Annotated in this window: 60 protein-coding genes (1 of these 60 cut by a window edge); 26 read left to right on the top strand and 34 right to left on the bottom strand. The window is 60.9% G+C overall.

What is annotated here, in order from left to right; translation table 11 throughout:
- The 10 genes from IV088_RS00100 to IV088_RS00145 form a co-directional block, all read right to left on the bottom strand.
- A partial coding sequence (locus IV088_RS00100) for an HAD-IC family P-type ATPase (RefSeq protein ID WP_291097056.1) occupies nt 1-1,165 on the bottom strand: 1,165 nt, incomplete at its 3' end.
- Nucleotides 1,166-1,574: 409 nt separating this feature from the next.
- A complete protein-coding gene (locus tag IV088_RS00105) occupies nt 1,575-2,834 on the bottom strand; it encodes a murein L,D-transpeptidase family protein (RefSeq protein WP_291096419.1) in 1,260 nt (419 codons plus the stop codon).
- 38 nt (nt 2,835-2,872) lie between these two features.
- On the bottom strand, nt 2,873-4,213 hold the full coding sequence (locus IV088_RS00110) for a M23 family metallopeptidase (RefSeq protein WP_291096421.1): 1,341 nt from the start codon (nt 4,211-4,213) through the stop codon (nt 2,873-2,875).
- Nucleotides 4,214-4,252: 39 nt separating this feature from the next.
- Nucleotides 4,253-4,891: an SCO family protein gene (locus IV088_RS00115; RefSeq protein WP_291096423.1), complete on the bottom strand. Its 639-nt coding sequence runs from the start codon at nt 4,889-4,891 to the stop codon at nt 4,253-4,255.
- Between the two features lies 1 nt (nt 4,892).
- Nucleotides 4,893-5,597, bottom strand: a complete 705-nt coding sequence (locus IV088_RS00120; RefSeq protein WP_291096425.1) for a thioredoxin domain-containing protein — start codon at nt 5,595-5,597, stop codon at nt 4,893-4,895.
- The gene (locus tag IV088_RS00125) at nt 5,594-6,010 is read right to left on the bottom strand and encodes a disulfide bond formation protein B (protein ID WP_291096427.1); all 417 of its coding nucleotides are present in this window, start codon (nt 6,008-6,010) and stop codon (nt 5,594-5,596) included. Before IV088_RS00125 ends, IV088_RS00120 begins: the two co-directional genes overlap by 4 nt.
- The gene (gene lspA, locus IV088_RS00130) at nt 6,007-6,513 is read right to left on the bottom strand and encodes a signal peptidase II (RefSeq protein ID WP_291096429.1); all 507 of its coding nucleotides are present in this window, start codon (nt 6,511-6,513) and stop codon (nt 6,007-6,009) included. The genes IV088_RS00125 and lspA overlap by 4 nt, the downstream gene beginning before the upstream one ends.
- A gap of 109 nt (nt 6,514-6,622) precedes the next feature.
- Nucleotides 6,623-6,961, bottom strand: coding sequence for a hypothetical protein (locus IV088_RS00135; protein WP_291096431.1), 339 nt, complete (start codon nt 6,959-6,961; stop codon nt 6,623-6,625).
- Nucleotides 6,962-7,026: 65 nt separating this feature from the next.
- Nucleotides 7,027-7,422, bottom strand: coding sequence for a DUF3703 domain-containing protein (locus IV088_RS00140; RefSeq protein ID WP_291096433.1), 396 nt, complete (start codon nt 7,420-7,422; stop codon nt 7,027-7,029).
- Nucleotides 7,423-7,509: 87 nt separating this feature from the next.
- Complete coding sequence (locus IV088_RS00145; RefSeq protein ID WP_291097058.1) at nt 7,510-9,576, bottom strand: heavy metal translocating P-type ATPase; 2,067 nt, start codon at nt 9,574-9,576, stop codon at nt 7,510-7,512.
- A gap of 309 nt (nt 9,577-9,885) precedes the next feature.
- On the opposite strand from IV088_RS00145, the gene IV088_RS00150 reads away from it, so the two are divergent.
- Together IV088_RS00150 and IV088_RS00155 are read left to right on the top strand one after the other, a co-directional pair.
- The gene (locus tag IV088_RS00150; RefSeq protein ID WP_291096434.1) at nt 9,886-10,311 is read left to right on the top strand and encodes a Cd(II)/Pb(II)-responsive transcriptional regulator; all 426 of its coding nucleotides are present in this window, start codon (nt 9,886-9,888) and stop codon (nt 10,309-10,311) included.
- A gap of 20 nt (nt 10,312-10,331) precedes the next feature.
- Entirely contained in the window at nt 10,332-10,649 is a 318-nt protein-coding gene (locus tag IV088_RS00155; RefSeq protein WP_291096437.1) for a YnfA family protein, read from the top strand.
- A 174-nt stretch (nt 10,650-10,823) separates the two neighbouring features.
- Here the strand turns inward: IV088_RS00155 and IV088_RS00160 are convergent, their stop codons facing one another.
- The 10 genes from IV088_RS00160 to IV088_RS00205 all read right to left on the bottom strand — a co-directional run bounded on the left by IV088_RS00160 (nt 10,824) and on the right by IV088_RS00205 (nt 19,852).
- The gene (locus IV088_RS00160; protein ID WP_291096439.1) at nt 10,824-11,285 is read right to left on the bottom strand and encodes a helix-turn-helix domain-containing protein; all 462 of its coding nucleotides are present in this window, start codon (nt 11,283-11,285) and stop codon (nt 10,824-10,826) included.
- Between the two features lie 487 nt (nt 11,286-11,772).
- Nucleotides 11,773-12,774, bottom strand: a complete 1,002-nt coding sequence (locus IV088_RS00165; protein WP_291096441.1) for a tyrosine-type recombinase/integrase — start codon at nt 12,772-12,774, stop codon at nt 11,773-11,775.
- A 139-nt stretch (nt 12,775-12,913) separates the two neighbouring features.
- Nucleotides 12,914-15,235, bottom strand: coding sequence for a DEAD/DEAH box helicase (locus tag IV088_RS00170; RefSeq protein WP_291097060.1), 2,322 nt, complete (start codon nt 15,233-15,235; stop codon nt 12,914-12,916).
- Nucleotides 15,236-15,418: 183 nt separating this feature from the next.
- Nucleotides 15,419-16,033: a hypothetical protein gene (locus IV088_RS00175; protein ID WP_291096443.1), complete on the bottom strand. Its 615-nt coding sequence runs from the start codon at nt 16,031-16,033 to the stop codon at nt 15,419-15,421.
- A 75-nt stretch (nt 16,034-16,108) separates the two neighbouring features.
- Nucleotides 16,109-16,468 carry a hypothetical protein gene (locus IV088_RS00180; RefSeq protein WP_291096445.1) on the bottom strand — a complete coding sequence of 120 codons (360 nt, stop codon included), beginning with the start codon at nt 16,466-16,468 and terminating at the stop codon, nt 16,109-16,111.
- A 106-nt stretch (nt 16,469-16,574) separates the two neighbouring features.
- Nucleotides 16,575-17,174, bottom strand: a complete 600-nt coding sequence (locus IV088_RS00185; protein ID WP_291096446.1) for a RadC family protein — start codon at nt 17,172-17,174, stop codon at nt 16,575-16,577.
- A gap of 253 nt (nt 17,175-17,427) precedes the next feature.
- Nucleotides 17,428-17,619, bottom strand: coding sequence for a hypothetical protein (locus IV088_RS00190; protein WP_291096448.1), 192 nt, complete (start codon nt 17,617-17,619; stop codon nt 17,428-17,430).
- A 34-nt stretch (nt 17,620-17,653) separates the two neighbouring features.
- The gene (locus IV088_RS00195; RefSeq protein WP_291096450.1) at nt 17,654-18,829 is read right to left on the bottom strand and encodes a DUF6094 domain-containing protein; all 1,176 of its coding nucleotides are present in this window, start codon (nt 18,827-18,829) and stop codon (nt 17,654-17,656) included.
- Nucleotides 18,830-18,865: 36 nt separating this feature from the next.
- Nucleotides 18,866-19,309, bottom strand: coding sequence for a hypothetical protein (locus IV088_RS00200; RefSeq protein ID WP_291096452.1), 444 nt, complete (start codon nt 19,307-19,309; stop codon nt 18,866-18,868).
- Between the two features lie 90 nt (nt 19,310-19,399).
- Nucleotides 19,400-19,852: a hypothetical protein gene (locus IV088_RS00205; protein WP_291096454.1), complete on the bottom strand. Its 453-nt coding sequence runs from the start codon at nt 19,850-19,852 to the stop codon at nt 19,400-19,402.
- A 38-nt stretch (nt 19,853-19,890) separates the two neighbouring features.
- Between IV088_RS00205 and IV088_RS00210 the strand changes: the two genes are divergently transcribed.
- Nucleotides 19,891-20,115, top strand: a complete 225-nt coding sequence (locus tag IV088_RS00210) for a hypothetical protein (protein ID WP_291096456.1) — start codon at nt 19,891-19,893, stop codon at nt 20,113-20,115.
- A 624-nt stretch (nt 20,116-20,739) separates the two neighbouring features.
- On the opposite strand, the gene IV088_RS00215 is transcribed toward IV088_RS00210, so the two are convergent.
- The 7 genes from IV088_RS00215 to IV088_RS00245 all read right to left on the bottom strand — a co-directional run bounded on the left by IV088_RS00215 (nt 20,740) and on the right by IV088_RS00245 (nt 26,978).
- Nucleotides 20,740-21,393 (bottom strand): DUF3275 family protein, encoded by a 654-nt coding sequence (locus tag IV088_RS00215; RefSeq protein ID WP_291096458.1) that lies wholly within the window; start codon nt 21,391-21,393, stop codon nt 20,740-20,742.
- 469 nt (nt 21,394-21,862) lie between these two features.
- A complete protein-coding gene (locus IV088_RS00220) occupies nt 21,863-23,296 on the bottom strand; it encodes a DNA cytosine methyltransferase (protein ID WP_291096460.1) in 1,434 nt (477 codons plus the stop codon).
- A 65-nt stretch (nt 23,297-23,361) separates the two neighbouring features.
- Nucleotides 23,362-23,565 carry a hypothetical protein gene (locus IV088_RS00225; protein ID WP_291096462.1) on the bottom strand — a complete coding sequence of 68 codons (204 nt, stop codon included), beginning with the start codon at nt 23,563-23,565 and terminating at the stop codon, nt 23,362-23,364.
- Nucleotides 23,562-23,798 (bottom strand): hypothetical protein, encoded by a 237-nt coding sequence (locus IV088_RS00230; protein WP_291096465.1) that lies wholly within the window; start codon nt 23,796-23,798, stop codon nt 23,562-23,564. The genes IV088_RS00225 and IV088_RS00230 overlap by 4 nt, the downstream gene beginning before the upstream one ends.
- Before the next feature lie 142 nt (nt 23,799-23,940).
- The gene (locus IV088_RS00235; RefSeq protein WP_291096466.1) at nt 23,941-24,603 is read right to left on the bottom strand and encodes a DUF3577 domain-containing protein; all 663 of its coding nucleotides are present in this window, start codon (nt 24,601-24,603) and stop codon (nt 23,941-23,943) included.
- Between the two features lie 282 nt (nt 24,604-24,885).
- Nucleotides 24,886-26,292, bottom strand: a complete 1,407-nt coding sequence (locus IV088_RS00240; protein ID WP_291096467.1) for a heavy metal sensor histidine kinase — start codon at nt 26,290-26,292, stop codon at nt 24,886-24,888.
- On the bottom strand, nt 26,292-26,978 hold the full coding sequence (locus IV088_RS00245) for a heavy metal response regulator transcription factor (RefSeq protein WP_291096468.1): 687 nt from the start codon (nt 26,976-26,978) through the stop codon (nt 26,292-26,294). The genes IV088_RS00240 and IV088_RS00245 overlap by 1 nt, the downstream gene beginning before the upstream one ends.
- A gap of 145 nt (nt 26,979-27,123) precedes the next feature.
- Between IV088_RS00245 and IV088_RS00250 the strand changes: the two genes are divergently transcribed.
- The 22 genes from IV088_RS00250 (at nt 27,124) to IV088_RS00355 (ending at nt 48,676) form a co-directional block, all read left to right on the top strand.
- Nucleotides 27,124-28,233, top strand: coding sequence for a TolC family protein (locus tag IV088_RS00250; protein WP_291096469.1), 1,110 nt, complete (start codon nt 27,124-27,126; stop codon nt 28,231-28,233).
- 13 nt (nt 28,234-28,246) lie between these two features.
- Nucleotides 28,247-29,635, top strand: coding sequence for a copper oxidase (locus tag IV088_RS00255; RefSeq protein WP_291096470.1), 1,389 nt, complete (start codon nt 28,247-28,249; stop codon nt 29,633-29,635).
- A gap of 66 nt (nt 29,636-29,701) precedes the next feature.
- On the top strand, nt 29,702-30,196 hold the full coding sequence (locus tag IV088_RS00260; protein ID WP_291096471.1) for a cupredoxin family protein: 495 nt from the start codon (nt 29,702-29,704) through the stop codon (nt 30,194-30,196).
- A gap of 32 nt (nt 30,197-30,228) precedes the next feature.
- Complete coding sequence (locus IV088_RS00265; RefSeq protein ID WP_291096472.1) at nt 30,229-30,564, top strand: copper-binding protein; 336 nt, start codon at nt 30,229-30,231, stop codon at nt 30,562-30,564.
- A gap of 140 nt (nt 30,565-30,704) precedes the next feature.
- Nucleotides 30,705-31,067 (top strand): cytochrome c, encoded by a 363-nt coding sequence (locus IV088_RS00270; protein WP_291097062.1) that lies wholly within the window; start codon nt 30,705-30,707, stop codon nt 31,065-31,067.
- 104 nt (nt 31,068-31,171) lie between these two features.
- Nucleotides 31,172-31,669 carry a hypothetical protein gene (locus tag IV088_RS00275; protein WP_291096473.1) on the top strand — a complete coding sequence of 166 codons (498 nt, stop codon included), beginning with the start codon at nt 31,172-31,174 and terminating at the stop codon, nt 31,667-31,669.
- Between the two features lie 173 nt (nt 31,670-31,842).
- Nucleotides 31,843-33,405: a multicopper oxidase family protein gene (locus IV088_RS00280; protein WP_291096474.1), complete on the top strand. Its 1,563-nt coding sequence runs from the start codon at nt 31,843-31,845 to the stop codon at nt 33,403-33,405.
- Nucleotide 33,406: 1 nt separating this feature from the next.
- Nucleotides 33,407-33,700: a DUF2933 domain-containing protein gene (locus tag IV088_RS00285; protein ID WP_291096475.1), complete on the top strand. Its 294-nt coding sequence runs from the start codon at nt 33,407-33,409 to the stop codon at nt 33,698-33,700.
- Complete coding sequence (locus tag IV088_RS00290) at nt 33,687-34,355, top strand: isoprenylcysteine carboxylmethyltransferase family protein (RefSeq protein ID WP_291096476.1); 669 nt, start codon at nt 33,687-33,689, stop codon at nt 34,353-34,355. The genes IV088_RS00285 and IV088_RS00290 overlap by 14 nt, the downstream gene beginning before the upstream one ends.
- A gap of 49 nt (nt 34,356-34,404) precedes the next feature.
- Entirely contained in the window at nt 34,405-34,701 is a 297-nt protein-coding gene (locus tag IV088_RS00295; RefSeq protein WP_291096477.1) for a heavy metal-associated domain-containing protein, read from the top strand.
- 36 nt (nt 34,702-34,737) lie between these two features.
- Nucleotides 34,738-35,184 (top strand): hypothetical protein, encoded by a 447-nt coding sequence (locus IV088_RS00300; protein WP_291096478.1) that lies wholly within the window; start codon nt 34,738-34,740, stop codon nt 35,182-35,184.
- A gap of 12 nt (nt 35,185-35,196) precedes the next feature.
- The gene (locus IV088_RS00305) at nt 35,197-35,448 is read left to right on the top strand and encodes a DUF2933 domain-containing protein (RefSeq protein ID WP_291096479.1); all 252 of its coding nucleotides are present in this window, start codon (nt 35,197-35,199) and stop codon (nt 35,446-35,448) included.
- 3 nt (nt 35,449-35,451) lie between these two features.
- Nucleotides 35,452-37,788, top strand: a complete 2,337-nt coding sequence (locus tag IV088_RS00310) for a heavy metal translocating P-type ATPase (protein WP_291096480.1) — start codon at nt 35,452-35,454, stop codon at nt 37,786-37,788.
- Between the two features lie 51 nt (nt 37,789-37,839).
- Nucleotides 37,840-38,883, top strand: a complete 1,044-nt coding sequence (locus tag IV088_RS00315; protein ID WP_291096481.1) for a cytochrome D1 domain-containing protein — start codon at nt 37,840-37,842, stop codon at nt 38,881-38,883.
- A gap of 175 nt (nt 38,884-39,058) precedes the next feature.
- A complete protein-coding gene (locus IV088_RS00320) occupies nt 39,059-39,532 on the top strand; it encodes an SRPBCC family protein (protein ID WP_291096483.1) in 474 nt (157 codons plus the stop codon).
- Nucleotides 39,529-40,809 carry an MgtC/SapB family protein gene (locus tag IV088_RS00325; RefSeq protein ID WP_291096485.1) on the top strand — a complete coding sequence of 427 codons (1,281 nt, stop codon included), beginning with the start codon at nt 39,529-39,531 and terminating at the stop codon, nt 40,807-40,809. The genes IV088_RS00320 and IV088_RS00325 overlap by 4 nt, the downstream gene beginning before the upstream one ends.
- A 55-nt stretch (nt 40,810-40,864) precedes the next feature.
- A complete protein-coding gene (locus IV088_RS00330; RefSeq protein ID WP_291096486.1) occupies nt 40,865-41,131 on the top strand; it encodes a DUF2789 domain-containing protein in 267 nt (88 codons plus the stop codon).
- Between the two features lie 210 nt (nt 41,132-41,341).
- On the top strand, nt 41,342-41,866 hold the full coding sequence (locus IV088_RS00335; RefSeq protein WP_291096489.1) for a metal-dependent hydrolase: 525 nt from the start codon (nt 41,342-41,344) through the stop codon (nt 41,864-41,866).
- Nucleotides 41,867-41,988: 122 nt separating this feature from the next.
- Nucleotides 41,989-42,405, top strand: coding sequence for a hypothetical protein (locus IV088_RS00340; RefSeq protein ID WP_291096491.1), 417 nt, complete (start codon nt 41,989-41,991; stop codon nt 42,403-42,405).
- A 106-nt stretch (nt 42,406-42,511) separates the two neighbouring features.
- Nucleotides 42,512-43,891 carry a TolC family protein gene (locus tag IV088_RS00345; RefSeq protein WP_291096493.1) on the top strand — a complete coding sequence of 460 codons (1,380 nt, stop codon included), beginning with the start codon at nt 42,512-42,514 and terminating at the stop codon, nt 43,889-43,891.
- 4 nt (nt 43,892-43,895) lie between these two features.
- On the top strand, nt 43,896-45,557 hold the full coding sequence (locus IV088_RS00350; RefSeq protein WP_291096495.1) for an efflux RND transporter periplasmic adaptor subunit: 1,662 nt from the start codon (nt 43,896-43,898) through the stop codon (nt 45,555-45,557).
- On the top strand, nt 45,554-48,676 hold the full coding sequence (locus tag IV088_RS00355; RefSeq protein ID WP_291096497.1) for an efflux RND transporter permease subunit: 3,123 nt from the start codon (nt 45,554-45,556) through the stop codon (nt 48,674-48,676). The genes IV088_RS00350 and IV088_RS00355 overlap by 4 nt, the downstream gene beginning before the upstream one ends.
- Nucleotides 48,677-48,770: 94 nt before the next feature.
- Here IV088_RS00355 and IV088_RS00360 read toward each other — a convergent pair whose 3' ends face one another.
- Nucleotides 48,771-49,055 (bottom strand): CopK family periplasmic copper-binding protein, encoded by a 285-nt coding sequence (locus IV088_RS00360; RefSeq protein WP_291096499.1) that lies wholly within the window; start codon nt 49,053-49,055, stop codon nt 48,771-48,773.
- 492 nt (nt 49,056-49,547) lie between these two features.
- Here IV088_RS00360 and IV088_RS00365 point away from each other — a divergent pair, with 492 nt between their 5' ends.
- The gene (locus tag IV088_RS00365; RefSeq protein ID WP_291096500.1) at nt 49,548-50,198 is read left to right on the top strand and encodes a hypothetical protein; all 651 of its coding nucleotides are present in this window, start codon (nt 49,548-49,550) and stop codon (nt 50,196-50,198) included.
- 86 nt (nt 50,199-50,284) lie between these two features.
- On the opposite strand, the gene IV088_RS00370 is transcribed toward IV088_RS00365, so the two are convergent.
- The 6 genes from IV088_RS00370 to IV088_RS00395 all read right to left on the bottom strand — a co-directional run.
- Complete coding sequence (locus IV088_RS00370) at nt 50,285-51,709, bottom strand: fused MFS/spermidine synthase (protein WP_291096502.1); 1,425 nt, start codon at nt 51,707-51,709, stop codon at nt 50,285-50,287.
- The gene (locus IV088_RS00375) at nt 51,682-52,047 is read right to left on the bottom strand and encodes a DUF4156 domain-containing protein (RefSeq protein WP_291096504.1); all 366 of its coding nucleotides are present in this window, start codon (nt 52,045-52,047) and stop codon (nt 51,682-51,684) included. Before IV088_RS00375 ends, IV088_RS00370 begins: the two co-directional genes overlap by 28 nt.
- An 87-nt stretch (nt 52,048-52,134) precedes the next feature.
- Complete coding sequence (locus IV088_RS00380; protein ID WP_291096506.1) at nt 52,135-54,135, bottom strand: DEAD/DEAH box helicase; 2,001 nt, start codon at nt 54,133-54,135, stop codon at nt 52,135-52,137.
- Nucleotides 54,132-54,398, bottom strand: a complete 267-nt coding sequence (locus IV088_RS00385; RefSeq protein WP_291096508.1) for a hypothetical protein — start codon at nt 54,396-54,398, stop codon at nt 54,132-54,134. The genes IV088_RS00380 and IV088_RS00385 overlap by 4 nt, the downstream gene beginning before the upstream one ends.
- Nucleotides 54,399-54,474: 76 nt before the next feature.
- A complete protein-coding gene (locus tag IV088_RS00390) occupies nt 54,475-54,858 on the bottom strand; it encodes a single-stranded DNA-binding protein (protein WP_291096510.1) in 384 nt (127 codons plus the stop codon).
- A gap of 77 nt (nt 54,859-54,935) precedes the next feature.
- Nucleotides 54,936-56,419, bottom strand: the 3' portion of a protein-coding gene (locus IV088_RS00395) for a phage integrase family protein (protein WP_291096512.1). Its footprint extends 508 nt past the window's final position; only the last 1,484 of its 1,992 coding nucleotides appear in the window; its start codon lies beyond the right edge, outside the window; it ends in the stop codon at nt 54,936-54,938.

Genomic DNA, 56,419 nt, shown 5'->3' on the forward strand with positions numbered 1-56,419 from the left:
GGCGGGCATCTTCCAGGTAGGTGCCTCCCTTGATGAGAATGCCTCGGCGCGCCGCGGCTGCCAGGCCGCTCACCACGGTGACAGGAGTCGAAATCACCAACGCGCAAGGACATGCAATCACCAGCAGCACGAGCGCCTTGTAGATCGCCGTTAGCCAAGCCCAGTCGAGTAACAATGGTGGCACCACAGCGACCGCCAAGGCCATGACAAAGACGACTGGCGTGTAAATGGACGCGAAGCGATCCACGAAACGCTGGGTAGGCGCCCGGGTGCCTTGCGCTTCCTCCACCGCGTGGATGATGCGGGCCAGGGTGGAGTTGCTCGACGCCGCAGTCACGCGGAATTCGAGTTCACCGTTTTCATTGATCGTGCCTGCGAAGACCGAACTGCCTGGCTCTTTGTCTACAGGAATGCTCTCGCCCGTGACGGGGGCTTGGTTGATGCTGCTGTTGCCTTTGGTGACGATGCCGTCAAACGCGACCCGCTCGCCTGGTTTGACCCGTGCAACCGAGTCGAGCGCCACATCGGTCGCCTTGATGCGGCGCCAGCTCCCGTCAGTCTGCTGGATTTCGGCATCATCGGGCGCGAGGTCAACCAGGCCCTTGATGGCGTTTCGGGCGCGATCGACCGCGCGTTGCTCGATGAGCTCCGCGATGGCATAGAGGGCCATCACCATGGCGGCTTCAGGCCACTGGCCAATGACGAATGCGCCCGTGACGGCAACCGACATGAGGGCATTGATATTGAGCTTGCCGTGTCGAAGTGCGATCAGGCCTTTGGAATAGGTTTCCAGACCTGCCAACCCGATGGCGAGGGCAGCGACCGCCATGCCCACCGCTTTCCAGGCCATGGTTTCGGGGGCGAAGAAGGAGATGCCTTCTGCAACTATGGCAAACATCAGCGCGGCAGCGAACCGTGCGTAGCTGGTGCCAGTGCCCGATGCGTGGTCGTGCGAACCATGGTCCGTGGCCTCAGGGCCCGCTGAAGCCGTCACGGCTTCGGGCGCGAAGCCCGCTCGGCGGATGGCGGTCAACGCGGCGGTGACCGCCTCATCGGTCCCGTCGATGCGCAGCGTCCGTTGAGGAAGGCGGAAGTGCAAACCGCGAATTCCAGGAATGGGCTCCACTGCGCTGCGAATTTCCGACTCTTCGACCGTGCAGTCCATCGTCGAAATGCGAAAGGTGTTCGGCGCCACCACCGATTCAACGCTCACCGAATCAGGATGAGCGTGAGTCGCAGGCTCACAACAAGATGAACTGTCTGTGGGGTCCGGCCGGGCAACTGCGACATGATCAGTCCCGCAACACGCTCCGTGGTCGTGTTGCGCGGTGGGCATTGGCGCTTTTTCGTGGGGGTGGTGTTTGTCCATGGGTCTTTGCTAGCTACGGGCATTTCAAACCCTGTACCAACTACAGTGTCAAGCTCTTTGTGAGGTACTCGTTCAATTTGCGGATGTATTCGGTTTGAGAATCAAACCGATAACCGTCCACGTTAGTGGGTCAACTCCAACTCCAGGCAAACGCCTGGCCAAGGTTGAGTGTGGTCTCATTGAGCTGAGGCATGACTGGCGCTGTTCAGCCAATAACACCTTCGTAAAACAGCTTCCAGGCTTCTTGTTCCTTGCCCCAATATTGGCGCTTGACCACACCGCGCGTCTCGCCCGCCACGACCTCAGCAAAGTTGACCACCGTGACCTCGGTGCCTCGCTTCCAGCGAAAGATCGACACCTCCTTGAGATCGATGCGCCGGTTCCGGGGTGTTGGCGTTCCAGCTCCCAACAGCGTTTTGAGTGGCCGCTCTCGGACCCCGTCGTCCGACTGGAAATCTCTAGTGGACAGGGCCTGGAGCATCGCTCGGTCGCCGTGCGATCTCGCTTCCGTCCACCGGGAAAGGACCTCGCGGAACTCCGCTCTGTGAGCAGAAAGTGCGTCCGGCTTGACCCACTTGACCTCATGGGCAATGATGACTGGCGTGCGACGTGGCTCCAGTTCTCGCATGAGGTAGGCCATGTCGTCGTTGGCCAAGGCCACACAACCTTCGGTGGCGTATGGGCTGCGCGCATAAGAGACGCGTGGCACGCCATGCAACCAGATGCCGCTGCCAGTTCGTCCCATTCGGCGGTCGTGCTCGTTCGGGTAGTTCAACGGAAGCGCGCCGATGCCGTACAGCTCTTCGACCTGCTGGTCGTCCAGCCGGCTGGTGATGTGGTAAATGCCTAGCGGCGTGCGCAGATCGCCCTCCACCTGCTTATCGAACCCCGCCCGCCCGACGGATGCGTAGAAACTGCGAATCAGCTGCAGACCGCTGGCCTGGTGTTCAAAGACATAGACCCTTGAATGACTGGCGTCCACCACCACCACATGCTGAACATTTGGCGCAAGCTGCAGCAACTGTTCGGGAACGGTGCCGGGCGGGGGCATTTCACTGAGAGAGTTCAAACGCCGGTTGGCCTCAGCACGCAGCTTCTGCAGTTGTTCTCGTACTTCAGGGGGTCCATCCGTCACCGTGATAAGGCCTGGGAACGACCCGCTGCGGGAGAGCAGAAGGTCTGCGTAGACGAGCTGGCCCAGTTGGAAACCCGGCACATCCCGCACCAGCGATGCCGCCAGTGGCAGAGCTTGCCGATCCCCGGCCGCAATGGCGTGGTAGACCGCAATCAGTCGCGCTTCTGGTGACGAGCGCAAGGAGCCGGTCAACACGGCTGCACCGTTCAATGGACTTCTGGCGGGTTGGCCACTGGCCTGTCCGAACGGAACAACAAGCGACGTGGCCGCCAGTACGGTACGCGAGAGCAGCGCTCGCCGGGTCGGGGACAAATCGGAGGTCAGAGTCACGTGTCAGTTGGTCAGGGGAATGGGTTCGCTCCGTTGGATCACTGTGCGTTGGCCAGGGAAACAGAAGCGGCCACGCCGAGTTGTTCCCGCATGGCCTTTGCCTCCTGTTTGAAGGAGGGCAAGTTCGCAACCACGGCGGTCGAGGATGACGGAGCATTTGTGATCGTGGACGGGTTGGTCCGAACGCCCCTGACGAGGTATTCAAAGTGCAGATTTGGGCCCGTCGCCGTCCCGGTCGAGCCGACAGTGCCGATGGTCTGGCCTTGCTGCACGTGTTGCCCCAAGCGGACGGCGATGCTGCCCAGGTGCGCGTAGGCGGTGGCGGCCTTGTCGGGGTGTTGAATCACGACGTAGTTGCCATAGCCACCTTGTTGGCCAGAGAAGCTCACCACACCGTCGGCCACGGTCCGGATCGGGGTTCCAGCCGGAGCGCCGTAGTCGGTTCCCTTGTGGGCTTTTTGCCCCCCGAACACCGGGTGGATGCGAGGCCCGTATGAGCTGGTGACCCTGGAAAACGCCAAGGGTGAGGCCAGGTACGCGCGCCGCTGACTCGAACCATCCAGGCTGACGAACTCGCCTGCCTTGCCTGCCTCCTGGAACCACATGGCTTGGTGAGTCTCTTTGCCATTCTGGATCTCTGCGCCGTGTAACTGACCCGTGAACAGGACTTCTCCATCCAGCTCGAAAGCTTCATAGACCAGGCTGACACGCGCACCGCGCTGCAGATCGCGCTGAAAGTCAAGGTCACCGGAGAAGGCCTCGACCGTCTGCGCCGCGACGGCATCCGGAATGCCGGCCTGATCGGTGGCCGCGTAGAACGAGGAGCGAATCGTGATCGAACCGAACTGCTCCAGTCGTCTTGGCGTCGGCTGTTCGAGCCGGGAGGTGTATCCGCCGTCCTGCCCGCCGTCCCGCACTTCCACCACAAGCCGACTGACGCGCTGGCTGTTCGCGTCCACCCAGCGCACCGACAGTGTTTTCAGGCGTCCTTCCGGGGTTCTGGTGACAGACGCTAGCTTGCCGGACGCGCCCGTCAGCAACAAGCGCGATGTAGCGTCACTCGCGAGAAAGGATTGAGCATCGCGATCATCGACACCGAGTCGTTTGAGCAAGGCCTGGAGGGAGTCGTCGCGGCGGGTGAGTTGTGATTGGTGAATCAGAAACTCGGGGTTCGTCGCCGTCGGTTCAGGCACCGCAAGAGACGCATTCAGGGTCTCCACCACTTGCCGAACGGGCCACTGGGCCGCGTCGGGCAACGCCGGTGAGACGCCAAAGGCCACGACCCCCGTGCCTAGCATCAAGGCGCCCATAGCCAACAGCACAGGCTGCCGGTGGTGTTGGATCAGTGTTGTCAAACGGACCAATTTAGCTGGATTCATGTCAGGGCAGTCGGTGGCTTTGTCAAGGCTTGAAGCGCCTCAGGCAGTGGACAAAAGGGTCTTGATGTCCGACGCGATCGTGGCGGCATCGGTTCCGTAGGCAGAGAACAACCGCACCCGACCTTCGGTGTCGAAGATGTACTTGCCCGCCGAATGGTCCATGGTGTAGGACGTCGGCGTCGATCCTGGGACCTTCTTGAAGTAGATCTTGAAGTCCGATGCGACGCCCTTGAGTTCGTCGGGCTCGGGCCGCAATGCAATGAAGCTCGGGTCGAAGTTCGCCATGTACTCCTTGAGCAGCGGCTGAGTGTCTCGCTCGGGGTCCACCGTGATGAAAACTACCTGCAGCCGCTCGCCCGGGGTACCCAGCAGGCGCTTGACTTCCGCCATGGTGGTCATGGAGGTGGGGCAGACATCCGGACACTGCGTGAAACCGAAGAAGACGACCACGATCTTGCCCTTGAAGTCCGCCATCGTCCTCAGGGTGCCGTGGTGGTCCTTGAGCCTGAGATCTTTTGCAAAGGCGGCTCCGGTCACGTCGGTGCTTTTGAAAGAGGTGACTTTTGGTGAGCAGGCCACCAGCGCAGGGCCTCCGGCCGCACAAGCAAGTGCCAATTGCACCAAACGCCGACGGTCGGTGCATGGAGTTGCCGAGCCGGATGAAGAATGCTTGCTCATGTCACTTCCTGGCTTTGGCCACTTCTTCGGCCACCAGTGCTTTCAACTGCTGATCGCCAAAAGACGGCAGCCCACGACCATTGACGAAAAACGTCGGCGTCTTGGTCACTTCCAGAGCAGTCAGATCCTCGATGTCCTGATTCAAAACCGCTTCGATGGCTGGTGACTTTGCGTCGGCCTGTGCTTTGACGATGTCCAAACCGGCCTCTTGAGCTGCGCTATAGGCCAGATCGAGGTTGGGCTTGCCGTGGTCGGCCCATTGCGGCTGGTCATCCAACACCGACTCCAGCACGGGAAGGTATTTGTCCTGTAGTTTGGCCGCCTCCAACAGCTTGACCACCTGATCGGAGCCTGCATGGAAGGGGGCATACCGGATCACCAGGCGCACATCGTTCGGGTATTGCTTGAGGATGTCTTTGACGATGGGGTAGAACGCCCGGCAGGTCTCACAGGCCGGGTCAAAAAACTCGACGATGGTGACCGGCGCGCTTCGCGGACCAAAGACAGGCGAATGGAAGCGGACCAGACGGTTTTCTGCCTGAATGGGTGACTGACCGACCGGCTGACTGCTTGACTCTCTGACCACCTGATTGACCTTCTCGGCCTGCGAGTTCTGGACACGTTTCTGGTACGCATTCATGCCCAGAAAAAAGAAGACCAGGACGGCCACAACCAGAACAGAGACGGTAATTTTTTTGGAGTTCATCGGGAGGACTTTCTGAGGTAGGCAATGAGAAGGAATGCCAGCGCCATGAACGCGGCCAGTGATAGCCAGGGGATCTGGACGCCGTTGAGAATTTCAAGCTTTTGGTCTGCGCAAGACACCCCGGCACTGCAAGGCACCCAGGCCTTGGGAATCAGACCTGCGACCAACAGGGTGTGATACCCGGCCATGGCCAGCCCGCCCAGCGCCAGGGCGAGGCCATAGACGGCACCCCGTCGGTCATCGGTGAAGCAGGCGATTCCGAGGATGATGGCGATGGGGAACATGAAGATGCGCTGGTACCAGCACAGAACGCAGGGCGTCATGCCCATGACCTCACCGATAAACAGCGCACCCAAGGTGGCGGCGGTGGCGACCAGCCAGGCCAGCAGCAGCAGGGTCCAGGGCCGGGTCATGACGGGTTCCCTGAGGTTGCAACCGAAGGGCGAAAGGACATCAGAATCCAGGCGCCCGCCGCCAGAACGATGAACACATCGGCCAGGTTGAATGCCGGCCAATGCAGACCGCGCCAGTGCAGGTCGAGGAAGTCGGTGACCGCCCCGCTGGCAATGCGGTCGATGAGGTTGCCACCGCCACCCGCCACAAGCAGAGCACCCGCCACGCGGTCGAGCGGCGCCACCTGGCGAGCCAGGCAGACGAAAGTGATGGGAACGACCACCACGAAGCCGATGACGATGAAGAACACCCGCTGCCAGCCCCCGGCATCGGCCAGCAGTGAAAACGCGGCACCGGTGTTGAGCACATGGACCAGGTTGAACCAGGTCGTGACCTCGATGGCTGTGCCCAGCGCAATGGTGCTGGCAAACCAGGCTTTGCTCAGTTGGTCCAGCGCCAGGAGAAGGGCCACGGCGATGAGCCAGGCCAGACGGGGACGACCCCGCCAGGGAGATACAGACATGAAAAGACCCTGAAAGAACGGACATCACCAGCCGCGAGGGCTGGCACGCTTCACAGGGATCGGGGGGAGTGTGGCGGCAATGGGCGCCGCCAAAGAAGCCGAACCCTGGTCAGGCCAGGGTGGTCCATTGCGGCCGTTCGGGCCGCTCGACGAACAGGCCCTCGGTCCAGGAACGCGACTTCGCTTGCGTCCGGGTGCGGGTGTCGCTCATGGAAAAGGGCACGCTGGCCAGCAGGGCCAGGGCGCCAGCGTGGCAGCTTCCGCAGTGCGGGTGCTGAGCATGGGACTCACCGGCGTGGTCGGCGGCGTCAACCTGCGACGAGACATCGGCCGCGCTGGCGTGCAGGGGCGCACAGGGTTCGTGCGCACAAGGCGCGCCCGAGGCTGCGCCGGCCCACTGCAGGGGCAGGCAGAACATCAGCAACAGGGCAAACAGGCAGGCACGCATCAAGGGTGGATTGTAGGGTGAAGAAAGCAATAGAGATCGGTTGACCCGGGCAGCCCGCAGGTTGTTCAGAGAGTCGGCGGTCGCTGATGTGCGCGAATGGTGGCCAACAATTCCGGAGCGACCTGCATGGGCCGAAACGCCCCCACGTGCGAACGCCCGGTGTTGCCTAGCGGTAGCCGGCCCAGCAGGTGCCCCAGCGGCACCAGCAGCAGCCGCAACAGTTGACCATTCACCTCGGCCAGGTTCCGCGTTCGCCAGGCCAGCGCCAGCATGAGTCCGTGTGTCCGCGCATGCGGGACCAGCCGTGTCTGTCCGAGCACATGCAGGGCTTCGAGCAGATGCCAAGCCTGGGCCGGGTCGCCGGGGTCGATCCGGCGGTAGGCCCGGTGCAGCCGCTCGAAGGTGCCCGGGTCGAAAGCTACCGTCGTCGTGGGTTCAGTGGGCATGGTCTTGGTGTTCATATTCGTATCCGTGGCCGTGGTTCCCATGGCGCCGTGGGCCATGGTGGTCGCCAAATGGTTGGTCGAAAATGCCCATGTTGGTTCCTTTCAGCGGCGCAGCAAGCGCAGTCCATTGCCAACAACCAGCAGACTGGCACCCACATCAGCGAAAACGGCCATCCACATGGTGCCAAGCCCCATGAGGGTGAGCACAAGAAACACGGCTTTGATGCCCAACGCCAGCGTGATGTTCTGCACCAGCACCGTGTGAGTGGTTTTGGACAGTCGGATAAAGGTGGCGATCTTCCGCAGATCGTCGTCCATCAAGGCAACGTCGGCTGTCTCGATGGCCGTGTCAGAGCCCATGGCGCCCATGGCGAACCCGATGTCTGAGCGGGCCAGCGCAGGAGCGTCGTTGATGCCGTCACCGACCATGCCGACCACTCCTTCGCGGCCAAGACTTTCGATCACGCGCAGCTTGTCTTCGGGCAACTGGTTGCCATGCGCCTGGTCTATGCCCACTTGTATGGCGATCGCCTCGGCGGTGTGCGCGTTGTCGCCGGTCAACATCACGGTCCGTACACCCAGGCGATGCAGTTCATCAATAGCGGCCCGACTGCTTTCCTTCACGGTGTCGGCCACAGCGAACAGGGCCAGCACCCGCTCCCGCTGTTCGTCGGCCAGCATGACCACTGTCTTGCCTTGCCGTTCCATCGTATCGAGCCGATTTTCCAGGTCCGGGGTGCACAAGCCCAGTTCGTGGACGAGTCTGTGATTTCCCAAGTGGTAAACCGTGCCACCGATAACACCCTTCACACCGCGACCGGGCAAGGCCTCAAAGTTGTCCACGGCCTCTCGTTCGACACCCTGGGCATTCGCCGAAGCCGCCACGGCTTGGGAAACCGGGTGATCCGAGCGACCCGCAAGGCTGGCAGCCAGTTGCAGACACCTCGCCTCGTCCAAGTCGTCAAGCCGCGCAAAATCGGTCTGTACTGGTTTGCCGTACGTAATCGTGCCGGTCTTGTCCAGGGCCAGCCACCGCAGCTTGCGCCCTTCTTCCAGATACACCCCTCCCTTGATCAGCACACCTTGCCGGGCTGCGGCAGCCAGACCACTGACGATGGTCACAGGTGTCGAGATCACGAGGGCACAGGGGCAGGCAATGACAAGCAGCACCAGTGCCTTGTAGATCCAGTCCTGCCAGGCTCCGCCCATCAACAGCGGGGGCAGCACCGCCACGGCCAAGGCGATGGCAAACACCACGGGCGTGTAGATGCGGGCAAACTGGTCGACAAACCGCTGTGTGGGCGCCCGGGCGCCCTGCGCCTCTTCGACCGCGTGAATGATGCGCGCCAGCGTGCTGTTGCCTGCTGCGGCCGTGACGCGGTACTCGAACGAGCCGGATTCATTGATGGTGCCGGCAAATACAGCGTCGCCAACGGCCTTGTCAACAGGCAGGCTTTCGCCCGTGATGGGTGCCTGGTTGACCGTAGAACGTCCGCTGATGATGCTGCCATCCAGCGCGATGCGTTCACCCGGTCGCACCCGCACCAAACTGCCCACCGCCACAGACTGGGCTTCGACAGACTGCCAGCTTCCGTCGTTCTGCTGCACCGTCGCTTGCTCCGGCGTCAGACGCATCAGTCCTTCGATGGCGTTGCGGGCCCGATCAAGGGACTTTGCCTCGATGAGCTCGGCGATCGTGAACAGCACCATCACCATGGCCGCCTCAGGCCATTGACCCAGCGCCAACGCACCGGTGACAGCGATACTCATCAGCGCATTGATGTTGAGATTGCCATTGCGAATGGCCACCCAGCCCTTCTTGTAAGTGGTTAGACCTGACCCCAATACAGCCACAAGGGCCAACGCAGCCACAAGGGTGTCAGGAAGTCCGGCCCAGTCTGCAGCTTCTGAGGCGATGGCTGCGGCGCCCGCCAGCGCCAGCGGCCACCAGGGCTTTCGGGTTTGGTGGGCAGGAGTACGTGCGGCACCTGCTTCAACCAGTTCGGGCTGAAACCCCAGCGAGCGCACCGCTTCCAGTACCGGGTCCAGCGCACCGGGTGCGTGCACCACAGTCAGAACCCGCTGCACAAGGTTGAAGTCCATTTGCCGAACCTCGGTCATCGGGTCGAGCTTTTTGCGGATCAGCGCTTCTTCGGTCGGACAGTCCATCTGCAGGATGCGGATGGCCGTGCGCACGCCGTCGGAGGTGAGCTGGGGAGCACTGAGTGTTTCGAGGGAGATTGGAGCGGGCGCACAGCAAGCAGCAGCCCCGTCCTGTTCGTGGGCATGTTGATGATCATGAACTTGAGATGGCTCATGGCGATGCTCCGCGTTCCCGCACTTGCGAGTCGATGGGGGGCGGTCGGGTTCAGAACAGCGGGCCGACATGGAAACTCCTACAGGATCAGAATAGGGGTATTGAAAACCCTGGAGCGGCTCCAGAGTCAAGCCCTCAGTTCTATCGACAGGAGAAACCCCATGCGCATCAAGGAACTGGCCGAAGCCACAGGCGTGGACGTAGACACCATCCGTTACTACGAAAAGCAAGGCCTCCTGCCGGAGCCGGCCCGACAGGACAACGGCTACCGCGACTACGCAAGCACCCACCTAGAGCGCCTGGCCTTCATCCGCCACTGCCGCGCACTGGAGATGCCACTGGCCGACATCCGCCGACTGCTGGGCGCGCTGGACGCACCGGGCGAGCCGCACCCGGATGTGGACCGGTTGGTGCAGGAGCAGATCGAAAAGGTGCGGGCGCGGCTCAAGAGCATGCGTGCGCTTGAAAAGCAGTTGTTGCTGCTCAAGGCCAGCTGCGGTCGTTGTGATGAAGACGGCGCCGACTGCGGCATCCTCAAGGAACTGGTGGCTGCCGCGCATGGCGAAGCGTGTGCCTGCCATGCCTGAGACCACCAACTTAAGTTGCGATGAAAACTCTGTTGCTGTACCTAGCCACCGCGCTGGCCGAAATCGTGGGCTGTTATCTGCCCTGGCTGTGGCTGCGCCAGGGCGGGTCATCGTGGCTGCTGCTGCCCGCTGCGGCGAGTCTGGCGTTATTTGCCTGGCTTCTAACCCTGCACGACGCCGCTTCGGGGCGGGTGTACGCGGCCTATGGCGGCGTGTACATCAGCATGGCAATCGTCTGGCTGTGGGCGGTGGACGGTGTGCGTCCATCGCTTTGGGATGTGGCGGGCGTGGCTGTTGCTTTGGCGGGCATGGGGATCATTGCCTATCAGCCGCGCTGACCGGTCTGATTTCTTCAATATCGGCGTGTTGTGCGCACTGATTCCCCCTGGCGCGAGCTATCGTGTCAGGGCTTGAACGTCGACAACGCGCCACGCAACCAATCTCCTTCTGCTCGGGACTGGTTGAGCGGGTCCAGAAAATACAGAAAGGTCAGCGCCTCTTTGCTGATGGCTTCAGGAGGGGCAACAGCTTTCTCTGTACTCACGTCCCTGAGCCCGCCTCTCAGAGGCCGCCAAGTCTTCCAGAATCGTGCAATCGACTGCAGGCCCGCCGACGCAGGCCGATTCGCAACTGCAGACGAACGCACTCAGGCTGGCCTCCAGCGCCTTAAGTTCGTCCAATTTACGCCGGACTTCGACGAGGTGCGTCGCCGCGATATCGCGCACCTCGGCACAGGGCCGATCCGATTCGTCGACCAGGCCCACCAGTTCGCGCACCTGTTCAATCGAAAACCCGAAGTCCCTGCAACGTCGGATGAACCCGAGGCGGCGGATAGTCCGTTCGTCGAACTGCCGCTGACCAGCTTCGGTACGGCCGGCCGGCGGCAGCAGGCCGATCTCTTCGTAGTACCGGATGGTGGGCACTGTGCAGCCGGTCTGCCGGGCGACGAAGCCGATGGAGAGTCTTGCGTTCATGCCGCCATCCTAGTCAACGGCATTCGCCGGGTACACAGTAGGTCCGGCGTTGCCGCGTCCTGCGCCACAGGACGACGCCCGTTCCCATGGCTGCGAGTCCAAGCAGTACCCATGCCAGCGGTGCGAACTCGTCGGCGCGAGCCAGCAGGGCCGCCCCGGCGGCACCCAGACTGGCTGATCCGATGGTGAGTGCGGCAGCGCCGCCCAGAAGGGGAACCGCACAGCAGGCGGCACATGCAGCACCCACGCCCAGCGCAGCTTTCCAAGGTTTCATGTCGAGTCTCCAATGCATGGGCACGACGCCCACACCGAGACAGTAGGACCTCAAGTGGCTTGAGGGGCAAGAGGCCTTCAACAACAACGCACGTGCCTCCTCAAGACCTTCCTGCGCGCATGTGTGTCCCGCGCTAGCCGAAGTCGTCAACTCCAATCTGCCATATCTCTGTCTCAAGCAGGGCGTAGCTACACGGCTTCTGGTGTCGACGGCCTAGGGTCTGGCGCTGTTAGTTCTACCCAATCCGACCGGATCATCTCGCTGCCTACAGGATCGGTGCAAAACAAACCGTTCGCCTCTCGGATGATGCTTCTCTATCAGATCCTTGAGGTAGTTCGTCAAGGCCTGGGTGTAGATTGTCGTTGTCGATAGATTTTCATGACCTAGCAACAGCTGAATACTCCTGAGATCAGCTCCGCCTTGATAGAGATGGGTTGCGAACGCATGCCTGAGTCCATGTGGTGTCAGCATTGGAATGCCGGCCTCCTCCGCGTATTTTTTGACACGTCTTCTTAGAACGCTGTAGGTCAATGCCCCGGCATTTTGAACTGAGGGAAACAAGTACCTGTCACCTTGGGTTGGAAGGCGTGCGATTCTTCGACGACGTATCAAAATGGGGTGAATGCCTTTGATATACAGCTGCAACCAATGAGCAGCCGTGTCGTTCATCACAACCAAGCGCTCTTTTCCACCTTTGCCCTGAACGGCTGCTTTTCTCTCGCTAGGCCACACGCAATGAAGCTGTGTTGTCAACAGTTCTATTGCTCTCACACCCGTGGCGTAAAGCAACTCCAACATCACACGATCCTGTATACCGTTTAAAGAGGTCTTGTCAGGAAGCTGAAGCATTCTATGGACCTCGGCTGGTGTTGGAATGTACCGAAGATGACTGATCCGAGGTGATCGTGCTTTTGTTTCTAATGAAAGCGCTAAATTGGCCAGGGCGTGACCTTCACGCTGTAACCATTGATACAGGCTTCTCAGATGCCAACGGGTCACTCCGTTGGTTTGATCAGTGAGGTGCGCGCGCGAACGAAGAAATCTCTGCAGATCCTGTGGCGTTGCCTGCATCCAAGTTCTGCGATATGCCTCCTTCTGTAGCCATGCTTCCCATGTGCGCTGTGCTTGGATTGTTGCAAGTAACGAATTGGCCGACAGACCTCTTTCATGTCTTAAATGAAACAGATATGCCTCCAACACTTGTGATGGATTCATTCCTCCCTCCTGATTTCTGCTTACCAGCAAAATTGTGGACGGAAAAAGTCGTGCGGCTAAAATGACCACTGTCAACTTAAGCAAAAAAAAGCCCGAACCGGATAGGTTCGGGCTTTTTTTCTTCAAGACCCCTGTGGAGTCAGACCTCGCTCAACAGCTTCTTGGCCAGCGCCACTTCCAGACTGTCGCCGGCGTCGTTGAGAACGTCCAGGCCACTGTCGGGCATGTCGCCCGAAGTGGACTGCGACACCGCGATCTTCTTGGCCATCAACCGCAGGCACTCCATCTGCGAGCTGCCGGCGTAACCCAGGAAGAGCACCTTTACCGCCAACTTCTGCCCAATCCGCCAGGAGCGCCGCGCCGCTTGTTGGACGGTGTAGACGTTGTAGCCCGACTGCATGAACACGATGGTGGGGAACTCCAGCAGATCCAGCCCGGTTTTCACCAGCTCGGGATTGCAGATCAGTACGTCGATCCCGCGCTCCACCTGGTCAGCGACCCAGTCCTCCCGCCTTGAAGCATCCACACTGGCACGCAGCACCGCCACCTTGAGACCGTTGGCCTCCAGCTGGGTCTTGAGCCTGGCGGTGGTGTCACGGGTGCCCGTATAGACCGAGTAGGCCAAGACACGACGGCCGTCGGCCTTCTCCTCCTTGCAGATCCGCAACAGCTCGGCCTCCTTCGGGCTGGTTTCACCCTCCTCGAAGATAGCCGCCTGGCTGTACAGCAGTGCCTTCGTGCGGGGGTGGCGAACCACCTCCATCCGAAAACAGCAATCTGGCCAAGCCAGCAGCACGTTCATGACCACCCCCAGGAGGGTGCTGTCCTTCAGTGCCAGCGCCTGCTTCAAGGTCTTCACAAGGCTGCGCGACATCGCGTCGTAAGCAGCTTGTTGTGTGGGCGTCATGGCCACGTCGATGAAGCGCTCCTCGTAAGGCGGCAACACCTTCTGGCCAATGTCTTTGAGCTTCAGGAACACCGTGCTCGGGAGCACGTAGCGCATGATGCCAACCGGGCCGAAGCCTGGTGCCTTGCTGGTTCTCACGGTCAGGGTCTTTCCCTTGGCCGTGCGGTGGGAGCTTTCGCTCGACTCCTTGTAGACATCCTTCAGAACACCGTGCTCTCGCATGAAGTTCATGGCGGCATTGCCCATGGAGCCCGACTTGGACGGCTTGAAACCGTCTTCGATCATGGCGCCGGGGTTCAAACGCCACAGCAGGTGAAACAGATCGTCGGCATAGCCGCCCATGAGCGTTCCGGTCAACAGCAGCGTCTTTTGACACTGGCTGGCCAGCACACCCATGGCCTGCCCTTGAGCAGAACCCTCGTTCTTGTACTCGTGCCCTTCATCCACCACCAGCAGCCCGAAAAAGTTCCGAGGCAGGTAGCGTTTGATGAACTCGGTGGGCTGGTATCCGCCCTCTCCGATGCTGAACTCAAAGTTGGCCAGGCTGCGCTCCATGCGCGTGGCCTGCCGATCCGAAAAAACCAGGTCGCCGTTCTCGTCCATCAGGTTGAGGAACTCGTAAACGTTGTCACCCAGCATTGAGCCCAGCATCTTCTCGCCAAAGGTGTTGAGCAGCTTGGTGGCTGTCTTCTCACCGATGGTGGGCATCTGCTTCAAGGCTCCGAGCACCAGGTCGTGCATGGATTCAATGGCGCGGCCGGAGCGGATCAGGGTCCACAGGGCCGCACCACACTTTTTGCCATCTGCGGTTTCAGACTCACATCGCCGCCGGCGGTCACCCAAGGTGAGTTGGGCATACGCTGGTGAGACAGGCATGGAATGCCCTTCCCCGTCGTCTACGCAGATGAACGATCCACAGTCGGGACACGCCGCCCCCTCGAAGACCTGGCCTTCCAGCATGGTCTTCTTGGTGATGAACGATGCCTTCCAGTGAAAGCCCATCCGCATGCGAACGCGACCGAGCACAAAGAACTCGGGCTGGGTGGTTTTGAGACCCAGCATCGAGCGCAGTTGAAGCAACTTTCTCAGGGTGTCAGGCCCGTTCAGTATCCAGACCTTGGCACCCGGCACCGTCTCCAGGATTTCGCGCCGCCACTTGTAGACCAGGTGGGGTGGCGCGATGATCAAGGTGCGCGGGTGGGTGGCCTGCATCACCGCTGCGGCGCAGATCGCCATCATGGTTTTTCCAGTGCCCATCTCCGCGTTGATCACCACCGCAGGTTGGTTATGGTCCACCAGCAGCTTGACTGAAGCTTGCACCGCGTCGGCCTGTGCCTTGAACGCCTGGCGTTTGAGGCCATCCATGATGGCCTGGCGTCGCTGGTGCACCGCCGTGCCCTCGTCCAGCTCGGGATCAAAGATGGCTGGGTTCTGTGACTTGACCTGTGACAGCAGACCGTCACCGAACTCGTCGATGAAGTCTGCCAGCCGCATGTTTTCGCCAAACCCTTCGCCTGCGCCGCTTTCGCTGGGTGTTTCCACCTCCAGCGGCATGTCTGTGTCACTGTTCAACGTGGTCTCGCCGACCACATCCATGTTGGCTACGTCGCTCATCGGTCTCTCCAGAAATTGCAGAGACCCGGCCCCGCAGGGCCATGAGTCCCTGCGGGTTGCTAAAAATCTGCGGCCTAGGCCGCTTTTCATCGGTGTCGCCCCTTGGTTAGGGGTCTGACGAAATCAGGCCTCCAGGAGGCCGCTGCGCACGCCATCGCTGACGAATTGCACAAAGTGGTCACTCAGGCTGACCCGCATGGCCATCACCTGACCGAGCGCTGGATACACAGGGTGGTCCAGCAGCTCGACTGCTCGCTTTTCACGGCACCAGTCCAGACATGGCTCTCGCCAATGGTCCAGAAGAGCGACCGGTGACAAATCCGACATCACCTGCCATGCCTTGTCGTACAAGGTGTTCACCTCGTCCGGGGCACACCGGGCCGCATCACCCGGTCGATGCATGACCCAGGCGATCCTGTTGGCCCGATCAGGGCTCTGCAGGGTCTTGTCGTAGATCCAGTTGTGGGTCAACGGCCCAAACAGGTTTTGCCTTGGCAACCGCGCAGCGTGCTTGCCCAGCCGTTCCGTACCTGAGACCTCCACCGGATGTCGCTGCCCGTCCGCGCCCACCAGGTGGAAACGGTTCAGACCACGCTCGGTATGTCCCAGCTCAAGGGACGCGAGGAACTGCATGACAGATCCATCGCGTCCGTAGTACGACAAGAACATCAACCGGCCGTCGCTGTTGCGCAAGCAGGCGTCTGCCCAGATTTCTGAGAACTCCTCGATCCGATACATGTAAGCCTCCAGTTCAAAGATTGAGCGGGAAGCCATCACCCTTGCGGGTGAGGTTCCCGCAGGGTGGTGATGAGGTCAGATCGGCAGTGCGATCGCTGGCGTTTTAACGTAGTGGGCTTCCACCGCAGCGAGCACACCGGGCAAGGTTTTCAACACGCTTTCATGTTGAGCAGTGACCACCTTCTCGGTGACACGCGCTGGTTTCGATGCGACCAGTGTTTCCGAGAAGTCCCCACCAGCAGATCCGAAGCCCATGATGTGCCGAAGCCCACCATCGCCTGTCTTGGTGTGCACGGTGGCATTGGTGCGAAGTGCGCCGCCCGACGTGCTTTTGTAGGTGCGAATCTGAAGCAGACGGTTGTCAGCCAGGTCCAGGTTTGAGGTGGCGTGCCAGCCGTCGCGGTCGCGATGGAGGCGGGTTTCAATGTGGTTCATGGTGATTTCTCCTGTTTGAAAAAAGGGAGCGAACCACCCCCAGCGGGATGGCCCGCAGGGCTAAAAAAAAGGAACTTGACGCCTGTGCTCAGCAGGCTGGAACGGCTTACATCAAACCCATCGCTGCCATGGATGAGGTCTGTGCATCGCCCACGATGATGTGATCGAGCACGCGAATGTCCACCAGAGAGAGACCCGCTTTCAGAATGTTGGTCAGGTTCTCGTCGGCTCTTGAAGGCTCGCTCACCCCAGAGGGGTGGTTGTGACTGAGGATCACTGCGGCCGCATTGAGCTGCAGCGCCCGTTTGACGATTTCTCGCGGGTAGACCGAGGTCTGCGTCAGCGTTCCACGGAACATCTCTTCCGCGCGGATCAAGCGGTTCTGGGAGTCGATGAACAGCACCCAGAAACACTCGTAGGAAAGACCCCCGATCTTCAGCCGCAGGAATTCCTGGACCGCAGTCGGATTGCCCAGTGTCGGCTTGCCCTGCAAGTGCTCGACCAACGCTCGGCTGAGCAGTTCACGGGCACACATGAGCCGGTAGCTTCCGCTCCCGGTGGTGTTGCTCGCTTCATCCCCCAGCTGCAGCCCGAAAGCGTGCGCCAAACTGGTGATGTGTTCCCAGACGTCCTCTCCGAGGACATGCTGCAGCAGTTCCCGATCCGGGAGCCGTTGCAGTTCTTTCAAGTCGATGACCGTGGCCATGTGCTTCTCCATAAATGTGTGAAGCACGGCCCCCCGCAGGGACTCGATGCCCCACGGGTTGGTGGTGATTACAGGAACTCCGACAGCGGGTGCTGTCGGGCACGTTTTCAGAGTTGAACGCGCCTCGAAACCATCTTTTGGTTAGATCAAATGGTTTCCCTCAATCGCCTGTGCATTCCCCGCACCAGGTCACCTGAGGGAACCCATCTGGGTTCCACGAGGCGTTTGACCGCCCCGTTTTTGACTGCCGCGTTCAGGCCGGCGTCACGTCGAAACCCCAGTCTGGAGCAATGCCCAGAATCGGGAGTCCTTTTTCATCAAGAGCGTCGGCCTCCTCTGCCGTCAACGCGAATTTGGAGAGTGCCGCACACCTGGCCGACTCCTCTCCGTCTTCTTCAACGGTCCCCAGGAACCGACCTTCACAATGCACATTCCAGGTTGTCATTTTTGATCTTTCATCGTTATGGCGGGAAACCTGATCAACTGATTTTCACGATGCGGCCCTTGTCAGGACCAGGCGTGAATTCAATGGCCGAAATGACCGGTACAAACTTGTCGAGCATCGTCACGGTTTGCCGCACGTTGCCCTTCTCGTCTGTCTCCATGCTCACCGTTCGCTGCTTTCGCTTGAAAGTATCGCCTTTGATCAGAAACGACCGACCACTCTTGGACTTGATCATCCCCCGGACCTGGCCTGCAGCGAGCGCAAGCGCCAGATGCCAGCGGCTCAGTTCACGCAGCGGCCGCCGATGGCTGGCCCGCGCTTGGTTGAAGTGTCGATCAAATCCCGACCACAGCAGGCTGTGCTCGTACCGTGTGAGTTCGTACACCAGCTGCTCACCATCGATGCGAACGGCCCGGAAGTCAAACTCATCGTCGGTGGCCACGGGAAGGAAGTACGGGTCTTCACTCCACTCCAGCGGAAGCACCTGGTCCTTGAGTTCACCGGCCTGGGCCTTCGTCAGCATCTCCAACACGTCTTTTCGGGGGTAGGTCGGTTTGACCTTCACACCAAAGATGACGCACTGTTGAAACTGTTTCTCTGGTGCCATGTAGAACCGCAGGTCTTTGAAATGCCTCGCCAGGTAAGTCCTGATCTCTTCATCGAGCGCGTAGAACGGAACGATGTAGACCAGCACGCCGCCAGGCATCAGGGTTGATGCGGTCTTCTTGAGGAAGGTCCGCTCCAGCCGCTCTGCCTTGTCACCGCCATCGGTGATGTTGCGGTCTATGTTGGCCGAGTCGGAAACGCCGAAGCCGTAGGGCGGGTTCAAGAACAGCAGGCTCAGTGACCGCGGTTTGATCACCACGTCGTGGATGTCGGCATGGATCACGCGGTTGAGGAGCTTTTTGGCCTCCCATGCGCGTTCCTTGTCGAACTCCACCCCGAGTGTTTCAACTCTGCTCGGGCGCGCTTCGCCCGGCTGGTAGTCGGTCAAAAACTGGGCCATGTCTGCAAGCGCTGCGCCTGTGCCGCAGCACGGGTCGCAGATTCGAATCAAGCCATCGGCGCTGCTGGGTGCAATCGCGCACTGGATGCGAGAAAGCGTGTCCTCATCGGTGGGAAAGTAACCGGCCTTCACATAGTTGTTGGCCAAGCGAAAAAACATCAACGCCATGAGCGTCTCCTTGAAGAAAAGTCCCCGAGGAAACACCCGGACGGTTGTTCCCGTCCGGGTTGGTTTAAAAGTTCAGACGCAACGGCTGTTGGCGCCCGTCACATAGGCTTCGAGCAAAGCATCGTGCACGAGGCCCGTCTCCATGCTGTGAAGCGCGGAAGCGTGCTCGTCGATGTCCAGGTTCAGCCGCCGAGCTGCAATCTCTTGCACGATCCGCTGAGCTGCATGTTCGTCCGCCACGCCAATCGCCCAAAAGAGCGACTCACGAACGTCAATATGACCGAACGCCACCGCCTCAAGGCCGCTGTCGGACAACGCACCCAAAACCGACGTTTTGCGGGCCATCAACATCGCACGAGCGGCGGTTTGCCAGTCCTGCGTGGTGATCCCCCTCATCGTTTCGAGCCTCTTGGCTGCATTCGCATCCTGAGACCTCACCGCGCCGATGAGGACTTGGTGAACTTCACTCTGCAAATTGCAAATCTCGCTCTCGAATGCTGCTGTGGAAATTGCCATGGTGTGCTCCTGATAAATGAAAACCAGGAGACACCCCGCCCCACCGGGGATCGAGATCCCCTGGTGGGTTGAAAAAACTATACCGGTCTGTCAGCTCGTGGCTTTCTTGTCCATGTTCCAGTCGCTGATCATCTGTTCCCACTTGCGCCCGCCGTCTTCGAAGTACGTGTGGACCTCCTGAACGCAGTGCCTTGCATCCATGCGGAGCAATGCCATGCAGTCCTCAAACAGAGCGTCATCCAGCCTTCGAAAATCGGTGAGATCAAATTGAAATCTCGTCCCGTTGTACAGGCCAGCCAAGAAACGAGCGACAACACCAGACTGGCCGGTATCACCGTTAGCTATCACGTACAGCCGTTTCAGTGCCGCACCACCTTCAGCCTTGATGTCCTCACGGAGCTTCTGGGCGGCATGGACCTGAAGATTGAAGGGATCAGCCTCATCGTTGAGGATTCGCTCCCACAGCCGGTGAAACTGCTCCTGCTTATCTGCAGGCACATCCACCGTGATTTTCAAAACTTGCTGCGGATCAAAGGTGTTCATCCTGAGCCTCATGTGAACAAACCTGCGACACTCGATTCATGAAAGAAGTGCCGCAACTGACATTGATTGAAGGTGGCCAACCCAGCTTTGATGCTGAGGTGGCCAGACTTGTCGAAGAGCCCGATGGCATTGCTGCCTGGGCCGAACTCAAGCGGCTTGCAAGGCGGACCCGCCCTGCGGCCAATTCCCTGCTTGCAGACGTGTCCGCAAATTGCCAGGAAGCTCCGCAAACCGGGTCGTGTCCGCCGAACATTCACGAATGAACGTCAGCATGGACCGAACTTGGTGAGTCGAGTACTTCGCTAGCAAGGCATCGAGTTGCTCCATTTCCTCAGTGCTGGCGTGAGAAAGCCAGTCTGCGAAAACGGCATTGAACTCACGCCGGGCTTGGGGGGATACATGGGACATGGTTGACTCCAAAAAATGGAGACGCCCCGACCCCGATGGGGACGTGAGAGTCCCCAGGGGGTTGATGAAAGACATAAAACTCCAGCGGTTGCCCGCTGCGCGCGTTTTCAGAGTTGAACGCGCCTTGAAACCATTTTTAGTTTGGTCAAATGGTTTCCCTCAACCGCCTTCTTCTGGCACCTGAGGGAACCCATCTGAATTCCAGTTTCAACTTTTATTGTACGCATACCCCCTCACGCTTTGCCAGAACTTTGGCAGGCGTGGATCGCCGAAAAGCGGGGGCCGAGACGATCAAAGAAAGGCGCGGGAGTCAGGCTGGAGGTTTGCGTCCCCCCTGCCGCTCAAGCCGCAAAGCTGCTGCACATGAGGTTGCAGCCACCCAGATTCGCGTTGCTGCCCGTTCCCCATGTGGGGCGATGGGCTGTTCATTGGGTGGGCTCCCAATGAACAGCCCACCGAAGCGGGCTGACGAACACTCTTTATGACGTCTGGAAAATCCAGACTTGTTGTTTGGCGTCAAAGGCAAAGCCTTTGGCCCGCAGCGCTGCAGCTTGGTTTCGCAGCAGTATGCGGTCGACGGTCGAGTCCAGCTTGACGACCTGGTGTTGATCGATCAGAGCAGCCAGTTCCTGACCAAAGAGTTCAATGTTGCCCGAGGCGCTGGCTTGCGCAGTGGCATCATTTTTGGAAGCGCCGCCGGCATCCTGTTCCTCGGCCGGTTGACTAGGAGCAGAAGGCTTCTTGAGCTTGTTGCTTTTCACGGACGCCCAGTCAGAGCGTTTCTCTGGAACTGGAGCTGGTTTTTTGGGGACTTGAGGCGTCGGCACCTCATCGAGCGGGTCAGGCTCGCTGTGCTCGACCTGGCGCACCGTTTTGCGGTCTTCTGAATCGATGTGCAGATCCTGCAGCCGGGCTCGAAGCTCGGTGACTGCTTTGCCATAGGAGATGTACTGCGAGAGGTAGATCTCGCTGATCCAGACCGTGCCCTGGTACTCCCCCTCCTCGAACTGGTCGAGCAGAGGGTCCTTGACCTTGAACTCACCGAAATCGGTGCTCAGGTCGGCGATACAAAATGCGCCGTTGCGGCTTTGGCGGATTTTTTTGATCCGCAGCGTGCCATTGCACTTGATCATGGAATGCTCCTGAAAAAAGTCAGGAACACGCACCAGCACCTTGCCGGGATGTGCATCCCGACAGGGTTGAAATAAATAAGGAGGGGGAGAAACGACCGACCCGAGTGATCAGGCCGGCGTTTCTAAGTTTCGACAGCACTGACAGGCTTCCGACCCGGCAGCGTTGCACTGGTCTGGCATCGAAGTGTGCATCAGCGAGGGGACCAATGCGTACAGAAACCCCAGCTCCCGAAAGAGCGTCCACGCTTCAGGGGTTGACGTGTCTCATATGCCAGGCAAGCCTGGCTCCTGCTCTTCAAAGCGATGCAGGTAAACGCCCGGAAAGTCTTGAGGATACAACAACAGCGTGAAATTGTGTGCTTGTCGCAGCACCATTTGCATTCGCTTTGAAGCGAATGCAAAAGTTCAGAAGTCGGAGCACTGCCTCCCTTTGCCAAAAGGAAAAAATATGGAGGCAGTGTTGATCGGCCTACCCAATGGCGCCAGCCAGTCGAGCCATTGCTTCATTGCCGCCAACACAGACCGGGCCACACTCCCTGAGCCTCAGAAACCGGCTTGCAAGCTCACGGAAGAGCGCCCGGAAGGGTGCATAGGCAATCCCCTGACCCAGAACCTCATGGGCCGTTGTCGCCGACAGGCCGTGCACCAGGTTGAGGGGGACGCCCTTGATCCGTGCATGCTCCGTTGGCGTCAACTTCCGCATCAGCTCTGGATCTGTCGGGTGCTGCACAAAAGGGTCGGTTGAACCGCCCTTGTTGTACGACTTGCGGATCGTGGGCACGCTGGTGGACAAGGGGTTCACCAGTTGCATGGCAAACCCCTTCCCCTCCAACTTGTCCCGCGTGGCTTTCTCTTTCAGATAGCACATGGTTGACCAGCAGGCCGCGTCAGGTTCGATGTCATCGAGCAGCGCTCCCAGTCGAACGCTATCAGGCACCTTGTCAACCGGCACGACATCCAATGGCTGCAGACCGTCTGTTGTGGCCACAAGGGCCCAACGCACACGGTTTTCAAGGGAACCGAAGTCGCGGGCACGCAATACGTGCTCGCGAACCTGATACCCCATGTCCCTAAGCTGCGACCGCAGGATCTGCGCGGAAGCACTGACCCGGTAGTCTTCAACGTTTTCCAGCACGATGGCCGCTGGCTGCAGCTTCTGGATCAACGCCAGCGCGGCGTAGATCAAGTGCCCGACCTCGGGGTGCTCCTCCATCATGGAAAGCCCACGCTTGGCCTTACCGGCCCGTGATGCGCCCGAACAAGGCAAGCCCATTTCCAGCACCTCAACCCGTGGCACCTGCCGCATCAGCCATTCGTCCTGCACCAGCTCCTGAATGGGTGCGCAAAGCGGAACGGTGTTTGCACTGACCGGATTGCAGCTCAATGACTGTTCAACGTAACCCGCGTCGATTTCGCAGAGCACTTTCATGTCCAGCTCGATCCCAGCATCCGAGAAGCCGGTGTGTGCAGCATTCGACAACACACCAGCGCCGTGGGCAATGCTCGCACTGGCCAGCTGCTCGCCGGCAGCGAGCTTGGCACGCAAGCGCTCGATCCGCTCGGCTTTGGCCTGCTCCGATGCAGCTCGCAAGACGAAGATGCCGTCCAGCCTCACGACCACACGCACCACCTCTTGTCCACTCAGTGGGGCCAAGGCCTCACGGCTGTTGATGTCGATGACCGGGAGGCACCGACCGTTGCGCACTTTGCTGCAGACCGCATATTGCCCATCGGGCTTTGCGACCAGCTTGATCCCGTTCTGCAGGGCAACCACGTCAAAGCGACTTCCTGGCACGAGGCCCGCTGATCCCAATCGATTCGTTTCAAACCAAAGGCGCGGTGCACCACGATGAATACCAAGTTTCTTGAGCCAGTAGCCCAAGGTGGATGTGAGTGTTTTCATTTCCGTTGTCCCAAAAGAAAACCCCCCGGCCTGATGGCACGAGGGGTTGGTTGAAAATTCGTCGTTCAGACGAGGGTGATGATTTGCAGGGCTTCACGAGCACCCTGTTCAAGCTGCTCTCGCATTTGCCAGTCCAGGGTGCTGTGAAAAATCGCGTTGCGCAGGGTGTCCTCGATGCGCTCGATGTGATCGAGTTCGGTCACACCCGTGGCTTCCTGAATCAACACCTGATACCCAGTGGGCTTGCCGTTGACTGCGTGAGCGGTCATGGCGCGACTTTCTGGGTCCAGGTGTCTTTCACCATCGCTTCCAGCGCGGCCTCATTCGACAGGTAGTACTCGTTCGACTCGCGCGAACAGGGCATGTCATCGCGAACGGTTCCGACATAGAAGCCAGCCCTTGATTGCAAGACCTCCAGCTCCAGGCGTGTTCCGCTGTAAACGTATGCCAGATAGCCGAAGCGGCGGAAGTCGAGAACGGCTGAGTTGTATGTGGTTGCCATGAGATATCTCCAATAAAAAAACGCAATCGGAGACACCCCGCACCCGGCGCGGTATCTCGGTGCCGCGTGGGTTGAACAAAAAAAATGCATGAAAAAACCCTCGGCCGCCGAAGCGATGCGAGGGTTTCAGTTGGGCTACAGCTTAGGCAGGAACCGTGTCACGAACACCTTGACGGGCTCGCGAGAACGAGGGCCGCGCCATCTGCTGAGAGGGCACTTCACGCCGACGTTGTTCCAGAGGAGCCTGGGCAACAGGTGGAGGTGCTTCTTCTGCTTCAGGCGTCTGCTGGCCTTCTTCCTCCGAAGGACCGTCAACCTCTTGCGAGGCTTCAGGAAGTCCATCAGGATTGGTTGCGTCAGCGTCATCTTCGGTTTGGCGCGTGTAAACGCGCTCGCCGTCAATGGTGATGGTGTTGATCAAGAGCAGGCGACCTTTGATGAGGCACGCCATTTCCTTTTCACCGGTCTTGCGACCGTCCACCTTCACATCGCGTTCGTACATGTGCGGGTAAATGTCCCCGACCTTGAACGAGATCACAACCTTGCGGTTTTGATCCACGTCTTCCATGCATTTCTCGACCAGCTCAGCAGCTTCCTGGCCCGACACACGCAAATCGAGGTAGGTGTAATCGGGAGACTCGGCATTGCCACGCAAGGCAGACACGCTGCATGCGAGGAAAGGCTGAGCTTTACGACCTGCCTGCTTCGGTTGAACCCAGCGAACACGGTTGAGGTAACCGATGCCGGACACGTGCAGATTGAAGTGGTTGGTTTGAGTAGTTGCGTTCATTTCAAAGATCTCCAAGAGGAAGATCGAGAGAAACGCAAACCCTCGCCCGGCCGTAAGGCCAAGTCGGGAAGCAATTTCTTCCCGACCGGGTTTTACAAAAGACAAAAACTCTGAATCTGACTTTGGGGGTCAGACCGTGCGACTTTCAAGAGTTGAGACGCTGCGTGGTGCCCGAAGGCTGAACACGTTTCTAGGCTATCACATTGATTTGCAATCAGTCAAACATCGAACACACGGCAGGAATCAAAGCCAGTCTTGACGGAGACACGTCAGACCGAACGGCCTGGATGGTGTTGCCTATGCGCCCACTTGAGAATAAGGTTGAACATGTTGAAATGAAAGACAAAAGCTTGTATTACCTTTGCTAGACGATACGGAAACAGAACCTCCGTGAGCCGCCATGATGGCTTGGGTGATCGACAGGCCCAGGCCAGTACCATCAGATTCTGGATGACTGCGCGATTTGTCCACTCGGAAGAAGCGATCGAACAAGCGCGGCAAGACCTCAGGAGCGATGGTCATCCCGCTGTTGGTGATGCACAGGGTGGCTTCGCCTGCCCTCTCTTTGATGGAAACCAGGACTTCGGCATCTGCAGGCGAATGCCTGAGTGCGTTCGACAGCAGGTTGCTGATGGCCCGGCGGACCATCAATCGGTCTCCGGTGATCTGGGCTTGGCCAGTGATCACCAAGCGGATGTGTTTTTCGTCGGCGACTGCATCGTAGAAATCAAACAACGCCAGCACTTCACGATCAAGCGAAATCGCTTCCCGGTGGGGCAACTCGATACCGTGTTCAGTTTTGGCCAGGAACAGCATGTCGGACACCATTCGAGCCAGTCGCTGGAACTCTTCGGCGTTGGACGCGAGGATGTCCTGGTACGCTGCTGCATCCCTTCTTTGCGCCAGCGACACCTGCGTTTGGGTCAGCAGGTTGTTGATCGGGGTGCGCAACTCGTGCGCCAGGTCGCTGGAGAAATCCTGCAGCCGTCTGAAGTCCGACTGCAGGCGTCCGAGCATGGTGTTGAGACTTTCAGCAAGGTCGGCAAATTCCACCGGCACGGCTTCGACGGGCATGCGCTGGTCCAACTTCTGCGCCGTGACCGTCATCGCGCGCTCTTTCATGACGCGCAGTGGCGCCAGGCCCCGGCGCGCCGCCCACCAGCCCAACAGGCCACTCACCAAGATGGCACCCAGCGAGTAAAGTGCCAGCGTCTGGCTCAGGATCTGCATGAAATGCACATGATGTCCGGTATCCAACGCGATCAGCAATTGGATCGGCGTAGCCCCTGTGCCAAGCTCTTTCGATGGAGTTGGGGGAGGATCGATGCGCGAGCTAAGGCCGCGCAGGGTTTGGTCATCCTGAGTCCAGTCGGTGGGGGTAGACCCTTCCGGTGCCAGGCTTGGGGGAAACATCAGGCCCTTGCTCCCATACACCACACGATCACCTTGGCGCAGGTCGATGTAGAGCCCGTGGTGACTGCCAAGCAGTTCATCCAGTCGGCTGGACAGCTGCTCTGGCGATGGGGATTCTCCGACGATCTTTTGAACGAGCTGGATCTTGTCCCGCAGATAGTCACGGTCAAGTTCAACAAAGTGCCGGCTTGTCGCAAAAGCCACCAATATGGCCAGACCCACCAGGACCGCAGCCGAAACCAGCGCGTAAAAAACGGTCAGTCGCGCGGTCAGAGACAGTCGCCCGAGCATCAGTTTGAATCCTCCGGCACTTCCAACACATAGCCCATACCTCGGACGGTTTGTATCAGGCGGGGTTCAAAGGCATCGTCCACTTTGGCTCGCAAGCGGCGCATGGCCACTTCGATCACATTGGTGTCGCTGTCGAAATTCACGTCCCAAACCTGCGAGGCAATCAAAGAACGGGGCAGAACCTCGCCATGACGGCGCATGAGCAGCTCCAACAGACCGAACTCCTTGGCCGTCAGTTCGATGCGCTTGCCAGATCGGGTCACCCGCCGTCGCATCAGATCGAGTTCCAAGTCTGCAACTTGCAGCGTGGTTTTCTCAAGACCTGTGCGCCCTCGTCGAAGGATGGTGCGAACCCTGGCCAGCAATTCGGCAAACGAAAACGGCTTGACCAGGTAGTCGTCGGCACCCAGCTCCAGGCCCTTGACGCGGTCTTCCACCTGGTCACGGGCGGTCAGAAAAAGCACCGGCATCTCCCGTCCCTGGCTGCGCAGGTTGTGGAGAACCTGCCACCCATCCATGCCCGGCAACATCACATCAAGAACCACCAGATCGTGATCGCCCTCCAGGCCGTGGTGAAGCCCATCAATGCCGTTGGTGACGAGGTCCACCACGTAGCCTGCTTCTCGCAAGCCTTGCCTCAAATATTCGCCAGCCTTGGGCTCGTCTTCAACAATCAGAATCTTCACGGTCTTGCTCCTGACCGCTAGTTTGCCTGTGTGGGTGGTCGTGCGGGCAAAGATGACATTTTTGTAATCAACCCGACAGGGAGTTGACGGACGACCACCCGCAGAATCCGCCCCGTTTGATCCATATCAAAAAGGAGCGATTGCAGTGAAGTCTTTATTCAGTCACCGAACCACAAGCCACCTGCTGGTGGCGGGCATCTTTGCCCTACCGATGGCGATCTCAGCGCAGACGGCCAGTTCTTCCCAAGAATCCGACTGGCGTCGTGCCAATGACGCGGTGGGTTCCTTCAAACGTGGCCATGCCGACGTGCTCAAGTGGGAGCAGGCCAATCCGGGTGCATCCACCACAGCGCCAGGCAGCACCATGGGAGTTGCCATCCCTACGGCAGAGGCGGCGGTTCGCATGGCCTGGACGGTGCATCGCGAACTGGTCCGTCCGTTGTCGAAACTGGGTCCTCAGAATGAACAACTGATCGCAGAGGGCCGCTGGACAGAACTCGACCCGAGTCTTCAGCGTCGGGTCGAAGATGCCGACGAGGTGTTGGAGGTGGCGGCAGCCGGCCGCAAGGCTTGGATAGAGGCTGTTGCAGCTCAGCAGGTCTTGAAACACCAACGCGACATGCTGGATGCAGCACAGGCGGCCTTTGAGCTTGGGCAGCGCATGGTGACGGTGGGCAACTGGAGCAAGTTGCAGCTGTCGCCCGTTCAACTGGCCGCGTCGAACGCACGCATGAATCTGCGGCGTGCACAGCATGCAGCAACTCTGGCCCAAAGCAATCTGGTCAAGACCATGGGGCAAACGGGTCTACAGGCGGGTTTTTCGCTCCCGGACCAACTTCCAGCCATTCCGGCGCAGCACATGACCGAGGCCGACCTGGAAAAACGCGGTGATGCGATTCGCAACCACCTGCCGGACGCGGAAAGCTTGCGCAACCGAGCAAATTCCAGAGGGGCCATGAACGCCTATATGGCGGCTCATGCACTGGCGCAGGGCAGCCAGGGGGATGTCCTGAAAACCCGTGAGTTCATCACCGAAGAGACGGTTCTTCACTACAACGGCATGCTCAAAAGCGTCTGGGACCTTCTGGACGAAGTTCGCAACCAGTCACAAGCCACCGTAGATGGCATTGGCGCGCAACGCGACTTCTGGATCGCCGAGGCCGATCTGCAGTGGGTCTTGCAGGGGGGCTCACCCGACAGCTTCGTCTCGTTGGGTGGAGCGGGCGGAGACGCGCCTGCAGCAGCTGGACATTGAAAGGACACAACACATGACAAACAACAACTCCAGACGACAGTTTTTCGCAGGCGCCGCCGCTTCCGTGGCTGGCCTGGCCGTGGCCCGCTCCGCCCTGGCAGGTTTGCCGGAGCCCGTCATCCAGACGTCGGTAGAAACCGCGCCGCCCTTGATCCCGACCACCGGTCGGCCCTACAACCCAGTGGTGACACTCAACGGCTGGACGCTGCCATGGCGCATGAACGATGGCGTCAAGGAATTCCACCTGGTGGCTGAGCCGGTGGTGCGTGAGGTTTCGCCAGGCTTCAAGGTCAACATGTGGGGTTACAACGGCCAGAGCCCGGGACCCACCATCGAAGTGGTCGAAGGCGACCGCGTCCGCATCTTTGTGACCAACAAGCTGCCCGAGCACACCACCATCCACTGGCACGGTCAGCGTCTGCCCAGCGGCATGGACGGCGTCGGGGGTCTGAACCAACGCGCGATTCCCGTGGGCAAGACCTTTGTGTATGAATTTGAGGCGCGGCGACCCGGCACCTTCATGTACCACCCGCATGCGGACGAGATGGTGCAGATGGCCATGGGAATGATGGGCATGTGGGTGACCCACCCCAAAACCAAGCATCCTCACATCAGTGAGGTGGACCGGGACTTCTGCTTCCTGCTCAATGCGTTTGACATTGAGCCTGGCAGCAAGACACCCAAGGTCAACACCATGACGGACTTCAACATCTGGTGTTGGAACAGCCGGGTGTTCCCGGCCATCGACACCTTGAACGTGCGCCTGAATGACCGGGTGCGCATCCGGGTGGGCAACCTCACCATGACCAACCACCCGATCCACCTGCATGGCCACGAATTCCTGGTCACGGGCACCGATGGTGGCCCCACTCCACCCAGCACCCGTTGGTACGAAGTCACCACGGATGTGGCCGTGGGCCAGATGCGCCAGATCGAGCTGATCGCCGACGAAGAAGGCGACTGGGCCATGCACTGCCACAAGAGCCACCACACCATGAACGCCATGGGTCACGACGTGCCGACCATGATTGGTGTGGATCATCGCGGCCTGGTCAAGAAGATCCAGAAGGTTGCGCCCGACTACATGCTGATGGGCGAGCGCGGCATGGCCGACATGGGCGAGATGCAGATGGCCATTCCCGACAACACAGCACCCATGATGACCGGCACTGGCCAGTTCGGCCCGCTGGAAATGGGCGGCATGTTCACGGTCTTCAAAGTTCGAAAAGACCAGAAGCCGGGCGACTACAAAGACCCAGGGCCCTATAAGTTTCCCGAAGGCACCGTGGCCTACGAATGGAACGGAGCGCTCCCGCCGACGCAGCGTCCCGCTGCCAGCAGCGACACCACGCCGGCCACTGCCAAGGCGATCAAGCCCACCGGCAAAGGCATGTCGCACTGACCGTACGGCATCAACTCAACACAGCTTTCCTCCACCGTTTCCCAACCCAACCCTGAAAGAAGTCTCATGAAACTCAACAACTTCAATACCGTCTCGCGCGCTGGCTTTGTTTTCGCTGCAGCAGCCTTGGCTGCGTCTGCCGCCCTTGCAGGTGGCACTCATGGTGGTGGGCACCACGATGAATCGCCCATCGGCCAGCCCGGTGTGGTGAAAAACGTCACGCGCACGATTGAGGTTGACGCGGCAGACAGCATGCGGTTCACGCCTTCGAACTTGACGGTGAAGAAGGGGGAGACGATTCGCTTCGTTATCAAGAACTCCGGCAAAGTGCCGCATGAGTTCAGCCTCGGGACAGAGAAGGAGTTGATGGAGCACTACGAGGTCATGAAGAAATTCCCGAACATGGAGCACGAAGAAGCCAACAAGATTTCCCTCAAGCCTGGTAAGCAGGGCGAGGTGATCTGGCGCTTCACCAAGGCCGGTGTGGTGAACTTTGCTTGTCTGCATGTGGGCCACTACGAGGCAGGCATGAAGGGCCAGGTCAACGTGGCGGCCAAATAACCCCTCTCAAATCAACTTCACAAGGATTCAAGATGAAACTGCGATTGGTATTGAGCACGACCGCATTGGCCATCACGGCCTTTGTTGGCAATCCCGTGTTCGCTCAGATGAGCATGGACCAAGGGAAGATGGGCATGGCGGCTCCCGGTATGACCGACGGCGAAGTCCGCAAGATCGACAAGGAAGCTGGAAAGATCACCATAAAGCACGGTGACATCAAGCACATGGACATGCCCGGCATGACCATGGTGTTCGTGGTCAAGGATAAGGCCTTGCTGGACAAGGCTGCTGTCGGTTCCAAGATCCAGTTCATGGCCATGAACGAGAAAGGCCAGATGACGGTGACCGACATCCAACCGGCGAAGTGATCCCTCAACGTTTCAAGTCACTCCGTTTGGCTGCGGTTGCCCTTGCTCTGGCTGGGGTTGCCGCAGCCCTTTTATGGATGGGTTCTGCAGACCCCTTCCGGTCAGAGACTGCCGGGCTCCTTCGCCCGGATGACGCTGTGATGCTCAAGCAGGGGGCGCTGATCTATCAAGCTCGGTGTGCAGGTTGCCATGGTGTGAAGCTGGAAGGGCAAGCCAACTGGCGCGAGCGGGGAACCGATGGCCGCTTGCCAGCGCCACCCCATGACGAAAGCGGTCACACCTGGCACCACCCGGACGATGTGTTGATACAGATCACCAAAGTAGGCGTGGCTAAGGCAGTGGACATGCCTGACTACGCCACCAATATGCCCGCCTTTGGCGATTCGCTCAGCGATGCCGACATCTTGGCTGTTCTGTCCTGGATCAAGTCGCAGTGGTCGCAAGAGACCCGGCGCCACCACGACGACATCAACCGCCAGGCGGTTCTGCGTTCGCAACGCTGAATCTGACTTTTTTGTCATCTTCGGGTCATCTTGGCGACCCCAGCCGATTTCTACAGTGACTGCATGGCAATCCCGCCAGCGTTCAGTCATGAAAGGCAATCGATATGTCCAAATGGATTCAAACCCTTCTGGCGGTAGCCGTCACCGGTGTGGCGTTTTCCGCCTTGGCACAGCAGGCCGCTGAGCACACCCAGCACCACCCAGCTGCCGCGACGGCCACCTCGCCCGCAACAGGCGTCACTCAGCCGGTCGCACCACAGGCTGGCATGACCATGGGCATGTCGATGCCGCAGATGCAGCAGCACATGCAGCAGCACATGGCCACCATGCAGACCCTACACGCCAAGATGGCAGCAGCCCAAACACCGGCTGAGCGACAGGCACTGATGGCCGATCACTCGAAGGCCATGCACGAGGGCATGGACATGATGAAAGGCATGAAGGCGATGGGCGGCAAACCGGGCATGGGTTCGGGCACCACGCCGGTAGACCCGGCCCAGCATCAGCCCATGATGGAAATGCGCATGGACATGATGCAAACCATGATGGACATGATGATGCAGCGCATGCCGGCCGCAGCCACCCCGCCCGGCAGCAAGTGACCAGCGATGGCCACGCCCATGGTGGTAGTGGCCCAACCCCATCTCCCACCAACAACAGGAATTTTGTGATGTCTACGTTCACGAGACGGCACTTTCTCGGCAGTCTTGGCGCGTTGAGCGCGGCCGGTTCTGTTCCAGGCGTTCTGGCTGCCTCCCACAGTGCGTCAGGCGCGATGGCCGACGAAATCACCGGCATTGAAAAAGAAGGCGCGGGCTTCGCCAACCCGCTGCGGCTGCCCGGCAGCAGCGGCCTCTTCGGCGTGCTCCCGGTTTCCGAGTTCCGCGAAGTGCAGGTGGTGCGCAGCGAGATCGAGGTGCTCCCCGGTCGGCGCACCCCCATCCTGGCCTACGCCGTTGAGTCGGGTGGCAAGACCTTCCTGAACCCGGCACTCCTGGCCCGCCGTGGCGACGACATGCGCGTGCGTCTGATCAACCGCATCGATCAACCGACGGTCATCCACTGGCACGGCCTGAGCGTGGATTCGCGCAACGACGGCAACGGCCTCAACGTGGTGCCCCCTGGGGGCAGCATGGACTACGCCTTTACCCTGAGCGACCGCTCGTCCATGTATTGGTACCACCCCCATGCGCACGGTTACATCCCGCAGCAGGCCTACCACGGCCTGGCCAGCCTGCTGTTTGTGGAAGACGACGATGAGACCGCGCTGCGCAAGGAGCTGGACCTGGCTCTGGGCGACACCGAAATCCCGCTGGTGCTGCAGGACCGCGAGTTCGACGCACAGGGTCGCCTGCTCTACGCTCCGACCGCCGCCCAGTCCTTCGGTGGCTGGGTGGGAAATCGTTTGCTGGTCAACCTGACCGAGCGGCCATTCATCCAGGCCGGGCGCCGCATCGTGCGCTTCCGCATCCTCAACGGCTGCAACGCGCGAAGCTACCGACTGGCCTTCGTGCAGGGCGGGCGCCGCCTGGGTTTCTATCTGGCGGGCACCGACGGTGGCCTGCTGGCCCAGCCGCTGCGCATCGACCAGACCTTCATCTCCCCCGGCCAGCGGCTGGACGTGCTGGTGGACCTGCGCGAAGCCGATCCAGGCCTGCCTGTGACCCTGGCCTCGCTCGCCTTCGACCCGATGCACGCCGAGGGCGGCCATGACAGGGGCCACGCAGGCCCAGCCACGCCTCCCATGGCCGGCATGGACCACAGCCAGCACAGCGCTGCGCCCACAGCAGAACCGTCCACCCCGATGGCCATGGAGGGCGAGGCGCGCGCGCTGATGCGCATCGACCTGAAAGCTTCAGCAAAGTACGAACGCCGCATGCCCACCGTGCTGTCCAGCCTGCCCGCCGCCATCGCCTCGGCGAACCCGCAGCGGCGCATGCAGCTCGGACACAACGGCAAAGGCAACTGGACGATCAACGGCGGACTCTTTGATCCAAAGGTGGCGGCGCTGAGCGTGCAACGCGGTGCCCGCGAGACCTGGCTGATCGAAAACGCCCAGCTCAGCATGCCCCACCCCATGCACCTTCACGGCTTCTCGTTCCGGGTGATCGAGCGCCTGGGCAGCCCAGCGCTGGTTCGCGAGCTGGCTGGCGCCAGAGGGCTGCTGCCCCAAGACCAGGGGGTCATCGACACCGTGCACGTGTGGCCCGGCGAATCGGTGCGGGTCGCCATCGACTTCACCCACCCGCACGCGGGCGACCAGGATTACGTCTTTCATTGCCACTCGCTGGAACACGCGGAAGCGGGGATGATGTTGCGCTACACCGTGAAAGCCTGAGATGAAGCACCCTACATCCTCCCAAGGTGACGAACCCAGGAACCTGTGGCGCACACGCTATGGCGTCGGCCTGATGGTGCTGGGTGCGGTCGCAGCTTTCTTTCTGTTTGTAGAGCACCGGGCGCACCTCTTCGGTGCCCTGCCGTTTCTGCTGATCCTGGCCTGTCCATTGATGCATCTGTTCATGCACCGCGGTCATGGCGGTCATGGTCATCACACGGGCGCTGATCAGCCGCAGCCCGGAGCAGATGAGCCGCGCCGGCCGAACCAGGAGAACGGTCATGAATCACAGTGAAACCGGCTATGGCATGTGGACTCTGGTGGCCCTCAACTCGGCCGTTTTCATCCTGTTCGCCTTCAGCTTCTTCAAACCGGCCACCGCGCGCGACTGGCGAACCTTTGGTGCATTCTCCGCGTTCATCGTGGCCCTGTTTGTCGAGATGTACGGCTTCCCGCTGACCATCTACCTGCTGTCGGGGTGGCTGGCAACACGCTTTCCCGGTCTTGACCTGCTGACCCATGACAGCGGCCATCTGTGGTCCACCTTGCTAGGCGAAACGGGAGACCCCCACTTCGGCGTCCTGCATCTGGCCAGCTACGTTTTTCTGGGGTACGGCTTCTACCTGCTGTCGAGCGCGTGGCAAGTGCTGTACCACGCTCAGCGACGGCATTCGCTGGCGACCACCGGGCCATATGCCCGCGTCCGGCATCCGCAGTACGTGGCATTCGTGTTGATCTTGCTGGGCTTCTTGCTGCAGTGGCCCACGTTGCTGACCTTGCTGATGTTTCCTGTCTTGCTTTTGATGTACGGGCGGCTCGCAGTGACCGAGGAAAACGAAATGCGCAAGCAGTTCGGTGCGACCTATGACGCGTACGCCCAGCCCATACCCCGGTTTATCCCTCGCATGGGCAAGACACAGCCTAGGGTGGACTCGGTGTCAAAGAGATGATTTGGACCTTCGCAGGTGGTAGGCGCCGCACTTTTAAGGAGATTGAAGAATGAACACGATGGACTTGCAAGTCGAGGGCATGAGCTGTGGCTCATGCGTCAAACGCGTCACGCAGGCGTTGTTGCCACTTCCGGGTGTCAGCGGAGTGGATGTCGATCTCCCATCTGGCCGCGTCCGGGTGAGTGGTGAACTGGTGCAAGGCGGAGATCTGCTGATTGGGGCCTTGACTGATATGGGCTACCCCGCGAAGCTGACGTCAGACGATTCCATTGCCACTGGGTTATCACAGCCCAAAGTCGTGGGCTGTCACAGTGGCAGCACGGGCGGCTGCGGTTGCCGCCGATAGACCATGAGATCTCCACTTTTGCGCACGGAACTCACCATGGTTGATGAGCAAATCGGCTTGACGGGCCGGCGGTGGATGGTGGCTACCATGGCCTCGGCAGGCCTGTTGATGGTCACGGCACCCTGTGTTGCATGGGCCCAGACACCCCTCGCCGCCAGCACTGAGCGGTCTTCGAGCGAGCGGGGCGTGACGGTCAAGGTGTCCGCAAAGTCGGTCGGACAGCCGGGCAGCCCGTGGGAATTCGCTGTAGTGCTGGACACGCACAGTGCCGACCTGAGCGACGACCTGGCTCAAAGCGCCACACTAACGACCGACGACGGGCGCACGTTCAAGCCCACGGGCTGGCTGGGCGCGCCACCGGGAGGCCATCACCGTGAAGGCGTGCTGGTCTTCGATGTTCCTACGCCGCGCCCAGGGGTGATCGAACTCAGGATCGACCGACCGGGCGAATCCGCGCCTCGTACCTTTCGCTGGCAACTCTGAAAGAGTCTTCCCATGAATCAGTCTGTCAACAATGACTCTGCGCCTTCGTTCTGGCGCCGCCCGGGCGGCATGGCGTTGGCAACGACCGCATTGATTGCCGGTTTTTATCTGCTGCGCGAGCACTGGGGCCACGTCCTTGGGTATTGGCCTTACCTGTTGCTCCTCGCCTGTCCGCTGATGCACCTAATGCACGGCCACGGCGGTCATGGCCGGCACGGAAACCATGCGCAGTCGCGACGGCGCACCAACGACGACAAGGAATAAGCAATGGACATGCATGCACAGCATCATCACGGCAGCCTCCCCCCGGCCATGCCCGCCTCGCCAACCGAACTAAAGGACCCTGTGTGCGGCATGACGGTCACGGCGCAATCTGAACATACGTTGAAGCACGAAGGACGGCCCTTCTATTTCTGCAGCGCAAAGTGCCAAGGCAAGTTCGCGGCGAACCCGCTGCAATACTTGGTATCCACAGCGCTGGCAGACACCGCGCCGGCTGCTGCCGGCACCATTTACACCTGCCCGATGCACCCGGAGATTCGGCAAGACCATCCCGGCAACTGTCCCAAATGCGGCATGACGCTTGAGCCCTTGCTGCCGGAACTCGACGACGACGACAACCCCGAATTGCGCGATTTCCAGCACCGTTTCTGGTGGACGCTGCCGCTGACCGTCGTGGTCACGGTCTTGGCGATGTTCGGTCATCAGCTGCAATGGTTTGAAACCTCGACCCAGACTTGGATCGAATTGGTGCTGTCTCTTCCGATTGTTCTGTGGGCGGGCTGGCCATTCTTCTCGCGCGGCTGGCAATCCGTGGTGAACCTCAGTCCCAACATGTGGACCTTGATTGGTCTGGGCACGGGGGCAGCTTTCCTCTACAGCGTGGTCGCGACGGTCTCGCCCCAAGTGTTCCCGGATTCGTTCATCTCCATGGGCCGCGTGGCCGTGTACTTTGAGGCCGCCGCTGTGATCATCTCGCTCACGCTGTTGGGGCAGGTGCTCGAACTCAAGGCCCGGTCGCAGACCTCGGCAGCCATCAAGTCGTTGCTGGGCCTGGCGCCCAAAACCGCCCGCCGTATCCGGGAAGATGGCACTGAAGAGGATGTGCCGCTGACCCATGTGCACGTAGGGGATTTCCTGCGCGTGCGCCCAGGCGAAAAAGTCCCGGTGGACGGCGAGGTGACAGAAGGCGGCAGTTCGATCGATGAATCCATGCTCACCGGTGAGCCGATGCCCGTCGCCAAACGTGTGGGCGACAAGGTGATCGGTGCCACGCTCAACACCAGCGGCGCGCTGGTGATGCGAAGTGAACGCGTGGGCGCCTCCACCATGCTGTCGCAGATCGTGCAGATGGTGGCCCAAGCACAACGTTCCCGGGCACCGATGCAGCGCATGGCCGATGTGGTGGCGGGTTATTTCGTCCTCGCTGTGGTGGGCATTGCCTTGTTGACCTTCTTCGGCTGGGGTCTGTTCGGTCCCGAGCCAAGTTGGGTGTTCGGCCTGATCAACGCCGTGGCTGTGCTGATCATTGCCTGCCCTTGCGCGCTGGGCCTGGCCACACCCATGTCCATCATGGTGGCAACCGGTCGCGGCGCAACGCACGGCGTGTTGTTCCGGGACGCAGCGGCCATCGAAAACATGCGCAAGATCGACACCCTCATCATTGACAAGACCGGGACGCTCACTGAAGGCCGACCGACTTTTGAGCGCGCCGTTCCCGCGTCCGGTTTTGACGCCGATGAGGTGCTGCGCCTGGCTGCCAGCCTGGACCAGGGCAGCGAGCACCCCCTAGCCGAAACCATCGTGCGCGCCGCCCGCGAGCGCGGCATGTCGTTGGTCAAACCCGAGAACTTCGAATCCGGCTCGGGCATCGGCGTGCGTGGGCAGGTGGCTGGGCGTCAGTTGGCACTGGGAAACACCACGCTGATGGAGCAGATCGGTGTTTCGGTCAGTGCTTTGGTGCCGCAGGCCGAGGCCTTGCGCGCGGAAGGCGCCAGCGTGATGCACCTGGCCGTTGATGGACAGCTGATGGGACTGTTGGCTGTTTCCGATCCGGTCAAGGCCAGCACGCCGGAAGCCTTGGCCACGCTCAAGGCTTCCGGTCTTCGCATCGTGATGGCGACCGGTGACGGACTGACCACGGCCAAGGCGGTGGCAGCCCGCTTGGGCATCGACGAGGTACACGGTGAGGTCAAGCCGGCCGACAAGCTGCTGCTGGTGGAGAGGCTTCAAAAGGAAGGCCGCGTGGTGGCCATGGCAGGTGACGGCATCAACGATGCACCGGCGCTAGCGAAGGCCGATGTCGGGGTGGCCATGGGGACCGGGACCGACGTGGCAATGAACAGTGCGCAGATCACGTTGGTCAAGGGAGATCTGCGCGGCATTGCCATTGCGCGCGAGCTGTCCGAGGCGACCGTGGGCAACATGAAACAAAACCTGGTGTTTGCATTTTTGTACAACGCGCTGGGCATTCCGATTGCGGCCGGTGTGCTGTATCCATTGACGGGTTGGTTGCTGTCGCCGTTGATTGCCGCGCTGGCCATGAGCTTGAGCTCGGTATCGGTGATTGGCAATGCGTTGCGTTTGCGGCGCGGCAAAACATGAATACCAAGTTCAGCGGATTCCAACTGATTTTCTCCACCAGGATGGCTCACGATGACAAGAAAAAATATCTGGCTCTCGACGGGCGCGCTGATGGCCCTTCTGGCCTGGTCTGGCGCCACCTTGGCCGCAGACAAGGTCTATGTAGCCAATGAGGGCGCTGACACGGTCAGCGTGCTCGATGCCGCTTCGTTCAAGACGCTGGCGAGTCTGCGCATGGGCAAGATGCCGCACAACGTGCAGGTATCGCCCGACGGCCATTTCGCCTGGGTGACCAACAACGGCGAGCCTGGCCAGATGCCCGATGCCTCTGTGCACAAGGGCATGGTCCAAGGCGCCCACGAGGCGATGGCGCAGCCCGGGGCTGTCTGGGTCATCGACACGAGCACCAACACTGTCGTCGCCCAGGTGCCGGTGGGCATGCACCCGGCCCATGTGGTGGTGTCGCCCGATGGCCGCCTGGCCTACGTCACCAACGGCGGCGACAACACGGTCAGTGTGATCGACACATCGGCGCGCAGCCTCGTGGCGACCATTCCGGTCGGCCAGTTTCCCCACGGCCTTCGAATCAGCCCGGATGGCAAAGAGGTCTACGTCGCCAATCTCAAGGGTGGCACGGTGTCGGTCATCGACACCGCCAGCCAGAAGGAGGTGGCGCAGGTGCCGGCGGGCAAGGGACCGGCCCAGACCGGCTTCACGCCAGATGGTCGCTGGGCCTTTGTCTCGCTGTCGCAGGAAAACGCCGTCGCCGTGATCGACCCCGCCACGCGCAAAGTGATTCGCAAGATCGCCGTCGGCGCGGTGCCTATCCAGCTGTACGCCACACTGGACTCGCGCACGCTGCTGGTGGCCAACCAGGGCACGCGCCAGAAGCCCGGCAACACCGTCAGCCTGATTGATCTGAAGAGTTTCCGAGTCGCCAAGACCGTCGTGACCGCCGCCGGTGCCCATGGCGTGGTCGTCGACCGAGAAGGCCGGTTGGCCTATGTGACGAACACCTACGCCAACTCGGTTTCCGTGATTGACATGAAAGACCGCAGGGTCACGAAGACCGTCCCCGTGGGCAAGGCGCCCAACGGCATCAGCATCACGCCTTGACCTCTGGGAGGGTGGTCCGGCGCCTGCGTCCATTCAGCACCATGCACAAAAGATTACTCAAGCCAATCTGGGCATTGACACGCATGACGACCATGGAAAGTCGTTTTCAAGGTGTCAGGCCCCAGCCCAATTCTCCGGATCCTTCGCGATGGGTGCATACCAATTCCATCGAGAGGTGAGCGGCACGCTGGCTGCATCGCCGGAGGTGGTATTCCATCTGCTGGACGATCCTGTTCGTCTGGCTGAGCACATGGGGGAGCGCTCCGCCATGCTGGCCGGCGGGAAGATGCGCGCTGAAACGGACAAACGCCTCGGCCAGGAGGTGGGTTCGGTGATCCGAATGTCCGGCCACATCCTCGGTATGTCATTTTGGCTGGAAGAAGCTGTTGTCGAGCGTGTACCCCCGCAACTCAAGACGTGGGAAACCCTCGACGAACCGAAGCTGTTTGTGATCGGCCGATACCACATGGGCTTCGATTTGGCTCCAGAAGGTCACGGGACCCGGCTGCGTGTCTGGATTGACTACAACCTGCCTTCATCAGGGGGGCAGCGGTGGCTTGGAAGGCTCTTTGGTCGCTTGTACGCAGACTGGTGTGTTCGCAAGATGGTGCAGTCGGCGGCGAAAGCCGTCAAAGGAGTTGTCGGATGAACGGCTACGGTCTGCCTACCGGCGCCCAAGGTCTGATCGCCGCGCTGGCCGTCGGTCTGGTGATCGGTCTGGAACGTGGCTGGCACGACCGCGAGCTGCCGGAGGGCGGGCGAGTCGCAGGCCTGCGCACCTTTGCGTTGACCGGGTTGTTCGGTGGCGTGCTCGGGCATTTGCAGCCAGATTTCGGCGCCTGGCCTTTGCTGGGAGCGCTGCTCGGACTCTCCCTGCTGCTGACGGTGTCTTACGCCCGTCAAGCCAAACTGTCGGCCAATCTGAGCGCCACAACACACGTGGCGATGCTCTTGACACTTGCCTTGGGCGCCTTTGCGGCACATGGCAACATCACCCTCTCATTGTCGGCCGCCGTGATTTGCGCCGTGCTGCTTGACCTCAAACCGACCTTGCACGGGTGGCTGCAAGTGATCGATCACCGCGAATTGACTGCTTCGCTGCAGCTGCTGGTGTTGTCCATGGTCATCCTGCCCTACCTACCGAATACCGGTCTGGGGCCCTATTCAGCGCTCAATCCGTACCAGTTGTGGTGGGCCGTCATCCTGATTGCAGGCCTGTCGCTGTTGGGTCACTTCGCGATGCGGATCACCGGCGCGCAAAGGGGCGTGTTATGGACCGGCGTTCTGGGCGGACTGGCATCTTCCACGGCCGCCACTTTGGCACTGGCTCGGTACGCACGCCAACAGCCGTCCTTGGCCGGCGCGGCTGCAGCCGGCTCGCTGGCCGCATGTGGCGTCATGTTCTTTCGAATGGTTGTTCTACTCGCTGTGATACAGCCTACGCTGCTGACCACCTTTGGCAGCAGCCTGGTGGTCACGGGCGTGGTGTTGCTGATTGTGGCGCTCTTGCGGTGGCGCAAGAGCGCCACAACGTCGGTGGGGGAAGGCGTTGTAGGCTCGATGGCACCCTTCGATCTGGGTACTGCACTCGGCTTTGGTTCACTTCTCGCTGTCATGAGTATCCTGGTGCCTGCAGCGAAACAATGGATGGATGCCAGCGGCCTCTATTTACTGTCCGCGGTTACTGGCCTTGTGGACGTAGACGCAATCTTGATCTCGCTCGCACGACTGAATGGCGCCGGTGGATTGTCAACGGCCGCGACCACCATGGCACTCGGTCTGGCGACGTTGGCGAACATGGTGACCAAGGCCTGCATCGCGTGGACAACGGGCGGCGCGCAGGTCGGCAAGTACGTGTTTTTGGGTTATCTGATCGCCATGGCATCCGGGGCGCTTGTGTTGGCGATGGTTGTGACATTGTCTTGAGGCTCCATCGCCAACATCATCGGGTATGTATGTTTGAACAACGGGAGTCCCCACTATGGAAAAGTCATTTCATCGTTTCTCTGAACTGTTCTCCCAGCTGGGCCTGCCAAAGGACGCGGCAGGTATTTGGGAGTTCCTGAAAGCGCACTCTCCATTAGCAGACGACGTGCTACTGGCCGATGCGCCTTTCTGGACGCCAGCCCAAGCGAGTCTGTTGCGCGAAGAGCTTCTTGAGGATGCGGACTGGGCTGAAGTGGTGGATCAGCTGAATATCGCTCTGCGTTCCACCAGTGGAGGTCGAGATGTCAATCAGACGCAGTGAGTACTCTCCCTCGGGATGCCGACTCGTTACCGCAGCCAAGCAGCGGAGGCAGGTGCTGGACAAGTCTAAATATATCGACGCCGAATCCAGCATCTACATGATGATCGCTACGTTGGCCATGAGTGTCTGCTTGGTTTCAGGCATCGGAAATGCCCTGCGCCTGCGGGCCGCCCGAATCCAGCCGGGCGCGTCGCACCCGAGCCCTTGAGCATGGACATCCTGGCACATGGCCTTTGGGTGGGCGTCGGTACCGTCTGGTTGCATCGTCACCGGCGCCTGGACCGCCGCACCACGGCGTTGGCGGTTGGCTTGGCCGTGGTACCCGACCTTGCACAGTTGTTGCCTTTGGTCTACCTGGCGCTGTTCTCACCCGACGGGTGGACGGTCTTGCTTGCCTACGCCAACGCACTCCCGGGATACGAGCCCGCGATGTCTCCAGTCGTCTCGGAACTGACCCATCACCTGCATTGTGTGATGCACAGCGCCTTGGTGGCGGGGGTGGTCACCATCATCTGCTGGATTTGGCTGAAGCGGTTCTGGATTCCCCTGTTGGGCTGGTGGTCGCACATTCTGATCGACGTGTTCACCCACTCCGCAGACTTCTATCCGTCACCAGTTTTCTATCCGGTGACCTATTGGGGCTTTGATGGAATCGCCTGGAACACGCCGTGGTTCATGGTTGCCAACTACCTGACTATGTTGGTCGTTGCGGTGGCTGTCTGGCGCCATCGCTGAACACGGCGATCAACCTCTACGGTCTCCTTGATCTCATTTCGCATCATGCTCTCCCCCGTCGATTTCGACTCTGTGCCTTTCCCACTCAAGCAGGCTGGCAGCAGCATCCATTGCGACAATCGTTGATCGAGATCAAAGGCTATAAAGCGTCACGAGTCCTTTACGTCCACCTAAAATTGTTTATGCGCTTGCTTATCGCCATCCTGCTGTGCTTGACCATCCCGCTTCAGGGTTGGGCAGTGAGCGCGGGCGTGCAAGCGCCTTGCCCCATGGGCGACATGGTGGCGATGCAGGCCGAATCCGTCAGCGAAGAGATGGAGATGGCCGACCTCGGCGCCTGCTGCAATGACGCAGCGACCGCTGCGCTCACCGGCAAGCTCTGCAAAACCGGCCAGGAATGCCAAGCTCCCACCAGTTGGCTCGGAGCCCTCTCACAACCCGTCATACAGGCCCAGCCGTCGAGCGCCCTGCTCGTGACCGTCACGCCAACGCCGCCACGCGGCTCTCCCGCCAGCGTCTGGCGTCCTCCCACCCTCTGACTCCGTTGATCTGATCTGCGCGCCGCTGCTGAGGCCTGCGCGCATTCCGTAACGTGTCTGTTCGCCTTCGGCGCGCAGCCTATGTTCGTCTTCATGGAGCAGAAATATGCAAGCCCTTCCAACGGCCATGAGCCGACCCCCTAGGCCGGTGGTTAGCGCCGACGTGCCCACCCGCCTCTTCCACACCGCCGCCCTGCTGATCGCGCTCATGCTGGTTGTGCCGTTGCCAGGCTTGGCATCGGACATCGAGCCACTCGGTCTTGCGGCGGCCGTTCAGGCCGCGCTGGCGCGTTCGCAAGCCCTAAGCGCGCAGGATGCCGCAGCCCGTTCGGCACGCGAGGCCGCCGTGGCAGCCGGCGAGCGGCCCGACCCGGTGCTTCGCTTGTCGCTGGAAAATTTGCCCATCGAAGGCGAAGACCGCTTCAGCACCACGCGTGATTTCATGACCAGCAAATCGGTGTCGCTGATGCAGTCGCTGCCCAGCCTGGCCAAGCGCCAAAGCCGCACGCAGCGTTTCGAAACCGAAGCCCACCTGGCGCTGGCCACGCGTGCCCAGCGTGCGGCCAGCGTGCAGCGCAACACCGCCCTGGCCTGGTTGGAGCGGCAGGCGCAGGAACAGCGTGTGACGCTGTTGCGTGCGCAACTGACCGAGAGCCGCCTGCAGGTCAAGGCCGCTGAAGCCTCGGTACGCAGCGGCCAACCCGATGCCGCGAGCACGCCGCCCTCAGACACGCTGAGCGCGCGCGATGCGGTCGCTCAGGTCCAGCAGGTTTTGCTGGGCGCCGAGGCCGAGCTGCAGAACTTCCGTCAGACCCTGTCCCGGTGGACCGGAACCCCCGCTGACCAACCGCTCGCTGCCGCGCCCGCAGGAACCCTGCAGGCACTGACGAACGCCGACATGGCAGTGCGCCAGCAACAGCACCCGGACCTGGCGGTGTTGCGCGCCAGCGAGAGCGCCGCCGAGGCCGACGCCGAGCTGGCGCGGCGGGAACGCGAACCCGACTGGAGCGTCGAGCTGATGTTCAGCCAGCGCCGCCCACGTTACGCCAACATGGTGTCGTTGGCCGTGTCGGTCCCGCTGACTTGGGACCGCGCACAACGCCAGGACCGGGAAGTGGCCGCGCGCCTGGCGCGTGTCGATGAACTGCGCGCCGAGCGCGAAGAACGCGCCCGCGAAACGCTTGCCGAAACCCAGCGCTGGCAGGTGGCCTGGCGTGCCGGTTTGGCGCAGCTCGCGCTGCTCGACCGGGAACGCCTGCCGCTGGCCCGCCAGCGCGTTCAGCTGACGCTGGCTGCCTACCGGGGCGGCAGCGCCCGGCTGGCCGATGTGCTCGCCGAGCGGCGCGCGGCGCTGGCCCTGGAGATGGAGCGCATCGAACTTCAACTGTCCACCGCGCGTCTGTGGGCGCAACTCGAATACCTCATCCCCGGCAGCACGCCCCAGGTGGCCGCCGCTGTCGCCCCAACACTTGCTTCAGCGGACTGACACCATGAAAAAAGCCTCTTTGATCGGCCTCACGGCCATTGCCGTCGCCACTTTGGCAGCAGTGGGCTACGGTGCCTGGACCGTCGGCATGAACGCGGGCATGTCCATGGCCTTGCCCCAGGGTGCTCCCACCGGCTCCGGTGCGGCCACTCCACCGACACAGGACCCCAGTGCATGGACCATCACGCAAGGGTTCGAAGCCACCGAGCGCCACATCCGTGACGGCCTGAAGGCCGGGGACGTGGACCCGATGACAAGGCTGAAGATCCTGAATTACCACGACCCCATGGTGCCGGGCAAGAACTTCGATGCGCCGGGCAAATCGCCGTTCATGGACATGCTGCTGGTACCCCGCTACGCTGGCGGCAACGAAGCCGACACCAGTGGCGTCAGCGTGAGCGCACGCACGCAACAAAACCTCGGGCTACGCACGGTGGAAGTGACCGAAGGCTGGCTGGACAGCGCAGTGTCGGTGGCCGGCAACGTGGCCTGGAACGAGCGCGACCAGGTGCTGGTCAGCGCACGGTCGATGGGCTTTGTCGAGCGCCTGCATGTGCGCGCCACACAGGACCGCGTGGCTCTGGGCGCACCTCTGGCCGACATCTACGTGCCCAGCTGGGTGACGGCGCAAGAAGAATATCTGGCCGTGGCCCGCATGGCCGAGCAAGACCAGCAGTTGGCGTCCCTGCTCGACGCCGCCGCGCAGCGCATGCGCCAGGCGGGCATGAGCCCGGCGCAAATTCAGCGTGTGGTGCGCAGCGGCAGCCCGCAACCCCGCTTCACGCTGAGCGCGCCCCTCGGTGGCGTCGTCACCGAGCTGATGGTGAGCGAAGGCGCGACCGTGATGCCGGGCATGGCCTTGCTGCGGCTGCAGGGCACAAGCACCGTGTGGGCCGAAGGCCAGGTTCCCGAGAGCCAGGCCGCCCAGCTCCAGCCCGGCACGCAAGTCAGCGCCACCAGTCCGGCCGCGCCGGGCCAGACCTTCACCGGCCGCCTGCAGGCGCTGCTGCCCTCGGTGGACCCGACCACGCGCACGATCAAGGCGCGGCTCGAACTCGCCAACCCCCAGGGTCGGTTGGTTCCGGGCATGTTTGTGCAGTTGCGCTTCACCAACCCGAGCGCCAATAAGGTGCTGCTGCTGCCGAGCGACGCGGTGATCCACACCGGCCAGCGCAGCGTGGTGATGCTGGCCGAAGGCAATGGCCGGTTCTCCCCGGTCGAAGTGCGAACCGGTCGCGAGGCGGGCGACATAACCGAAATTCTGCAAGGTCTGCAGGTGGGGCAAAGGGTGGTGCGTTCGGGCCAGTTCCTGATCGACTCCGAGGCCAGCCTCAACGGCTTGCTGGCGCGGCTCAGTCCGGCGCCAGTGGCTGTGATGGACAAGCCCGCTGCGATGCCGGAGAAGCCAGGCGCCATGCCGCCGACAACGCACCAGACACCTGCCGAGGTGAAGGCGGTGGATGGCGACACCGTGACCTTGCAACACCCAGCCATACCTGCACTCAAATGGCCGGCCATGACCATGGATTTCCAGTTGCCACCGGCCGACCAGCGGCCCAAGGAGCTGTCTGCGGGCCTTGCGGTGCGCATTGAGTTCGAGATGCGCGATGGCGACATCCCTCAGATCACGCGAATCCAACCCGCAGCCACGGGAGCGAAGCAATGATCGCGCGCCTGATCCACTGGAGCATCGCCAACCGCTTCCTGGTTTTGATGGCCACGGTGATGATCACCGCCTGGGGCGTGGTTTCGATGTTGCGCACGCCGCTGGACGCACTGCCGGACCTGTCGGACACGCAGGTCATCATCCGCACCAGCTGGCCCGGACAGGCGCCGCAGATCGTGGAAAACCAGGTCACCTACCCGCTGACCACCACCATGCTCTCGGTGCCCGGCGCCAAAGCCGTGCGCGGGTTCTCCATGTTTGGCGACAGCTTTGTCTACGTGTTGTTCGACGATGGCGTGGACCTGTACTGGGCGCGCTCGCGGGTGCTCGAATACCTGAACCAGGTGCAGTCCCGCCTGCCGGCGACGGCGAAGTCATCGCTCGGCCCCGACGCCACGGGCGTGGGCTGGATCTACCAGTACGCGCTGATCGACCGCACCGGGCGGCAGGACCTGGCCCAACTGCGCTCGCTGCAGGACTGGTTCCTGCGCTTCGAGCTCAAGACGGTGCCCGACGTGGCCGAGGTCGCCAGCATCGGCGGCATGGTGCGCCAGCACCAGATCGTGCTCGACCCCGAAAAGCTCGCGGCCTACGGCATCACGCAGCAGATGGTGAGCGAGGCCGTGGCGCGCGGCAACCAGGAGGCCGGTGGTTCGGTGCTGGAGCTTGGTGAGGCCGAATACGCGGTGCGCGCCAATGGTTATCTCAAGTCGCTGGACGACTTTCGCGCTCTGCCCCTGAAGACCACCGACGCCGGTGTGTCGGTGCGGCTGGGCGACGTGGCACGCGTGCAGATCGGGCCCGAGATGCGGCGCGGCATCGGTGAACTCAACGGCGAGGGCGAAGCGGTCGGCGGGGTGGTGATCATGCGTTCGGGCAAGAACGCCTTGCAGACCATTGAAGCCGTCAAGGCCAGGCTGGCGGAGCTGCAGCGCGGCCTGCCCGAGGGGGTGGAGATCGTGCCGGTGTACGACCGCTCCGGTCTGATTCAGCGCGCGGCCAACAACCTCGGCGTCAAGCTGCTGGAAGAGTTTGGTGTGGTCGCCCTGGTGTGCGCGCTGTTCCTGTTTCACCTGCGCAGCGCCCTGGTGGCCATCGTCTCGCTGCCGCTGGGCATTCTGGTGGCCTTCATCGTGATGCAGCAGCAGGGCGTGAACGCCAACATCATGTCGCTCGGCGGTATCGCCATCGCGATTGGCGCAATGGTGGACGCGGCGGTGGTGATGATCGAAAACGCGCACAAGCACCTGGAGCGCTGGGCGCACCAACACCCGGGCGAGGTGCTCTCGGGTGAGCCGCGCTGGCGCGTGATCGGCAACGCTGCGGCGGAGGTCGGACCTGCGCTGTTCTTCTCGCTGCTGATCATCACCCTGAGCTTCATCCCGGTGTTCACGCTGCAGGCGCAGGAAGGGCGTCTGTTCGCGCCGCTGGCCTACACCAAGACCTACGCCATGGCCGCCGCCGCCGGTCTGTCGGTCACGCTGATCCCGGTGCTGATGGGTTACCTTGTTCGCGGGCGCATTCCCGAAGAAACCGCCAACCCGCTCAACCGTGGCCTGATCGCGCTGTACCAGCCGATGCTGAACGCCGTGCTCAAAGGCCCCAAGTTCACACTGGTGGTGGCTGCGCTGCTGCTGGGAGTGAGCCTCTGGCCGCTGAAGCACATCGGCGCTGAGTTCATGCCACCGATGGACGAGGGCGATCTGCTCTACATGCCGACCGCGCTGCCTGGTCTGTCTGCAGCCAAGGCCACCGAACTGCTGCAGCTGACCGACCGGCTGATCAAGACCGTGCCCGAGGTGCACAGCGTGTACGGCAAGGCCGGACGCGCCGACAGCGCCACCGACCCGGCGCCGCTGGAGATGTTCGAGACCACCATCCAGTTCAAGCCGCGCGAGCAATGGCGCGCGGGCATGACGCCAGACAAACTGGTGGACGAACTCGACCGCACGGTGCGTGTGCCCGGACTGGCCAATATCTGGGTGCCGCCGATCCGCAACCGCATCGACATGCTCGCCACCGGCATCAAAAGCCCGGTGGGTGTGAAGGTGGCCGGCGCCGACCTGGCCACCATCAACCGCCTCACGCAGCAGATTGAAACGGTGGTCAAGAGCGTGCCCGGTGTCACCAGCGCGCTGGCCGAGCGCCTGAGCGGTGGGCGCTACATCGACGTCGACATCCGCCGCGACGAGGCGGCGCGTTACGGCCTGAACATCGCCGACGTGCAGGACGTGGTCTCGGGCGCGGTGGGCGGCATGAACATCGGCGAGACCGTGGACGGGCTGCAGCGCTATCCGATCAACCTGCGTTACCCGCGCGACGCGCGCGACTCGCTCGCCGCCCTGCGCGAACTGCCCATCGTCACTCCGCGTGGCCAGCGCCTCGTGCTGGCCGATGTGGCGCGCCTGAGCATCGCCGACGGTCCGCCCATGCTGCGCAGCGAAAACGCGCGACTGGCTGGCTTTGTCTATGTGGACATTCGCGACCGCGACCTGCGCGGCGCCGTGCTGGACATGCAAAATGCCGTCACCGAAAAGGTGGTGCTGCCCGCCGGCTATTCGGTGTCGTGGTCGGGCCAGTTCGAGTTTCTGGAGCGCGCCAGCGCGCAGCTCAAGCTGGTGGTGCCGTTCACGCTGCTGGTGATCTTCCTGCTGCTGTACCTGACCTTTCGCCGCCTTGACGAAGCCCTGCTCATCATGGCCACGCTGCCCTTTGCCCTCATCGGTGGCATCTGGTTGCTCTGGGCGTTGGGGCACAACCTGTCGGTGGCCAGTGTGGTCGGCTTCATCGCGCTGGCTGGTGTGGCGGCCGAGTTCGGTGTGATCATGCTGCTGTACCTGAAGCAGGCCTGGGCCGCGCGGCTGGCCCAGGGGCTGGACACCGACATCGACCTGCTCGACGCGATCCGCGAAGGCGCGGTATTGCGCGTGCGGCCCAAAGCGATGACGGTGGCTGTGATCGTGGCCGGTCTGCTGCCCTTGTTCTGGGGCGCGGGGGCGGGCAGCGAGGTGATGCAGCGCATCGCAGCGCCCATGGTCGGCGGGATGCTCAGTGCACCACTGCTGTCAATGCTGGTGGTGCCGGTGATTTATCGGCTGATGCGTAAGCCAAAGCGCTGAGGCTGTCCCCGGATTGTTGACATCACTTCCAACTGGTCCAAAGGTGCAGCCATCTTCAGTCTGTTGATGGCTGCACCTTCACACGAGAAACAAATCAGTTGTTGTGACCTTTGCGCGCCAGAATATCAAGACGCGCAACTTCATTGCCCATCGTGGCGATTTTCTGGCCATCCGCAGATTGCACCATCTCCCCCTTCACAAGATGTGCGGTGCGTCCGAATTTGTCGGCCTTGGCCATCCGACCGTCTTGGAACACGTAGAGCGTCTCGCCATTCACCAGCGAGATCGTCTGCTTGGCCTCAGTTTGGGCCGCATCCATGGCAAAAGCCGGGATGGCAGCGGAGAAGGACAGAATGAGGATGTTCAGTTTACGGATCATGGTTGCTCCTGAGTTAGAAAGCGAAAATTCACGTTGATCGGATGAGTCAACGAGGTACACAGTACGCTTTGAATCTAGCTAGGGGCGAGTGACAACAAGCTTTCCGATCCATGACGATTTGGTCATCTGAATGTCATCTCGGTCTTGACGAATGTGTAGCTCACCAGTTTTTAAGTATGTGCAGCCTGTGCCAGAGACAGGTCATGGCGACGCTCAATCCCCGGGAGTGCGCCCCACAATAAGGGGGCCTGTGAAATACACTTGCGTCGGGATTTTCAGGTCCCCCCGCCTCTCCTCCCTGAGCGGGCCGGTTGACGCCGGTTATCCAGCCCGGTGGTCATGTGATCACCGGGTATTTTTTGTTTTCGGATTTGACCTGAAGGTGCTCAATCGGGTTGATTGATGCGCATGCACAACAGATTCTTTCTCCCTGTGCAAGGCGGTTTCTCCAGGAGAAACAGGCCGCAATAAACACCTGATCCATCGATAGAGTTGCGCATCATCACTGCTGACAGCCGAGATGCCACTGCCACCACAGAGGGCAAACCGTCGGCCACTTCGCTCAACTTGTTTACGAATCAACATCGCATGATCACAGGAACTCAGAAAGCCACCGTCATTCGAGCTGTCATTGATGGTTCGTCACTCTCAGAGGCCGCTCGAAAGGCAGGCATCAAATCCGCCCAGGCGAACACGGCCTTGAAAGGCTTCTGTCGGCGATTCCGGCTCCCCAGCGAAGTCGCAGACGTTCGAGCAGAACCGGCAAGGTATCTTGATGTGCTGAAGGCTTTCGAGGCCAGTCCAGAGATTGCCCTCGGTCGAGACCTTAGCGAACGGCTGACAATGTTGCTGCAAGTGAAAACACCGCAAGAAGTGACACCGAAATACGTCTCCAACATTGAGGCTTCTCAACTTCTAGCATGTGGGCTCACTCCCATCAATGTGCACATGATCGAGACGTGGCTGGCCAGCCATGGTCATGGTCTAAAGAAGGCTGTGCCGAAGGGCAACAAAGAAATCGAGGAGGCCAAGAGGTGTATCTCGTGGCTGCATGTGCATGGTTTTGACGTGACGGCTCCCCGTGCCCAGCTCGAACACCTTTTGTCTCAGCTGAGCCCAGTGCCCGTGGGCTCCATCACCTGACACCCGACACTCGCACTTCAAAATGCTCGCCTGGTGGTTCACAGTAGGCTCCATACGTTTGTGGTGATCACCGCGCACCTGCAGTCCTACCGAATACCAATCGCGAATTTTTCAAGGTCTACCTGGTTGTGCTCGTCCGTATAGATGCCGCGTGGTGAGGGTCGCCCGCGAGCATGGCACACCGCCACGACGTTTGACATCGCCTGTCCCTTGCGCAGCACTTCCGTCGAACAACGGCCAAAGACGCTTTCCAAGGTGTCCAGCAGGTGACGGGCGTACGGTGACGCGAGTCTGGCATCCAGAACCAGGTTGGCCAGCAGGACGCCCTCTGGTTGAAGGGTACCCTGAGTGGCTTGCCAGAACTCCCTGGTCACCAGGTGACTTGGAATGGCAGCCCGGTCGCTGTAGACATCGACCACCACAGCATCGAAGCGGCGCGTGGTCTCCCGCACATAGCGCCGTGCATCCTGCGCGATGAACTCGCCCTGAATCGGCCCACGAAGAAAATGCTCCTCTGCGACCTGGCGGATTGCGGGGTCGATATCCACGTAGGTGTAGCGATTCAAAGGCTCTTGCTGAGACAAGGTGAAACCGCCTGCGCCCAGAATCAGGATCTCCCGATCTCGAAAGCCCAACTCGTCGAGCAGCGTCTGACGTATGTGGCTGATGTAGGGATGGACCTTCGGTGGCGTGCTCTCGTCAATCTGGGATGCAAGCGAGTTGTTGGACAGGAACATGCGTGGATTCACATGACCGGGTGTATCCAGCGGCTTGACCTGGTAGTCGGCATACGCGGTATCGGCTGCAGCAATTGGCGTCAGGTTGATGCCCATCACAACAGCTCCGACGATCATTGGCAGTACCACCCGGTGACGTGTCGTTGATTGCAACATTGCCGCACCGGCAAGAAGACCAAACGCACAAGAGATCACAGCAGCTGACACGCCAAAGTTCTGCATCACGATCACCGAGAGCGACACCGACCCCAAGAACGATCCCAGCGTCGACCAGTACAGAGCTGTACCGCTGGCCTGGCCCACATGCTCATGCTTCATCAGATTGCTCAGGATGGGCACGGTCTGCCCCAGCAGCCATGCAACGGGACAAAGCACGGCGCTGAGGAACACCAGATATGCCAGCCACACCGGCTGCAGCTGAGAAAACAAGGCGTTGACCACCGGTCCGGCCAGGCCCACTCCCACGATCACGGCAGAAAGCAGGAAGTTTCTGGTCACACGGGCCAGATGGCCCTCGGTGACTTTGCCCCCGGCGGCGTATCCGAGTGCCAGTGCGAGCAGGAAGAAGCCGATGGTGGGCGCGGTGACCACGATGGCGCTGCCCACATGAGGCACCAACCTGCGCAAGGCCACGATTTCGGCGCCCAGAGAGCAGAACCCTTCGATGAAGATCACCAATGCAATCCACGATGGAGAGCTTGAATGGACCCTGTGGTTCATGGTGCCGACGTTGCTGGTCAACCCGGTCATCTTGTTTGCTTGTTCAATGGGCATGCAAAAACACTCCCCACGACAGTGCTTTTGACAGCGCCACTGCTGTAGGGATGCGTGGAGTGCAGTGTGTCTTGGACCTGAACCACGTTGCCGCCCATGGCCGCAGCCTTGTTGCGCAAATCATTGCGTGCACCGACCAGGAGGTTCTGGTCGGTTGTGAAGTCTCCGCTGAAGACATTGCCCTGACTGCCCACGGCTTCGCCGAGAGTGCGACAGCCCGACGGCTTCTGGGTGACCACCTCGACGGCAGACCCGGGCTGGGTCACCTGCGTGGCTGCGCAGCCACTGAGTGCAACGACGGCCGCGAACGCAGCCCATGTGACAGATTGAAATCTCATGGTTATCTCCCGAATGGCCAAGAAGGAACCCGCTGCATGCTAGCCAGGCAGTCGCAGGGGCACTGAATCACCGTGCAACGCCCTGCGCTACGCAGCCTCCAACAGCAGGTGCGCGTTGGCTGCATCAACCGATATGGCGAGTTCACCTGGCAAAGCGGATCGCACGGACTCGACCACTTCGTCCTCCGTCTCCTGCTTGTTCTGCAGGAGCCTCCAGACGCCATCGTCCAAGGTGTTTTCGATCAACGGCACGATGACCATCACGTCGCGCAGCTGGCCCAGCCGGTAGGCACGATCTTCGGCCTGGCGCATGAGTGCCGGGGTCCAGGGCAAGGACGCGAACGCCACGTAGTTCGCGGCCGTCAGCGTGATGCCCACACCGGCCGCCGACGTGGTGCCGATGAACACCGTCACGGATGGATCGGTTTGGAACGCATCAATGGCCTGCTGGCGGCGCTTTGACGAGTCGGCGCCCACAAGGCTCACACAATTGATGCCAGACGCCTTGAAGGCCGTTTTCATGGCCTCCACGGTCGCCATGTACTCGCAGAAGATGATGATCTTGTCGCCTTCCGACAAGCTTTCCACCGTCTCGATCAGAAACTGGGTCTTCAGGGCCTCCAGCGTCTGCCGCAGCTTGACGATCTTGGGCATGGCGTACATCGACATGTCGCCGTAGATCTCGTTGTAGACGCCCAGCCCTTCAGGTGGTGAGATGTAGCGCACCTGCCGTGCCTTGGTGCCCAAGTCCTTGAGCACATCTTTGCGTCGGCGGAGCATCCACCCCTGCAGCGCTGCCGCCAGCTCGGCACGCCGCTCTTTGCTGCCAGAGAACCGCTTCTTGAATTCCTTGAGCTGGAGCCCACCGAGCCAATGGCCGGTGATGCGCAGCAACGTGTGCAGCTCGATTTCCCTGCTGAGCAAGGGCGTGCCCGTGACCACGTACCGCCGCGGAATCCGCGTGGCCATAACGAAAGCATTGCGGGTGCGCCCGGCCTGGTGCTCTTTCAGGTAGTGGGCCTCGTCCACCGCCATGACCTCAAAGGACAGTTCGGGATCGCGCACCAGCCCGCCCAACCGCTCGTAGTTGGCGATGACCCAGCCGCAGCCGTACAACGTGGCGTGCCGGTCCTCACCGACGATGCCGACCACTGCCTTTGGATACACCGCGTGGATCTCGCGCTCCCAGTTGATCCGCAGGCTGGCCGGACACAGGATCAGCACCCTGCCCTTCCCCGCAATAAGGCGAGTGGCCACCACCGTCTGGCGGCTTTTCCCGAGGCCCATGTCGTCACCCAGACAGGCGCCCGTCTGTGTGATCAGGTGTTGAACACCCACCTCTTGGTAGTCACGCAGGCCTGCGGCTCGGCATGCTGCCGCCAACTCCGTAGGGTTGAAGTCGAAATGCACCGAGGCATCGAGTTCGGCGGACATGAACCCGGCACCTTCTGCCTTGTCTTCGCCATCTGCCAGGCTAGGCTCAGGTGTGGCCGAGGGCACCTTGATCGGTGAGCTTGATGCAGCGGATGCCACCAGATCCTCAAGCACCACGGGCTGCTCATGCACGAAGACATGAACATCTTCGACCAGCGCGATGGACTTGAGGGCCTCAAGGATTTCATCAACATCACCCTGAACCTGCCACGCTTTGGCATGCGGATGAAACTGGCCCCGCAGCGCACGCATCGCCGCTACGCACAGTTGGTCGTAGTAGAAGCTGACTGCATAGCGTCCCTTGGCCATGTCGGCTTTGGCCAGCGGAAAGACCTGAACATCCAGCCGCTGAGTGAAGTAGTCCGGCTGCGGCGCGCGCATCGCGGCACTGACCACGGCAAGACCGGAATCAACGTCCACGAACTCGCCGCGATAGAGGCGTTTGAGCCACGCCATCGCGTGTGATGCATCGTTCTGTTCAATGACCCAGACACGACCAGGTGCAAACCAACTGGCCTTGGACTTGGACAACTCTTTGCCCATGCCCTCTACGTAGTGGAGCTGCAATCCCAATCGTTGCCCGTCGGAGACGGCCTTGATAACCAGCTCCGGTGGTCGCAGCACCACGGGCGCCGGCAGACTCGTCGGGCTCAAATGTGGCTCACTTCATGCGGGTCGCTACTCTTTTTTGCAGTGAAATACTGCCTTCCAGCTCGGTTGCGGCGACTGACAAGGCCGTCGACCGTGAGCTGCAGCAATGTCATTCTTGTCTGGTCTTCGCCCCAACCCGTTGCCTGCACAAGGCTATTGAAATGGTCGGGCTCCACCTGGATCAGTTTGAACAGCGCGTCTTTGCGCATCTGGCTCTGAGGTGGTTCTTCTCTCGTTCCCTGTTTCTGTTTTGTTTGATTCTGCATATGGCCTCCCTGTCGTGAAGTCGGTACTGGCGACGATCTCTTTTTGGATACGTCACGACGACGGAGCTTGAGAGGCTCAGGCGGGAGCTTCTTCCCTTGCACGCGCCTGCTGAAAGGTGATGGACTCGATGCGTGAGAGCTGCAGGGCCACATCGTCGGCGACGATCTTGATCACCTGGACCTGCTCACCGGAATCTTTGTCGTTGGCCATGAAGTCACGCTCTTCGCCCAGCACCAGGACCCGAGCGCCCTTCTTCAAATGTTTGGCACAAGCCTCGGCCTTCTCACCGAAGATCTCGACTTCACGCCAGAAACCGCCGACCTGTTCCAGATCACCGTGCTCGTTCTGGCCCCAGCGCGCGAACATCACGCGCATGGTTGCCACCACAAACTCTCCGTTCCGACCATTGACACGCTTGAGTTCGGGCGAGTCGCCCAAGTTGCCCTTGCCGATGAACATGTTCTGCATTGCGGATCTCCTCGGTGCAGAAAGATCGGTCAGGCAATTGCACCAGTCCTGCCTGACCGTTGATGCGTTCAGCGACGGTCCAAGGCCTTGCCGTCGAACATGAGCGGCATGGCCATGACTGCGCGCAAGCGCTGGCCCATGTCCGCCTTGACATAGATGCCTGTGGTCGCAATGGACTTGTGTCCGAGCAGCTGCTGGGTGACGGTTAAATCCTGATTCGTCGCGCCGAGCACGCTGTGGGCAAATGTGTGACGCAGCCAATGGCAGGTTGCGCGCTCGAATGCCGCCTTGGACTCGGCATCGGCGCACTGCACCGCAACTTGGGCAAACAGGTGTTTCACAACTCGGTGAATACCTGCCGTGGAGAGCGCTCCGTTGGCGCTGGCCATCTCGCCGACCATGGGTCTTTCAAGCACTGAGAACAGAGGCGTTTCCTCTTCTGTCACAGCCACAACAAGGCCCGACTCGATCAGCGCCTGTCGATCTGCCCGGTGCGCGTGCAAAGCACGCAAAACATGCTCCTTGATCGGCACCAGACGCTCTTTGCCGCCCTTGCCGAGCACTCGCAAGCACTTGGCACCGGACAGCTGCTCATCGGGCACCAAGAGCCGTATAGGCATCAGGCTTCCCCAAGTCAGGTTGAGTTCGCCAATGCGAAGCCCAGTGGACTCCAGCAGGGCCAGAATGGCCACCAAACGGCACTTGCTAGGCGAATCGTCTAGCGAACCAAGGTACTGCTCAACCAACCGCATTTGGCCCGTGCTCAATGAGCGCATGGTGTCGATCTGCTGGTCCGGCTGCTTGGCTTGTCTGATCCGAGCGAAAGGATTGGCCACCAGGTAGCCCGTTTCCATCAAGAAGCCGTACAGGTGCCCGATGGCCGCGAGTGCGCGGGCGGCGCTGCGCGATGACAGTGGGCCTCGCATGGGCCTCCAATCCGCCCAATCGCGATGGGAAGGCAATCGACCGATCCAGTGCGCGGGAGGGCTGCACAAAAACCGTGCGTGAGCTGCGGCATCCGTGACCGTCAGCGTAGACAAGGTCTTGCCCTGCTCTTGTGCCCACAGCATCAACCGCATCACGTCGCAGGCGTAGGCCTTGCGCGTGTGAACCGATTTGAAGTCCAGCGTGACCAACCAGGACTTGATTGCGTCCGCATCGGACTGGGCCCCCATGGCGTTCGGCCCCATAGACCGCAGGGAGGAAGCCAGAGAGGTTGGCACAGCGGTCTGAACCGCCCTGAAAAGCGGCAGCATCTCCGTTCGGCCGGAACCACCAACTGCCAAGAGACCAGCGCTGTCCCAGCAGCTCCTTGGCGCGATCTTGTGTTCAAGGAACGTCTCATGCTGCACCAACCAGCCCACGAGCCGCTTGGCGCGATCCTGACCCACACCAGGGACACGGCTGTACCAGTGCCGCCCATGCCGGTTGATGAAGTCGATCAGTTCCTGCAGGAGCGCGATCTCCGCGCCGTTGAGCCTGGCTGTCAGGCTTTGGCTGAACCACAGGCGCACTGGGTCCGTGGGCTTGGGCAGCACCACTCCGCGCGATT

This window comes from Hydrogenophaga sp. (genome assembly GCF_018780075.1).
GTDB lineage: Bacteria > Pseudomonadota > Gammaproteobacteria > Burkholderiales > Burkholderiaceae_C > Hydrogenophaga.

Coding starts and splice junctions, on each gene's coding strand:
- IV088_RS00110 (WP_291096421.1), bottom strand. CDS start 4,213: ATGAATCCAGCTAAATTGGTCCGTTTGACAACACTGATCCAACACCAC.
- IV088_RS00115 (WP_291096423.1), bottom strand. CDS start 4,891: ATGAGCAAGCATTCTTCATCCGGCTCGGCAACTCCATGCACCGACCGT.
- IV088_RS00120 (WP_291096425.1), bottom strand. CDS start 5,597: ATGAACTCCAAAAAAATTACCGTCTCTGTTCTGGTTGTGGCCGTCCTG.
- IV088_RS00125 (WP_291096427.1), bottom strand. CDS start 6,010: ATGACCCGGCCCTGGACCCTGCTGCTGCTGGCCTGGCTGGTCGCCACC.
- lspA (WP_291096429.1), bottom strand. CDS start 6,513: ATGTCTGTATCTCCCTGGCGGGGTCGTCCCCGTCTGGCCTGGCTCATC.
- IV088_RS00135 (WP_291096431.1), bottom strand. CDS start 6,961: ATGCGTGCCTGCCTGTTTGCCCTGTTGCTGATGTTCTGCCTGCCCCTG.
- IV088_RS00140 (WP_291096433.1), bottom strand. CDS start 7,422: ATGAACACCAAGACCATGCCCACTGAACCCACGACGACGGTAGCTTTC.
- IV088_RS00145 (WP_291097058.1), bottom strand. CDS start 9,576: ATGGACTGTCCGACCGAAGAAGCGCTGATCCGCAAAAAGCTCGACCCG.
- IV088_RS00150 (WP_291096434.1), top strand. CDS start 9,886: ATGCGCATCAAGGAACTGGCCGAAGCCACAGGCGTGGACGTAGACACC.
- IV088_RS00155 (WP_291096437.1), top strand. CDS start 10,332: ATGAAAACTCTGTTGCTGTACCTAGCCACCGCGCTGGCCGAAATCGTG.
- IV088_RS00160 (WP_291096439.1), bottom strand. CDS start 11,285: ATGAACGCAAGACTCTCCATCGGCTTCGTCGCCCGGCAGACCGGCTGC.
- IV088_RS00165 (WP_291096441.1), bottom strand. CDS start 12,774: ATGAATCCATCACAAGTGTTGGAGGCATATCTGTTTCATTTAAGACAT.
- IV088_RS00170 (WP_291097060.1), bottom strand. CDS start 15,235: ATGCCGCTGGAGGTGGAAACACCCAGCGAAAGCGGCGCAGGCGAAGGG.
- IV088_RS00175 (WP_291096443.1), bottom strand. CDS start 16,033: ATGTATCGGATCGAGGAGTTCTCAGAAATCTGGGCAGACGCCTGCTTG.
- IV088_RS00180 (WP_291096445.1), bottom strand. CDS start 16,468: ATGAACCACATTGAAACCCGCCTCCATCGCGACCGCGACGGCTGGCAC.
- IV088_RS00185 (WP_291096446.1), bottom strand. CDS start 17,174: ATGGCCACGGTCATCGACTTGAAAGAACTGCAACGGCTCCCGGATCGG.
- IV088_RS00190 (WP_291096448.1), bottom strand. CDS start 17,619: ATGACAACCTGGAATGTGCATTGTGAAGGTCGGTTCCTGGGGACCGTT.
- IV088_RS00200 (WP_291096452.1), bottom strand. CDS start 19,309: ATGGCAATTTCCACAGCAGCATTCGAGAGCGAGATTTGCAATTTGCAG.
- IV088_RS00205 (WP_291096454.1), bottom strand. CDS start 19,852: ATGAACACCTTTGATCCGCAGCAAGTTTTGAAAATCACGGTGGATGTG.
- IV088_RS00210 (WP_291096456.1), top strand. CDS start 19,891: ATGAAAGAAGTGCCGCAACTGACATTGATTGAAGGTGGCCAACCCAGC.
- IV088_RS00215 (WP_291096458.1), bottom strand. CDS start 21,393: ATGATCAAGTGCAATGGCACGCTGCGGATCAAAAAAATCCGCCAAAGC.
- IV088_RS00220 (WP_291096460.1), bottom strand. CDS start 23,296: ATGAAAACACTCACATCCACCTTGGGCTACTGGCTCAAGAAACTTGGT.
- IV088_RS00225 (WP_291096462.1), bottom strand. CDS start 23,565: ATGACCGCTCACGCAGTCAACGGCAAGCCCACTGGGTATCAGGTGTTG.
- IV088_RS00230 (WP_291096465.1), bottom strand. CDS start 23,798: ATGGCAACCACATACAACTCAGCCGTTCTCGACTTCCGCCGCTTCGGC.
- IV088_RS00240 (WP_291096467.1), bottom strand. CDS start 26,292: ATGCTCGGGCGACTGTCTCTGACCGCGCGACTGACCGTTTTTTACGCG.
- IV088_RS00255 (WP_291096470.1), top strand. CDS start 28,247: ATGACAAACAACAACTCCAGACGACAGTTTTTCGCAGGCGCCGCCGCT.
- IV088_RS00260 (WP_291096471.1), top strand. CDS start 29,702: ATGAAACTCAACAACTTCAATACCGTCTCGCGCGCTGGCTTTGTTTTC.
- IV088_RS00265 (WP_291096472.1), top strand. CDS start 30,229: ATGAAACTGCGATTGGTATTGAGCACGACCGCATTGGCCATCACGGCC.
- IV088_RS00270 (WP_291097062.1), top strand. CDS start 30,705: ATGCTCAAGCAGGGGGCGCTGATCTATCAAGCTCGGTGTGCAGGTTGC.
- IV088_RS00275 (WP_291096473.1), top strand. CDS start 31,172: ATGTCCAAATGGATTCAAACCCTTCTGGCGGTAGCCGTCACCGGTGTG.
- IV088_RS00280 (WP_291096474.1), top strand. CDS start 31,843: ATGGCCGACGAAATCACCGGCATTGAAAAAGAAGGCGCGGGCTTCGCC.
- IV088_RS00285 (WP_291096475.1), top strand. CDS start 33,407: ATGAAGCACCCTACATCCTCCCAAGGTGACGAACCCAGGAACCTGTGG.
- IV088_RS00290 (WP_291096476.1), top strand. CDS start 33,687: ATGAATCACAGTGAAACCGGCTATGGCATGTGGACTCTGGTGGCCCTC.
- IV088_RS00295 (WP_291096477.1), top strand. CDS start 34,405: ATGAACACGATGGACTTGCAAGTCGAGGGCATGAGCTGTGGCTCATGC.
- IV088_RS00300 (WP_291096478.1), top strand. CDS start 34,738: ATGGTTGATGAGCAAATCGGCTTGACGGGCCGGCGGTGGATGGTGGCT.
- IV088_RS00305 (WP_291096479.1), top strand. CDS start 35,197: ATGAATCAGTCTGTCAACAATGACTCTGCGCCTTCGTTCTGGCGCCGC.
- IV088_RS00310 (WP_291096480.1), top strand. CDS start 35,452: ATGGACATGCATGCACAGCATCATCACGGCAGCCTCCCCCCGGCCATG.
- IV088_RS00315 (WP_291096481.1), top strand. CDS start 37,840: ATGACAAGAAAAAATATCTGGCTCTCGACGGGCGCGCTGATGGCCCTT.
- IV088_RS00325 (WP_291096485.1), top strand. CDS start 39,529: ATGAACGGCTACGGTCTGCCTACCGGCGCCCAAGGTCTGATCGCCGCG.
- IV088_RS00330 (WP_291096486.1), top strand. CDS start 40,865: ATGGAAAAGTCATTTCATCGTTTCTCTGAACTGTTCTCCCAGCTGGGC.
- IV088_RS00335 (WP_291096489.1), top strand. CDS start 41,342: ATGGACATCCTGGCACATGGCCTTTGGGTGGGCGTCGGTACCGTCTGG.
- IV088_RS00345 (WP_291096493.1), top strand. CDS start 42,512: ATGCAAGCCCTTCCAACGGCCATGAGCCGACCCCCTAGGCCGGTGGTT.
- IV088_RS00350 (WP_291096495.1), top strand. CDS start 43,896: ATGAAAAAAGCCTCTTTGATCGGCCTCACGGCCATTGCCGTCGCCACT.
- IV088_RS00355 (WP_291096497.1), top strand. CDS start 45,554: ATGATCGCGCGCCTGATCCACTGGAGCATCGCCAACCGCTTCCTGGTT.
- IV088_RS00360 (WP_291096499.1), bottom strand. CDS start 49,055: ATGATCCGTAAACTGAACATCCTCATTCTGTCCTTCTCCGCTGCCATC.
- IV088_RS00370 (WP_291096502.1), bottom strand. CDS start 51,709: ATGCCCATTGAACAAGCAAACAAGATGACCGGGTTGACCAGCAACGTC.
- IV088_RS00375 (WP_291096504.1), bottom strand. CDS start 52,047: ATGAGATTTCAATCTGTCACATGGGCTGCGTTCGCGGCCGTCGTTGCA.
- IV088_RS00385 (WP_291096508.1), bottom strand. CDS start 54,398: ATGCAGAATCAAACAAAACAGAAACAGGGAACGAGAGAAGAACCACCT.
- IV088_RS00390 (WP_291096510.1), bottom strand. CDS start 54,858: ATGTTCATCGGCAAGGGCAACTTGGGCGACTCGCCCGAACTCAAGCGT.